This window comes from Arenibacter amylolyticus, from assembly GCF_002150785.1.
Classification (GTDB): domain Bacteria; phylum Bacteroidota; class Bacteroidia; order Flavobacteriales; family Flavobacteriaceae; genus Arenibacter; species Arenibacter amylolyticus.
Map to the genome: position 1 here is coordinate 230,687 of NZ_MTAZ01000004.1, position 57,671 is coordinate 288,357.

45 protein-coding genes (2 of these 45 running past the window's edge) are annotated in these 57,671 nt (G+C 41.9%); 32 read left to right on the plus strand and 13 right to left on the minus strand.

The window, feature by feature from the left end:
• On the minus strand, nucleotides 1-720 hold the 5' portion of the coding sequence (locus BV214_RS01740) for an NAD(P)H-dependent flavin oxidoreductase (RefSeq protein WP_086475742.1). 255 nt of this gene lie to the left of the window's left edge; 720 of the gene's 975 nt are visible here — the first part of the coding sequence; it begins with the start codon at nucleotides 718-720; its stop codon lies off the left edge, out of view.
• 140 nt (nucleotides 721-860) lie between these two features.
• Here BV214_RS01740 and BV214_RS01745 point away from each other — a divergent pair, with 140 nt between their 5' ends.
• Nucleotides 861-1,337, plus strand: coding sequence for an acyl-CoA thioesterase (locus BV214_RS01745; protein ID WP_086475743.1), 477 nt, complete (start codon nucleotides 861-863; stop codon nucleotides 1,335-1,337).
• An 82-nt stretch (nucleotides 1,338-1,419) separates the two neighbouring features.
• On the opposite strand, the gene BV214_RS01750 is transcribed toward BV214_RS01745, so the two are convergent.
• Entirely contained in the window at nucleotides 1,420-1,779 is a 360-nt protein-coding gene (locus tag BV214_RS01750; RefSeq protein WP_086476013.1) for an arsenate reductase family protein, read from the minus strand.
• A 94-nt stretch (nucleotides 1,780-1,873) separates the two neighbouring features.
• Here BV214_RS01750 and BV214_RS01755 point away from each other — a divergent pair, with 94 nt between their 5' ends.
• Nucleotides 1,874-2,350, plus strand: a complete 477-nt coding sequence (locus BV214_RS01755) for a DinB family protein (RefSeq protein ID WP_245806730.1) — start codon at nucleotides 1,874-1,876, stop codon at nucleotides 2,348-2,350.
• On the opposite strand, the gene BV214_RS01760 is transcribed toward BV214_RS01755, so the two are convergent.
• Entirely contained in the window at nucleotides 2,347-3,090 is a 744-nt protein-coding gene (locus BV214_RS01760) for a DUF3298 and DUF4163 domain-containing protein (RefSeq protein ID WP_086475744.1), read from the minus strand. The two genes, BV214_RS01755 and BV214_RS01760, sit on opposite strands and share 4 nt — an antisense overlap.
• Before the next feature lie 89 nt (nucleotides 3,091-3,179).
• Here BV214_RS01760 and BV214_RS01765 point away from each other — a divergent pair, with 89 nt between their 5' ends.
• From BV214_RS01765 to BV214_RS01800, 8 genes are all read left to right on the plus strand, one after another.
• Nucleotides 3,180-4,331, plus strand: coding sequence for a cystathionine gamma-synthase (locus BV214_RS01765; RefSeq protein WP_086475745.1), 1,152 nt, complete (start codon nucleotides 3,180-3,182; stop codon nucleotides 4,329-4,331).
• Nucleotides 4,332-4,441: 110 nt separating this feature from the next.
• Complete coding sequence (gene gdhA, locus BV214_RS01770; protein WP_086475746.1) at nucleotides 4,442-5,791, plus strand: NADP-specific glutamate dehydrogenase; 1,350 nt, start codon at nucleotides 4,442-4,444, stop codon at nucleotides 5,789-5,791.
• Nucleotides 5,792-5,967: 176 nt separating this feature from the next.
• On the plus strand, nucleotides 5,968-6,687 hold the full coding sequence (gene recO, locus BV214_RS01775) for a DNA repair protein RecO (RefSeq protein WP_086475747.1): 720 nt from the start codon (nucleotides 5,968-5,970) through the stop codon (nucleotides 6,685-6,687).
• Nucleotides 6,671-9,100, plus strand: a complete 2,430-nt coding sequence (locus BV214_RS01780; protein ID WP_245806731.1) for a TonB-dependent receptor — start codon at nucleotides 6,671-6,673, stop codon at nucleotides 9,098-9,100. Before recO ends, BV214_RS01780 begins: the two co-directional genes overlap by 17 nt.
• A gap of 396 nt (nucleotides 9,101-9,496) precedes the next feature.
• Nucleotides 9,497-10,447, plus strand: coding sequence for a DUF4382 domain-containing protein (locus BV214_RS01785; protein WP_086475749.1), 951 nt, complete (start codon nucleotides 9,497-9,499; stop codon nucleotides 10,445-10,447).
• 248 nt (nucleotides 10,448-10,695) lie between these two features.
• A complete protein-coding gene (gene ileS, locus BV214_RS01790) occupies nucleotides 10,696-14,097 on the plus strand; it encodes an isoleucine--tRNA ligase (protein WP_086475750.1) in 3,402 nt (1,133 codons plus the stop codon).
• Between the two features lie 4 nt (nucleotides 14,098-14,101).
• Nucleotides 14,102-14,485 (plus strand): TraR/DksA family transcriptional regulator, encoded by a 384-nt coding sequence (locus tag BV214_RS01795; RefSeq protein ID WP_086475751.1) that lies wholly within the window; start codon nucleotides 14,102-14,104, stop codon nucleotides 14,483-14,485.
• A 164-nt stretch (nucleotides 14,486-14,649) separates the two neighbouring features.
• The gene (locus BV214_RS01800; protein ID WP_086475752.1) at nucleotides 14,650-15,300 is read left to right on the plus strand and encodes a lipoprotein signal peptidase; all 651 of its coding nucleotides are present in this window, start codon (nucleotides 14,650-14,652) and stop codon (nucleotides 15,298-15,300) included.
• On the opposite strand, the gene BV214_RS01805 is transcribed toward BV214_RS01800, so the two are convergent.
• Nucleotides 15,272-15,832, minus strand: a complete 561-nt coding sequence (locus BV214_RS01805; protein WP_086475753.1) for a 5-formyltetrahydrofolate cyclo-ligase — start codon at nucleotides 15,830-15,832, stop codon at nucleotides 15,272-15,274. The two genes, BV214_RS01800 and BV214_RS01805, sit on opposite strands and share 29 nt — an antisense overlap.
• Nucleotides 15,833-16,414: 582 nt before the next feature.
• On the opposite strand from BV214_RS01805, the gene uvrC reads away from it, so the two are divergent.
• From uvrC to BV214_RS01855, 10 genes are all read left to right on the plus strand, one after another.
• Nucleotides 16,415-18,202 (plus strand): excinuclease ABC subunit UvrC, encoded by a 1,788-nt coding sequence (gene uvrC, locus BV214_RS01810; protein WP_086475754.1) that lies wholly within the window; start codon nucleotides 16,415-16,417, stop codon nucleotides 18,200-18,202.
• 17 nt (nucleotides 18,203-18,219) lie between these two features.
• Nucleotides 18,220-20,478, plus strand: a complete 2,259-nt coding sequence (locus BV214_RS01815; protein WP_086475755.1) for a patatin-like phospholipase family protein — start codon at nucleotides 18,220-18,222, stop codon at nucleotides 20,476-20,478.
• A gap of 249 nt (nucleotides 20,479-20,727) precedes the next feature.
• Nucleotides 20,728-21,867, plus strand: a complete 1,140-nt coding sequence (hppD, locus tag BV214_RS01820) for a 4-hydroxyphenylpyruvate dioxygenase (RefSeq protein ID WP_086475756.1) — start codon at nucleotides 20,728-20,730, stop codon at nucleotides 21,865-21,867.
• Nucleotides 21,868-22,180: 313 nt separating this feature from the next.
• Nucleotides 22,181-23,011 carry a DUF3108 domain-containing protein gene (locus BV214_RS01825; protein ID WP_086475757.1) on the plus strand — a complete coding sequence of 277 codons (831 nt, stop codon included), beginning with the start codon at nucleotides 22,181-22,183 and terminating at the stop codon, nucleotides 23,009-23,011.
• Between the two features lies 1 nt (nucleotide 23,012).
• Complete coding sequence (locus BV214_RS01830; RefSeq protein WP_086475758.1) at nucleotides 23,013-23,987, plus strand: tryptophan 2,3-dioxygenase family protein; 975 nt, start codon at nucleotides 23,013-23,015, stop codon at nucleotides 23,985-23,987.
• Complete coding sequence (locus tag BV214_RS01835) at nucleotides 23,980-25,269, plus strand: M23 family metallopeptidase (RefSeq protein ID WP_086475759.1); 1,290 nt, start codon at nucleotides 23,980-23,982, stop codon at nucleotides 25,267-25,269. The genes BV214_RS01830 and BV214_RS01835 overlap by 8 nt, the downstream gene beginning before the upstream one ends.
• Nucleotides 25,250-26,887, plus strand: a complete 1,638-nt coding sequence (pgi, locus tag BV214_RS01840) for a glucose-6-phosphate isomerase (RefSeq protein WP_086475760.1) — start codon at nucleotides 25,250-25,252, stop codon at nucleotides 26,885-26,887. Before BV214_RS01835 ends, pgi begins: the two co-directional genes overlap by 20 nt.
• A 171-nt stretch (nucleotides 26,888-27,058) precedes the next feature.
• The gene (locus BV214_RS01845; protein ID WP_086475761.1) at nucleotides 27,059-29,674 is read left to right on the plus strand and encodes a TonB-dependent receptor; all 2,616 of its coding nucleotides are present in this window, start codon (nucleotides 27,059-27,061) and stop codon (nucleotides 29,672-29,674) included.
• Between the two features lie 94 nt (nucleotides 29,675-29,768).
• Nucleotides 29,769-30,209, plus strand: coding sequence for a hypothetical protein (locus tag BV214_RS01850; RefSeq protein ID WP_086475762.1), 441 nt, complete (start codon nucleotides 29,769-29,771; stop codon nucleotides 30,207-30,209).
• 102 nt (nucleotides 30,210-30,311) lie between these two features.
• The gene (locus BV214_RS01855; protein ID WP_086475763.1) at nucleotides 30,312-30,905 is read left to right on the plus strand and encodes a 3-keto-disaccharide hydrolase; all 594 of its coding nucleotides are present in this window, start codon (nucleotides 30,312-30,314) and stop codon (nucleotides 30,903-30,905) included.
• A 1-nt stretch (nucleotide 30,906) separates the two neighbouring features.
• Here BV214_RS01855 and BV214_RS01860 read toward each other — a convergent pair whose 3' ends face one another.
• Complete coding sequence (locus BV214_RS01860; protein WP_086475764.1) at nucleotides 30,907-31,953, minus strand: endonuclease/exonuclease/phosphatase family protein; 1,047 nt, start codon at nucleotides 31,951-31,953, stop codon at nucleotides 30,907-30,909.
• A gap of 121 nt (nucleotides 31,954-32,074) precedes the next feature.
• Between BV214_RS01860 and BV214_RS01865 the strand changes: the two genes are divergently transcribed.
• From BV214_RS01865 to BV214_RS01885, 5 genes are all read left to right on the plus strand, one after another.
• Complete coding sequence (locus BV214_RS01865; protein WP_086475765.1) at nucleotides 32,075-34,816, plus strand: TonB-dependent receptor; 2,742 nt, start codon at nucleotides 32,075-32,077, stop codon at nucleotides 34,814-34,816.
• Nucleotides 34,817-34,863: 47 nt separating this feature from the next.
• Nucleotides 34,864-36,264, plus strand: a complete 1,401-nt coding sequence (locus BV214_RS01870; protein ID WP_086475766.1) for a DUF5689 domain-containing protein — start codon at nucleotides 34,864-34,866, stop codon at nucleotides 36,262-36,264.
• Nucleotides 36,265-36,400: 136 nt separating this feature from the next.
• Nucleotides 36,401-37,855: a catalase gene (locus BV214_RS01875; RefSeq protein ID WP_086475767.1), complete on the plus strand. Its 1,455-nt coding sequence runs from the start codon at nucleotides 36,401-36,403 to the stop codon at nucleotides 37,853-37,855.
• Between the two features lie 84 nt (nucleotides 37,856-37,939).
• A complete protein-coding gene (locus BV214_RS01880) occupies nucleotides 37,940-38,410 on the plus strand; it encodes an ankyrin repeat domain-containing protein (RefSeq protein ID WP_086476015.1) in 471 nt (156 codons plus the stop codon).
• Between the two features lie 60 nt (nucleotides 38,411-38,470).
• Complete coding sequence (locus tag BV214_RS01885) at nucleotides 38,471-39,247, plus strand: amidohydrolase (protein ID WP_086475768.1); 777 nt, start codon at nucleotides 38,471-38,473, stop codon at nucleotides 39,245-39,247.
• On the opposite strand, the gene BV214_RS01890 is transcribed toward BV214_RS01885, so the two are convergent.
• Together BV214_RS01890 and BV214_RS01895 are read right to left on the minus strand one after the other, a co-directional pair.
• On the minus strand, nucleotides 39,231-40,844 hold the full coding sequence (locus BV214_RS01890; RefSeq protein WP_086475769.1) for an Ig-like domain-containing protein: 1,614 nt from the start codon (nucleotides 40,842-40,844) through the stop codon (nucleotides 39,231-39,233). The genes BV214_RS01885 and BV214_RS01890 overlap by 17 nt on opposite strands.
• A 51-nt stretch (nucleotides 40,845-40,895) precedes the next feature.
• Nucleotides 40,896-41,597 carry a ComF family protein gene (locus BV214_RS01895; protein ID WP_140157701.1) on the minus strand — a complete coding sequence of 234 codons (702 nt, stop codon included), beginning with the start codon at nucleotides 41,595-41,597 and terminating at the stop codon, nucleotides 40,896-40,898.
• Nucleotides 41,598-41,640: 43 nt separating this feature from the next.
• On the opposite strand from BV214_RS01895, the gene BV214_RS01900 reads away from it, so the two are divergent.
• Complete coding sequence (locus BV214_RS01900; protein WP_086475770.1) at nucleotides 41,641-42,537, plus strand: hypothetical protein; 897 nt, start codon at nucleotides 41,641-41,643, stop codon at nucleotides 42,535-42,537.
• A gap of 37 nt (nucleotides 42,538-42,574) precedes the next feature.
• On the plus strand, nucleotides 42,575-44,119 hold the full coding sequence (locus BV214_RS01905; protein WP_086475771.1) for a glycine--tRNA ligase: 1,545 nt from the start codon (nucleotides 42,575-42,577) through the stop codon (nucleotides 44,117-44,119).
• 157 nt (nucleotides 44,120-44,276) lie between these two features.
• Here BV214_RS01905 and BV214_RS01910 read toward each other — a convergent pair whose 3' ends face one another.
• Nucleotides 44,277-46,358, minus strand: coding sequence for a TonB-dependent receptor family protein (locus BV214_RS01910; RefSeq protein ID WP_086475772.1), 2,082 nt, complete (start codon nucleotides 46,356-46,358; stop codon nucleotides 44,277-44,279).
• Nucleotides 46,359-46,603: 245 nt separating this feature from the next.
• On the opposite strand from BV214_RS01910, the gene BV214_RS01915 reads away from it, so the two are divergent.
• Both BV214_RS01915 and BV214_RS01920 read left to right on the plus strand, forming a co-directional pair.
• Nucleotides 46,604-47,368 carry an exodeoxyribonuclease III gene (locus tag BV214_RS01915; protein WP_086475773.1) on the plus strand — a complete coding sequence of 255 codons (765 nt, stop codon included), beginning with the start codon at nucleotides 46,604-46,606 and terminating at the stop codon, nucleotides 47,366-47,368.
• Between the two features lie 55 nt (nucleotides 47,369-47,423).
• A complete protein-coding gene (locus BV214_RS01920; RefSeq protein WP_086475774.1) occupies nucleotides 47,424-48,464 on the plus strand; it encodes an NADP(H)-dependent aldo-keto reductase in 1,041 nt (346 codons plus the stop codon).
• Nucleotides 48,465-48,569: 105 nt separating this feature from the next.
• Here the strand turns inward: BV214_RS01920 and radA are convergent, their stop codons facing one another.
• From radA to panC, 5 genes are all read right to left on the minus strand, one after another.
• Nucleotides 48,570-49,931: a DNA repair protein RadA gene (gene radA / locus BV214_RS01925; RefSeq protein ID WP_086475775.1), complete on the minus strand. Its 1,362-nt coding sequence runs from the start codon at nucleotides 49,929-49,931 to the stop codon at nucleotides 48,570-48,572.
• A gap of 243 nt (nucleotides 49,932-50,174) precedes the next feature.
• The gene (locus BV214_RS01930) at nucleotides 50,175-51,317 is read right to left on the minus strand and encodes an alpha/beta hydrolase (protein WP_086475776.1); all 1,143 of its coding nucleotides are present in this window, start codon (nucleotides 51,315-51,317) and stop codon (nucleotides 50,175-50,177) included.
• 21 nt (nucleotides 51,318-51,338) lie between these two features.
• On the minus strand, nucleotides 51,339-52,304 hold the full coding sequence (locus BV214_RS01935) for a lysylphosphatidylglycerol synthase transmembrane domain-containing protein (RefSeq protein WP_086475777.1): 966 nt from the start codon (nucleotides 52,302-52,304) through the stop codon (nucleotides 51,339-51,341).
• A 2-nt stretch (nucleotides 52,305-52,306) separates the two neighbouring features.
• On the minus strand, nucleotides 52,307-52,657 hold the full coding sequence (gene panD, locus BV214_RS01940; RefSeq protein WP_086475778.1) for an aspartate 1-decarboxylase: 351 nt from the start codon (nucleotides 52,655-52,657) through the stop codon (nucleotides 52,307-52,309).
• 78 nt (nucleotides 52,658-52,735) lie between these two features.
• Entirely contained in the window at nucleotides 52,736-53,578 is an 843-nt protein-coding gene (panC, locus tag BV214_RS01945; RefSeq protein WP_086475779.1) for a pantoate--beta-alanine ligase, read from the minus strand.
• A gap of 103 nt (nucleotides 53,579-53,681) precedes the next feature.
• Between panC and BV214_RS01950 the strand changes: the two genes are divergently transcribed.
• The 3 genes from BV214_RS01950 to glmS form a co-directional block, all read left to right on the plus strand.
• Complete coding sequence (locus tag BV214_RS01950; protein ID WP_086475780.1) at nucleotides 53,682-54,491, plus strand: glycogen/starch synthase; 810 nt, start codon at nucleotides 53,682-53,684, stop codon at nucleotides 54,489-54,491.
• A 5-nt stretch (nucleotides 54,492-54,496) separates the two neighbouring features.
• The gene (locus BV214_RS01955) at nucleotides 54,497-56,197 is read left to right on the plus strand and encodes a DUF4270 domain-containing protein (RefSeq protein ID WP_086475781.1); all 1,701 of its coding nucleotides are present in this window, start codon (nucleotides 54,497-54,499) and stop codon (nucleotides 56,195-56,197) included.
• Between the two features lie 127 nt (nucleotides 56,198-56,324).
• Nucleotides 56,325-57,671 carry the 5' portion of a glutamine--fructose-6-phosphate transaminase (isomerizing) gene (gene glmS / locus BV214_RS01960; RefSeq protein ID WP_086475782.1) on the plus strand. Its footprint extends 501 nt past the window's final position, so only the first 1,347 of its 1,848 coding nucleotides appear in the window; its start codon is at nucleotides 56,325-56,327; its stop codon lies beyond the right edge, outside the window.

Genomic DNA, 57,671 nt, shown 5'->3' on the forward strand with positions numbered 1-57,671 from the left:
TACCCCGGAAACGGCTGCGGTATATACTACGTCGTCCGCGTCCGAATCGATGATCATTTTTTGGTATTCTTCAGGGGCCTTGCTCTCCTTGGTGTTTATAAAGCGGGTGCCCATATAGGCCAAATCGGCCCCCATTTGAAGGGCGGTGGCAATATCCCTACCGGTACTGAGGCAGCCAGAGAGGATGATAGTCTTATGAAAGAATTTCTTTATCTCTGCCACTAGGGAAATGGGGTTAATGGTTCCTGCGTGGCCTCCGGCCCCAGCAGATACTAGAATCAATCCGTCTACGCCTGCCTCTGCCGCTTTTTCGGCATGGCGCTTCTTTATGATATCGTGAAATACGAGTCCGCCATAACTATGAACGGCATTCACCAGTTGAGAGACGGCACCCAAAGAGGTGATAATTAGAGGTACTTGATGTTTAATGCAAACTTGTAAATCGGCCTCCAACCTTGGGTTGGTAGGGTGTACAATCAAGTTTACTCCAAAAGGGGCCGCTTTCTTGCCGGTTTCCGCCTCAAATGCTTTTAATTGAGATTTAATCTCTACCACCCATTCCTCAAAACCTTCAGTGGTACGTTGGTTAAGAGCCGGAAAGGTCCCTACAATCCCATTTTTACAACATTCTATGACCAATTGAGGCCCGGATATCAAAAACATAGGGGCTGCTATGGCAGGGAGGGAGAGGTCTTTTATAAAAGCTGCTTTTTCATTCATTTGGATGGGTGTTTTAATTAGTTAAACCTTGTGGGTAACACAAGAATTGTAAGGTATAAATTTATTCTCTCACAAAACTGTGCTACATTTGAAAAATGTTATGCATGCATAACATTTTCAAAAATACTAAATAAATAAGGATGTATATAAAAGAATTTGAAATTCGCTGGAGTGATGTGGATGCCAATGGGCATATGGCCAATGCTGCCTATCTCAATTTTATGAGCCACACACGAATGGCTTTTTTAATGGAGTTGGGATTTAATCAACAATCAATGGTTACCCATAATATTGGGCCGGTGGTTTTTCATGAACACGTCTACTATTTTAAGGAGGCTTTTATAGGCACCCCGGTTAGGGTGAGCTTGGAATTGAACGGACTTAGTGAAGACGGAATGTTTTTTGAATTTCACCACAACTTTTACGACGAAAAGGGGAGAAACTTTGCTCATTGTGAGGTGATGGGTGCCTGGATAGATTTAACTACTAGAAGTCTTACCGGATTGGCCCGGCCTTTATTGAACTCGTTTAACAAGGTACCCAAATCAGGGACCTTTAAGGTGCTTACCAGGGAGGATACCCGTAAGTTTTCCGTGCGTCCCAAGGACTTGGTATAAGTTTATTTCAGGAAAAATTATTTACAAAATACCCTGGAGCAACGCAATAGCAGTTACCTTGGTCCAGGGTTGCTTTTATGTGTTATGCTGTGGGCTTTATGAGCGTTTTAGCAGCGGCAACCGCTGCTTTGCTATTGCCTACAAAAATTTGATTGTCAACAATAATTACGGGGCGTTTTAAAAAGGTGTAATGCTCTAGGATTAACTCCTTGTAATCGGATTCGGAAAGGTTTTGTTCCTTTAAATTCCGCTCCTTGTAAAGACGGGCCCGCCTACTGAACAGTTTCTCATAGCTTCCTGCCATTTCGGCCATTTGTGAGAGTTGCTCCGGGCTAATACTAGTTGTTTTTATATCCTGAAGTTCAAATTCCGCTCCAGGATTTAATTCTTTTAAAATGCGCTTACAGGTATCACAGCTGCTTAGGTGATATATCTTCTTCATTATTTTCATTTTACGGTTGTTGATAAGACATGCAAAGAAACCCAATTTCCTTGAAAAACACTACATTTATAGCTAATTGGTAATACGTGTACATATGGAAGTTTTGGAACATGCATTTGTTATTAGCCTTCAAAATAGGAAAATACTAAACAAGTTTTTGGAGGAGACCCCAAGGGATCAGTTGTTGCAGATTCCGGAGGGATTTAGGAACAATATTTGGTGGAATATTGCCCATGTGGTGGTAACCCAGCAATTATTGATCTATAAACTTAGTGGCCAGCCCATGCGGGTAGATACCGCATTGGTAGAAAAATTTCAAAAGGGCACGGTTCCCGATGGTACGGCTACGGAAGAGGAGATCAATAAAATAAAAGAGCTCTTATTCGCAACGGTAGAATGGGCACAACAAGATTATGCTAGCGGGCTATTCTCAGATTTTCAGGAGTATACCGCAAGTGTAAACGTGACGCTTTCATCTGTGGAAGATGCCATTGTGTTCAACGTGTTTCACGAAGGGCTGCATACGGGGGCTGTTCTATCCTTGTTAAAAGCGCTAAAGAGAAATGGTTAAGAGCCCAGCTCATAATTTAAATAGGGTTGCACTTCCTTAAAAGGTAAGATCAGCCTAATGGGACCATCTGCATAGGAGGCTATTTCATAGGGGGCGTAGATCATCTCCAGACCTTCGGTAGTTAATCCTATGGTATCGGGCAGGTAAAAAGAATCTCCATAAAACATAAATCCAGTAGCGTTAATACTGTCGGTTTCTGGAATCTGCTCTTGCTTTCTAAACTGCCTTTCCGCATAGAGGGCTAAGGCTTCTTGATTGGAAAACAGTTGGGTATTGTCTAGTTCTACCGCCTTCTTTTTATCAAAGTTTAAAAATCGGATGGACGAAAATCCATGGGCACCCCCCGTAAAGGTATAGGTGTTAATTTGAAGCGTAATTAAGTGGGGGTCTTCGTAGGTGACCTTACCTTCTATAATGGCTTCCCATCCTATTGCCTCATCCTGGAAATGTTGTTTAATATCTAAGTATCCGTTTTTAAAGGATTGCATGGCTTCCGTTATGGTGCTGGCCTCTAAGGTGTCGTCATAATCTAGCATGGAAATTACCTCTTCCCTTACCGCGGTATTAATTGCTTCGCTTAAGGCATCCTTGGGAAGCGCCTTGGGAATGGAAATGGTAATCTCAGGGCAGTCCGCACATTTTTCCGAGGTGAATTCTAGGGGTTCAAACGCAAGTTGCCCGTCGTCCTTGCAACCCAAGATCAAAATTAAAACCAAGAAACACAAGACACTATTTTTCATCGTAGATAGCAATTTTAGAGTATTGCAAAGCTACAATTTCATTGGTTTCCCGGAAAGATAAAGGTACATTTGTGATATAACTTATTATTATGGGCAAGAAAACCTTGAGATTCAATAGTAAAACCATTCACGGAGGGCAGTTTCCAGATAAGGCTTATGGAGCGGTAATGCCTCCTATTTACCAGACTTCCACCTATGCACAGACCACCCCGGGCGGCCATAAGGGGTACGAGTACTCTAGAAGTGCCAACCCAACCAGAACCGCCCTGGAGAATGCGCTGGCAAGTATAGAAAACGGAAATTACGGACTTGCTTTTGGGAGTGGACTGGCCGCTATGGATGCGGTGATGAAACTCTTGAAACCTGGGGATGAGGTAATTTCTACTAATGATCTGTACGGAGGTAGTTATCGAATCTTTAAAAAGATATTTGAGCAGTATGGTATTGTGTTTCACTTCGTAGGAATGCAAGATGCTAGTGCTATTGAAGCGCATATCAACAAGAAGACCAAATTAATTTGGGTAGAGACACCTACCAATCCCATGATGAACATTATAGACATTAAAGCGGTGGCGCAATTGGCAAAACAGCATAATGTTCTCTTGGCGGTAGACAATACTTTTGCTACTCCCTATCTGCAGTTACCCCTAGATCTGGGGGCCGATATTGTAATGCATTCTGCTACCAAGTACTTGGGCGGTCACAGTGATGTTGTGCTGGGAGGTTTGGTAGTGAAGGACAAGGAATTAGCAGATAGACTTTATTTTATTCAAAATGCCAGTGGGGCAGTTTGCGGACCCATGGATAGCTTTTTGGTGCTGAGAGGTATAAAGACCCTGCATGTGCGAATGCAGAGACACTGTGAGAACGGGAGGGCTGTGGCCCAATACCTCGCCAACCACCCAGGCGTAGAAAAAGTGTATTGGCCCGGATTTGCCAGTCATCCCAATCATCAGGTGGCAAAAGATCAGATGAAAGATTTTGGCGGTATGATTTCTTTTGTTCCCAAGGGGGCAGATTATGCCACGGCGATAAAAATTGTGGAAAGGCTAAAGGTGTTTACCCTGGCAGAATCGCTAGGGGGCGTAGAGAGTTTGGCCGGACACCCTGCAAGTATGACGCATGCTAGTATTCCCAAGGAAGAACGGGAGAAAAGCGGCGTGGTAGATTCATTAATAAGGCTGAGTGTGGGAATAGAGGATGTGGACGATTTAATTGAGGACTTGGAACAGGCTTTTTAGCAGTGAAAACAACAAAATTCAATAAAATTGATTGAGAAACACCATAAAAGCCATATTTTTGTCATCAAAATCAATATTAACTTAAGAATAGTAAACTGACAATATTTTTTATGGAAGAAAGGATTAAAGCATTCATGGACGAGGTAAAGGCCCGTAATGGTCACCAACCAGAGTTCATTCAAGCGGTTCAAGAAGTAGCTGAAACCATTATACCCTTTATTTTCCTACCGGGGAATGAAGAGTACAGTGGTAAAAATTTACTTCTAAGAATGGTAGAACCGGAGCGCTTAATCTATTTTAGGGTGCCGTGGGTAGATGACCAAGGAGAGATAAATGTAAACAGGGGGTACCGGGTACAGATGAACTCTGCCTTAGGACCTTATAAAGGCGGCTTAAGATTCCACCCCACTGTAAATGCGAGTGTATTAAAATTCCTTGCCTTTGAACAGGTATTCAAGAATAGCTTAACTACCCTTCCTTTAGGAGGTGGTAAAGGGGGTGCAGATTTCGATCCCAAAGGAAAATCGGACGGGGAGGTCATGCGCTTCTGTCAGTCGTTTATGACGGAGCTTTGCAGACATATAGGTCCAGATACGGATGTGCCTGCCGGAGATATCGGAGTAGGAGCCAGAGAGATAGGGTACCTTTTTGGTATGTACAAGAAAATAAGAAATGAATTCACAGGGGTGTTAACCGGGAAAGGTCTTTCCTATGGTGGTTCCAAAATTCGCCCAGAGTCTACGGGATATGGAACGGTATATTTTGTTCAGAGTATGTTGAACAATATAGACCAAACCATAGAAGGTAAAACGTTTGTTATTTCTGGATCTGGAAACGTGGCCCAGTATGCCGCCGAAAAGGCGATGGAATTGGGTGGGAAGGTGCTTACCCTTTCCGATTCTGGTGGATATATCTATGACAAGGATGGTATTGATGCGGAGAAGTTGGCCTTTGTGATGGATCTAAAAAACAATAGACGAGGAAGAATTTCGGAATACGTGGAGAAATATCCTTCTGCAGTTTATAAGGAAGGGGAAACGCCTTGGGAGGTAGCTTGTGATATTGCCTTGCCATGTGCTACCCAAAATGAATTGAATGGGGAAGATGCGAAGACCTTATTGAAAAATGGATGTATCTGTGTGGCAGAAGGTGCAAATATGCCTTCTACCCCAGAGGCTATAGATAGCTTCTTGGAGGCTAAAATCTTGTTTGGACCAGGAAAAGCGGCCAATGCTGGGGGAGTTTCTACTTCTGGTCTGGAAATGTCACAAAACTCATTGCGACTAAGTTGGACCCGTGAAGAAGTGGATAGCCGACTTCAGAAAATTATGAGCGACATTCATGAGGCTTGTATAGAATATGGCCGTGAAGAGGACGGATTCTGTAACTATGTAAAAGGAGCAAACATTGCCGGCTTTGTAAAAGTGGCCGATGCCATGCTTGCGCAGGGAGTAATATAGTATTTGCAGAAAATACTCAGTAAAAAGTAGGACCGGAATGGCGATTTAAGGCATTTCCGGTCCTTTTTTATGAATGGTACTATGCGTGTAGGGCTAATATCCTGAGCTTTACGGTACCGGGAAGTAAGAGTTCATTTGGTAATAGTGTTCAATTTTTAACCCTAAATACATTCACTATGCAGGTCACTACGAAGGCCATTGTGCTGAAAGCCATAAAATATGGGGAAACCAGCCTGATAGTTACCATGTACACCCTTTCTAGCGGAATACGGACCTATATGTTAAAAGGGGTGCTGGCGGCAAAGAAAGGCAAGCTAAAGGCAGCGTACTTTCAACCCTTGGCGCAGCTAGAAATTGTTGCGGTTCACAAGGATAAAGGCACTTTAGAACATTTAAAAGAAGTGAGGGTGAGCTATCACTTTCAGAGTCTCCATACTCAAATTGCCAAAAATGCCATTACCTTCTTCTTAGCCGAAATGATTGCGAATAGTATTCATGAGGAAGAGCCCAATACAGAGCTTTTTCATTTTATGGAAGCCTCTTTTCAATGGCTAGATACCCATAGCGATTATGCTAATTTTCACCTGCATTTTCTTTTGATGCTTAGTAAGTACCTAGGCTTTTTCCCCGATATGGAAAATAAAGACTACCCCTGTTTCGATCTTTTGGAGGGAGAATTTGTAAAAGAACCTTCCCTAAACCCTATTCTAGAGGGGAGGGAACTATTTTGTTTTAAAAGCATTTTGGGCATAGGTTTTGATGGCATAGAAGGGATTAAGTTGAATAAAAATGACAGGAAGAACCTGTTGAAAAACCTGGTGCTTTTTTATGAGTTGCATCTACAGGGGTTTAGAAAACCGAAAACGTTGGCAGTGTTAAATGAGGTGTTTAGTTAATATGAAAAGGACCGTATTTGTACTTGTCCTTTTGCTTTTTTATGGGGTTAGAGGTCAGGAAATTATTGTGTTGGATGCAGATGATCGGCAGCCGATCTCCAATGTGGTTGTTTATAACGCCGATAAGTCTAAAACAGCGCTATCAGATTTTGATGGGGTGTGCAACCTCTCCCAGTTCCAGGAGGGAGAGCGTATTACCCTGAGACATATCGGGTATCAGATGGTGAAGGCTACCAAAGAAAATCTGTTGAAGAGGGGAAAGGTGTATATGACCTTAGATGCCGAACAATTGGATGAGGTGGTTATGTCCATTTCCAAATGGGAACAACAACGAAAAGATATTCCTCAGAAAATTGAAGTGATCAATGCCCAAAACATCGCGTTTACCGCGCCTCAAACCTCGGCTGATCTCCTTAGTAATAGCGGAAAGGTCTTTGTGCAAAAAAGTCAGTTAGGGGGAGGGAGCCCAATGATACGTGGTTTTGCAACCAATAGATTGTTGATTTCCGTAGATGGGGTACGCATGAACAATGCGATCTTTAGAAGTGGTAATATCCAAAATATCATCTCATTAGATCCCTTTACCGTGAGGAGTACCGAAATTATTTTTGGACCCGGTTCCGTTATCTATGGCTCAGATGCTATTGGAGGGGTAATGAATTTTTACACTAAAAAACCGCAGTTTTCTTCCCAGGATAGCCTTTTGGTTACCGGTACTGGAGGTTACAGGTATGCTACGGCCAATAGTGAAAATAGCTTTCATGTAGATCTTAATTTAGGTAAAAAGGAATGGGCCTTTTTATCCAGTTTTTCATACAATGATTTTGGCGACCTGAGGATGGGGTCGCACGGTCCGCAATCTTACCTGCGTACGCAGTATGTGGTAAATGGTATGGGAGAAGGAGATGTAATTAAGCAAAACAAGAATTCTAAATTGCAGCGCCCAACTGGCTATGATCAGCTAAACCTGATGCAGAAAGTGGCCTATAAACCTAATAATAATTGGAATATAGACCTAGGACTGTTTTATTCGGAAACCTCCGATTTTGATAGGTACGACAGGCTGATTAGGCCTTCCAAGGATGGGGACGGACTCCGATCTGCAGAGTGGTACTACGGTCCGCAAAAGTGGTTTATGGGGAATCTTCAGTTTTATCAAGACGGACTTAGAAAATTCTATGATGGGTTAAAAATAACTGCAGCTTATCAAAACTTTAAGGAGAGTAGAAATGAGCGTGGTTTCCAGGAGGACTACCTATACAGTACCCAAGAAAATGTGGATGCACTTAGCCTAAATGTGGATCTTGAAAATAAGAGAATGGGCAACTTCAGGCTTTATTATGGGAGTGAGTATGTGTACAATAAGATTGGATCCCATGGTCATAGGCTGCACCTAGGGGACAATACCAATCAGCCATCCGCTTCCCGTTATCCCGATGGGTCTAGTTGGCAAACGCTGGCCGCTTATATAAGTGGGGAGCTCAAAGCAAAACCCAATTTCACCCTCTCATCCGGCCTGCGCTATAGCCATGTGTGGATAAATGCAGATTTTGATCATAGCTTTTACCCGTTTCCTTTTAAAAATGCCGATCTAAGTACTGGCGCTTTAACGGGGAGTGTGGGATTTAGTTGGTTCCCTAGAACGGATTTGCAGCTCACGCTAAACGGTTCTACAGGCTTTAGAGCACCTAATATAGATGATATAGGAAAAGTCTTTGATTCCGAGCCAGGGGCTGTAGTAGTCCCCAATGCGGATTTGGAACCAGAATATGCCTATAATATGGAAATAGGGGTTCGGAAGAATTTTAAGGACCGGTCTACCATTAAAGCAGCAGCCTTTTATACGTATTTGGTAGATGCATTGGTACGTCGCGATTATCAATTTAATGGGCAGGGTGAAATTGATTATCATGGAGAAATGAGCAGGGTGCAGGCCGTGCAAAATGCTGCAATGGCCTATGTGCATGGATTTGAGATTGGAGTGGATGTTTATATGACCGAAAACCTATCCTTGGTTTCCAACTTAACCGTAACCAAGGGGGAGGAAGAAGAGGATGATGGGTCGCATTCTCCAGGTAGACACGTGGCGCCGACTTTTGGGGATGTTCACCTTGTTTGGAAGAACCACAGGCTAAAGACCGATCTTTTTGTTAACTATAACGGTGAGATTTCCCATAGCGATATGGCTCTTTCCGAAAGGAAGAAAAGCTATATATATGCGCAAGATGCCAATGGAGACACCTATTCTCCTTCTTGGTATACCCTAAACCTACGTTCCCAATACCAGGTTTCCTCGCCATGGACCCTGCACCTGCACTTAGAAAATATAACGGATCAACGCTACCGTTCCTATTCTTCAGGGATTGTAGCCCCTGGAATTAATTTAATACTCGGTGCGCGCTATTTGTTCTAAATGCTACACTGCAGGGGGAAGAACAACATAGGGGTGGCCTTAACCATGTAAGGTTCAATCCCGCTACAGTAGATTGGTTCCTTTAAGGTTTTTGGTGCTTATTATATCCCTTCACAGGGATGTGGTAGGCCGTATTCATTGGGGGCAATAGAAATTTCTGTCCGCTGAGTTTGGCATGTAGTATTGGCTATTTATATTTTAGCATCGCTCAGTTGGGCCACTAAAATGTGCATCCCTGTCCCAGAGGGCAATGCGCACCTAGTTAATTAGCATTTTAATCCGCTGGGAGTCAAAAGGGTAGTGTTTGCTTGTGTACTTTTAACATTTTTGGGGTAGGGATAAGTTAGATTGAGTTGTTTTATTAGTAACTATTCAAATTAAATTATTATGAAGTCTATGAAAAATTATTTAAAGAATGCAGGATTGATGTTATTTGCTGTAATGGCAATGGTATCATGTGAAAAAAGTGATGATTCTTCCATGGAAGGTGAGTCGTATAATACTAGTTTTGAAATTACTGATGCCCCCGTTGATAATGCCGATGTAAAGGCTGTTTTTGTTACCATAGCCAATGTGTCTGTAGACGGAAAAGCACTGGAAGGCTTTAGCGCTACTACGGTAAACCTAGCCGCTTTAGTAAATGGTAAAACCAAGGCTTTGGGTAATTTGGATCTGCAGGCAAAATCGTATTCAAACATTGTTTTTGAATTGGATTTTGATAAGGATGTCCAAGGTAACTCCCCTGGTTGCTACGTAGAAAGAGCAGACGGAACAAAAGACGCCATAGCAGCCTCTTCCAACAAGATTAAAGTGACCGATACTTTTGAGATCCTTGCACAGGCTAACAATAAAATTGTGGTGGATTTTGATCTTAGGAAAATTATCAAGGAAGAGAAAAGCACCTTGTCTAGCGACTACGATTTTGTAACGATGGCCGAGCTTTCTGCTGGTATTAGAACGGTAAACGCCGCGGTGACCGGAAAAATTTCCGGAATGGTAAACGATTCTAAAAACACTTCGGATAAGATTATTGTGTATGCTTATGAGAAAGGTAAATTCAATGCCGATGTGGAGACTAAAGGGAAAGGTGAGAGTAATGTAACCTTTGCCAACGCAGTAACCAGTTCTGAGGCCAAAGGCCTAAATGGATCCTATAGCTTGGAATTTTTGAAAGAAGGAGAGTACGAGCTTGTTTTTGCCTCTTATAAGGAGGATGCACAAGGTGAATTGTCTTTTAATTCCATGTTGGAAGTAGAGTCTACCACCGGACTTAACCTAGGTGCAATCAATATAACCTCTGCTTTAAATATTACTGCTTCCGTTAGCGTTACGGGGACTGTACAGTAAGAAATCACAAAGGTTTAATAATTTTAAAAGGGGCTGTCCGTTTGGACGGTCCCTTTTTTTTATTCGCATCAGATTGAAGGCGATAAGAATTGGATTTTTAATAAAACGACCAGAAAGGAGGTTCATTTAGTTTGATGAAAAACCAAGTGGAATGATAAAAGATTTTTTTACCGGGGCTAAGATGGGTAAAAATTTGTATAGATTTAGTAGTTTTGCAAACTTAAAATGAAGCATTAGAAGCTGTTATTATGAAGTTTGCAGAATATAAGGGATTGGATTTGCCCAAAGTGGCAGAAGAGATATTGAACTACTGGAAAGAGAACGCCATTTTTGAAAAAAGTGTTTCCTCTCGGGAAGGTAAAGAGAGCTTTGTCTTTTACGAAGGTCCCCCGTCTGCCAACGGTTTGCCAGGGATACACCATGTAATGGCCCGTACCATAAAAGATATCTTCCCAAGATATAAGACCATGAAAGGCTTCCAGGTAAAGCGAAAAGCTGGTTGGGATACCCACGGTTTGCCTATAGAATTGGGTGTTGAAAAGGAATTAGGGATTACCAAGGAGGATATTGGGACCAAGATTTCGGTGGCAGAATATAACGCAGCTTGTAAGAAGGCCGTAATGCGCTATACGGATGTATGGAATTCCATGACCGAAAAAGTAGGGTATTGGGTAGATATGGAGGATCCTTATGTTACCTATAAATCCAAATACATGGAGTCTGTTTGGTGGTTGCTTAAGCAGATTTACGATAAAGGGCTTATTTACAAAGGATATACCATTCAGCCCTATTCCCCCAAAGCAGGGACCGGCTTAAGTTCGCACGAGCTCAATCAGCCTGGAACCTACCAAGATGTTACTGATACTACAGTAGTGGCCCAGTTTAAGGTGAAAAAAGACTCCTTGAACGGTGTTTTTAAAGGTTTGGAGAACGAGATATTTTTTTTGGCGTGGACTACCACTCCATGGACCTTACCTTCTAATACGGCGCTTACCGTAGGTCCCAAGATAGATTATGTGGCGGTTAAAACTTTTAACCAATACACTTTTGAGCCTATGACGGTGGTTTTGGCCAAATCCTTGATAGGAAAACAGTTTACCGGTAAGTACTACCTTGCGGAAAGTGAGGCAGACCTGGCCAACTATACTTCCAAGGACAAGAAAATTCCGTATCAGATCGTTGATGAGGTGAAAGGAGCCGATTTAGTAGGGATTCGATATGAGCAGCTATTAGACTACGCGCAGCCCTATCAGCATCCGGAAAATGCCTTTAGGGTAATTTCGGGCGATTTTGTTACTACGGAAGACGGTACCGGAATTGTGCATACCGCACCTACCTTTGGTGCAGATGATGCCCTTGTAGCCAAGCAGGCAGAACCAGAGGTGCCACCTATGTTGGTGTTAGATGAGAATAACAATCCTGTGCCCCTGGTAGATCTACAAGGAAAATTCCGCCCAGAACTTCAAGAGCTGGCCGGAAAATATGTGAAGAACGAATATTATGAGGATGGTGAGGCGCCCGAAAGGTCTGTAGACGTGGAGATCGCCATCAAACTAAAAGAAGATAACAGGGCATTTAAGGTAGAGAAATATGTGCATAGCTACCCCAACTGCTGGCGTACCGATAAGCCTATTCTGTATTACCCATTAGATTCTTGGTTCATAAAAATTACCGAGGTAAAAGATAAAATGTTCAGCCTTAACCAGACTATTAATTGGAAGCCTAAGGCTACCGGAGAAGGCAGGTTTGGAAATTGGTTGGCAAATGCAAATGATTGGAACCTTTCTCGTTCGAGGTATTGGGGGATTCCCCTGCCTATTTGGCGTACCGAGGATGGCTCGGAGCAACGCATCGTTGGTTCTGTGGCAGAGCTTAAGGAAGAAATGCAGAAAGCGGTGAAAGCCGGATTCCTAGAGGAAGATATCTTTAAGGACTTTGTAGTTGGGGATATGTCCGAGGAGAACTACGAAAAAATAGATCTACATAAAAACATTGTGGATGGGATTACCCTAGTTTCCGATTCTGGAAAACCTATGAAACGCGAAAGTGACCTTATAGATGTGTGGTTCGATAGTGGATCCATGCCCTATGCACAATGGCATTACCCCTTCGAAAATAAGGAATTGATAGATCAAGGGACTACATTTCCTGCCGATTTTATTGCTGAGGGAGTAGACCAGACCAGAGGGTGGTTCTATACCCTGCACGCCATTGCTGCAATGGTGTTCGACTCCGTGGCCTACAAAAACGTGGTTTCTAACGGGCTGGTGCTAGATAAAGAGGGAAAGAAAATGTCTAAGCGTCTTGGGAATGCAGTAGACCCATTTGAGACGATGGACGAGTTTGGACCCGATGCCACTCGTTGGTATATGATCTCCAATGCCAATCCGTGGGATAACTTAAAATTTGATGTGGAAGGGATTGCGGAAGTGAAAAGAAAGTTCTTTGGAACACTCTACAATACCTACTCCTTCTTTGCTTTATACACCAATATTGACCAATTTGATTATTCGGAAGACGATGTGCCGTTGGAAGAGCGACCAGAGATAGATCAGTGGATTTTGTCCGAATTGCATTCGCTGATCAAGACCGTAGACGAGGCGTATGGCGATTATGAGCCTACAAGGGCAACAAGGGCCATTTCCAATTATGTGCAGGAACACCTCAGTAACTGGTATGTTCGCCTAAGTAGAAGACGTTTCTGGAAAGGGGATTATCAGCGCGATAAAATATCCGCTTATCAAACCCTGTATACCTGTTTGGAAACAGTGGCAAAATTGTCTGCACCTGTAGCGCCATTTTATATGGACCGACTCTATAAGGATTTGACCAATACCACCAAAAAGGAACCTTTTGAAAGCGTTCATTTGGCCGATTTTCCAAAGTACGATCCAGCAATGGTGAATAAAGAGTTGGAGAGCAAGATGGATAAAGCCCAAGTAATCTCCTCTTTGGTATTGTCTATTAGGCAAAGAGAGAAAATTAAGGTGCGTCAACCCCTGCAAAAAATTATGATTCCTGTGCTGGACGAAAACCAGAGAAGGGAAGTGGAAGCAGTGGCAGAGTTGATTAAATCTGAGGTTAATGTTAAGGAAATAGAGCTGTTGGACGATGCTTCCGGAATTTTGGTGAAGCAAATAAAACCCAATTTTAAAACTTTGGGGCCAAGGTATGGCAAGGATATGAAGCAAATAGCTGCGGAGGTTGCCAAGCTAGATCAAGAAGATATCTTGAAAATTGAACAAGAAGGCGAAATTAATCTGCAGATTAATAATAAAAGTGTTACTTTACAGCTTGAGGATGTAGAAATATCCTCTCAAGATATTGAAGGTTGGTTAGTGGCAAGTTCAGGCTCCATCACAGTAGCTTTGGACGTATCCATTAATGAGAACCTTAAAAAGGAAGGTATCGCTAGAGAACTGGTGAATAGGATTCAGAACCTTAGAAAGGATTCTGGATTTGAGGTAACGGATAAAATAAATGTTACCCTGTTAAAAAATGGTTTTGTTGAGGAGGCTGTGGATAGTAATATGGCCTATATTAAGTCCGAGACCTTAACAGCAGAGCTAAATTTTGTAGAAAGCTTGGAGAACGGTGTAGAGATAGCTTTCGATGAAATAAATACGAGATTATTCATTGTAAAACATTAGTATTATGGCCGAAGATTTAAAAGTAAGATACTCAGATAAGGATTTAAGCGAATTTAAAGCCTTGATAGAGGAGAAGATCGAAAAAGCAAAAAGTCACCTAGAGCTTCTTAAAAGTTCATATATGAATGATGGGAATAATGGTACGGATGATACCTCGCCCACCTTCAAAGCTTTTGAGGAAGGTTCGGAGACCATGAGTAAAGAAGCAAATACCCAATTGGCAATCCGTCAGGAGAAGTTTATTAGGGATTTGAAGAACGCCTTACTGCGTATAGAAAACAAAACCTATGGCGTATGTCGTGTTACAGGGAAATTAATTAATAAGGAGCGACTAAAGCTTGTGCCGCATGCCACCCTGAGCATCGAGGCAAAAAACATGCAAACCTAACAAATGAAAAAAACGCCTGAAAAGGCGTTTTTTTTTAATGCGATTTTTTTGTGTCCATGTTTTTTGTTAGCACAAACAATTGCTTTCTAATTCCATAACCGGTAAGTACCTCCAGGGGAAAATCGAAAAATATGTCTATTTTTGCCGCATCTATTTTTTAAGTAATGAATTTAAAAAAATCGCTTATCATTATTCTCCTGATCCTCTTGGTAGACCAGGTGAGTAAATTCTATATTAAAACCAGCTTTATGTTGGGAGAATCGGTAGAAGTTTTTAGCTGGTTCAAAATTTTGTTCATAGAGAATGAAGGGGCCGCTTGGGGCACCAAGCTAAGCGATATCCTGCCTATTTCCGATAGGGCAGGGAAACTAGTACTCACAATTTTCAGGCTTTTTGCAATTGTAGGGATTGGCTATTGGTTGTTAGATACCATTAAGAAACACGCCTCCAAAACCCTAATCATAGCAGTATCCTTAATATTTGCCGGAGCGTTGGGGAATATCATAGATTCCGTATTTTACGGAGTAATCTTTGATCATAGTTATTCTCAGGTGGCTACTGCCTTTGCAGCAGAGCCCTATGGGAGTATTTTTCACGGGAAGGTGGTAGATATGCTATACTTTCCAATGATAGACACGGTGTGGCCATCCTGGGTCCCTGTAATTGGAGGGAATACCTTCCGCTTCTTTGAGCCGGTGTTTAACATTGCGGATATGGCTATTAGTACTGGAGTCGGAATTCTGATCGTCTTCAATAAAAAAGCCTTCGGACCCTCTCCGGAAGAGGCTAAAACGAATAAATCCGCTCAGGAGTAACGCAATAGTCCATAGGGACATCGTGGGGTTCGCTGTCAGATATCTCATCCTCAGCCGGGAAAAATGAAAGGCCTACCTTTATAAGGTCTGGCCTGCAGTCTTTAAGCAAGCTGTCATAAAATCCCTTGCCATATCCTACCCTATTGCCTTTAAGGTCAAATGCCAGTAAGGGCATAAATACCACATCTAGCTTATTAGGGGGAATCTCTATTCCATCTACGGGTTCTGGAATGTTCCAATGATTTTTCTTGATAATACTGCTGTCGGTAAGTAGGTAGTTAACCAATTGTTGATTGTCGGCCATTTTTGGAAGCACCACATTTTTATCCTTGCCTTGCAAAATGGATAAGAGCATGCTGGTGTCTACCTCTTTTTGTTCGGTAATGCTTAAAAATAAGTGGTAAAAGGAATAATCCCAGATAGGGACTTTTAAAAGTTGATTGGCAATAGCTAAACTGAAATCATCAACTTGCTGATTGCTAAGATCTTTTCGGCGATTTTTGTAGCGCAACCGCAAATCCTTCTTCAGCATACGTAAAAGTTATGAGTAGGGGGCGTGATTCCTTTTTGGGGAATAGTGGATTAAATTTATTGGGAAAGCTATTCTTTGGTGGATACCTTTAATTTGTAATAGACCTTAAAAATGCCCATTATAATTAAGTATGTTCCGAGCGTAATGATGTAATTGTCCATTGTTTTGTCGCCTTATTTTTTTTAAATATAGCAAAAAAAGAGGTAGATTATCCGTAAAAAGCACTATTTAATCGATGAAATGCACTGTTTTTAACGTTTCATTATGGTTTGGAGGGGTTTTTCAGGCCAAAAACCTTGTTTTCTGGTCCGAGTAGCCAAAAGCTATACCCCTAAAACTGGAGGCTATTTATTGTATTAGTAGCTGGTTTCTAGAGTGCTATGTCTAAGTGGTTAGCTATAGGAAAATGACCTTCCCGTGGTGGGAGGGAAAAAATAAAAGCCTTTTGGGATGGTCTAAGGATTAAGCTTTCTAGCTCAGGGTATTTTGTAGTGTCCATTAAAAACTGGGATTTCCTATGAGCTCTAATAAAATCGCAGTAATTTTCGTTACTAATTAATAAAGGAGAAACCTTAAATAATAATGCCTTATATACCTCTTGAAGTTCAATTGAGATCGCTGCCCGAAAATCCGGGAGTTTATCAATTTTATGATGCCGAAGAAAAGATACTCTATGTGGGGAAAGCCAAAAACCTTAAAAAAAGGGTGGGTTCCTATTTTAATAAAAAGCACGAGTACGGAAAGACTCGGGTCCTTGTAAAAAAAATTAAACAGATAAGGCATATTGTGGTTCCAACAGAATCGGACGCGCTGCTGTTAGAGAACAACCTAATAAAAAAATATAGGCCTCGGTACAACGTGCTGTTGAAAGACGATAAGACCTATCCGTGGATCTGTATAAAAAACGAACGGTTTCCCAGAATTTTTCCCACCAGAAGATTTATCAAAGATGGGTCTGAGTATTATGGGCCCTATACCAGTATGAAGACCGTACACACCTTGTTAGATCTTATAAAAAGTGTGTATCCGTTGCGTACCTGCAATTATGACCTTTCCCCAGATAAAATTGCGGGAGATAGGTATAAGGTCTGTCTAGAATATCATTTGGGAAATTGTAAGGGGCCTTGTGAGGGATTGCAATCCGAAGAAAACTACAACCGTCAAATAGCGGATATCCGAGAGATTATAAAAGGCAACTTTAAATCGTCCTTACACTACTTTAGAAACCAGATGAAAACCTTGGCCGAGGAAATGAAATTTGAGGAGGCCCAGAAGATCAAGGAAAAGATAGAAGTGCTAGAAAACTACCAGGTGAAATCAACCATCGTAAACCCCAACATCAATAATGTGGATGTGTTTACCATTGTCTCGGATGATGCCTATGCCTATATTAACTTTCTTCAACTTTCGCATGGATCCATTATCCGGTCTCATACCATGGAAATAAAGAAAAAGTTGGATGAAACGGATGAGGAGTTACTGCAATTGGCGGTGGTAGAGATTAGGCAGCGATTTAACTCCCAGTCTAAGGAAATTTACCTACCATACCGCATAGAGCTAGAAAAGCATCTGAAAATTGTGGTACCCAAATTGGGGGATAAAAAGAAGATTATGGAACTCTCGGAGCGGAATGCCAAATTTTTCCGTCAGGAGCGATTTAAACAGATAAAAATAATTGACCCAGATAGGCATACCAATCGCCTAATGGCGCAGATGAAGACCGATCTCCGATTGTCTAAAGAACCCCGGCATATAGAGTGTTTTGATAACTCCAATATTCAGGGGACCCACCCGGTTGCGGCCTGTGTAGTGTTCAGGGATGGTAAGCCCTCCAAAAAAGAATACAGGCACTACAATATTAAAACCGTGACGGGGCCAGATGATTTTGCCTCCATGGAAGAGGTGGTCTTTAGGCGATATAAGCGGTTAATGGAAGAGGAAGAGTCCCTACCAGAGCTTATCATTATAGACGGGGGAAAGGGGCAGTTGTCCGCAGCACTTAAAAGCTTGGATGCCTTGGGACTTAGGGGTAAGATAGCTATTGTGGGCATCGCCAAAAGATTGGAGGAAATATTTTTCCCGGAAGATCCCATCCCGCTGTATTTGGATAAAAAATCTGAATCCCTTAAAACAATACAGCAACTACGGAATGAAGCACACCGGTTTGGGATTACCTTCCATAGAAACAAAAGAAGCAAGGCGGCTATTAATTCGGAGCTAGAGTCTATAAAGGGGATTGGGGGTAAGACCGTGGAAACCTTGCTTAAAAAATTTAAATCGGTAAAAAGGGTCAAGGAAGCCAGCTTAGAGCAGCTGGCAGAAACCGTGGGAAGCGCCAAAGCAAAAATAATTTATGAAACCTTTCATTAATCCCCTATTTTAGTACTATGCCTAAATTTTTATTCCCCTTGCTGTTTCTTGGTTTTTCCGCGCTGCTGTGCGGGCAGGACACTACTGGGAATAAAGATTTAAAAGTAGGGCTGGTGCTTAGTGGCGGCGGAGCCAAAGGCCTTGCCCATATTGGGGCGTTAAAAGTAATTGAGGAGGCCGGGGTCACTATAGATTATATCGGTGGTACCAGTATGGGGGCTATTGTAGGGGCCCTCTATGCATCGGGATATACCGCTTCCCAGCTAGATTCTATCTTTAAAAGCACTGATTTCACCGCACTTATACAGGATAATGTACCAAGAGGGGCCAAGACCTTCTATGAAAAGGAAGACTCGGAAAGGTATGCCATTACCCTTCCCTTCAATAAATTTAAAATAACCATTCCACAAGGTATCTCTGGGGGGCAGAGTATTTACAATGAATTTGTGAGGCTGCTCTACCATGTAAAAGATGTGAGTAACTTTAATAAGCTTCAAATTCCATTTGTCTGCATCGCAACCGATGTGGAAACGGGGGATGAGGTGCGTTTAGAGGGGGGGTATTTACCTCAGGCTATCTTGGCCAGCGGTACCTTTCCTTCGCTTTTTAGACCGGTAGAAATTGATGACAAAGTGCTGATAGATGGTGGGGTGGTTAATAATTACCCCCTAGAGGAGGTGAAAAAAATGGGTGCCGATGTGATCATTGGTGTAGATGTGCAGCACGGACTTTCCGATAGGGAGTCCTTGAAATCTGCAACAGGTATCCTTTTGCAGATCAATAATTATAGAACGGTGAAGGCTATGGAACGCAAAGCAGAACAGACCGATATCTATATTACACCCAATATTAAGGGGTACTCGGTCATCGATTTTGGTTTTGGTGGTGCTATAATAGATGAAGGGGAAAGGGCAGCCCGACTTAAAATTAAGGAGTTGGAAGGGTTGGCCAAGAAGCCTATAACTAAAAAGAAGGGGGTAGTGCCAGCGAAACTTAAGGATACCATTCATGTGAATGAATTAATGATACAGGGGAACCATAATTATTCCAGGGCCTATATTATGGGGAAGTTGCGATTTAATGAGGATGATGAGATCACCTTTGCAAAGCTACAGCGCGGTATTAATAACCTATCTGCAACAGGGAATTTTAAGTCCATAAAGTATGAGCTGCTTAGCAATGGACCGGGAGTTGGATTGCTGCTAAATGTGAAGGAGAATCCGGATAAAATGTTTATTAGAGGCGGACTCCACTATAACGGTCTCTACAAAAGTGCCGGAATTGTAAATTTGACTAGGAAGAATTTTTTGATGGATGATGATGTGGCCTCCCTAGATCTTATAGTAGGGGATAATCTAAGGTATCGGCTAGAGTATTATGTAGATAAGGGATTTTACTGGAGTTTCGGAATCAATTCCGAGTTCGATCATTTTAATAAGGAAGTAGATTTTGCCTTGATAAAATCTAACTTCGAGGTAGATGCCAGTTCCAATATCCAAAAGATTAATCTAAGTGCCACCGATCTCACCAATCAGATATATCTACAAACAGTATTAAAGGAAGAGTTCTCCTTTATTTTAGGGATGGAGCACAAGCTGTTGAAATACAGTACAAAAACGCTTAACCTTGCAGAGCCTTCCGAGGCACCCAGCCTCCCCTCTAATGGAAGGACCTATTTTGAGAAAAGCGATTTTTACAGCGCGTACGGGAAGCTGACGTTTGACACCTACGACGATATTTTCTTTCCTACCAAAGGTCTTTTCTTTGACGGGGATTTTCATTTTTATGTGCTTTCGTCCGACTTCAATAACAATTTTAAAGAATTTTCTGTGGGCAGGGCTAGGATGGGAGGTGCCTTTAAATTATTGAATAAGGTGTATTTTCAAATGGAACACGAAGGAGGTTTTAAATGGGGGAAGTCGCCCGTAGCCTCTATGGACTTCGTGCTGGGTGGGTATGGCACCCAATTAACCAATAATGCCATACCTTTTATGGGGTACGACTTCTTAAGTCTTGTGGGGAATAGCTATGTAAAGGCAACCGTGAAGTTAGACTATGAGTTTTGGCCTAAAAACCATCTGCTCTTGAAAGCTAATTATGCCAATGTGGGGGACGACCTATTTAGGACCGCAGATTGGTTTGATATTCCGGAATATTCCGGTTACGGAATTGGATATGGCCTAGAGTCTATTCTTGGTCCCGTCCAAGTTTATTTTACATTCTCCCCCGAGAAGAAGGAGAATCATCTTTTTTTTAGTCTCGGGTATTGGTTTTAAGGCCTCTAAAAGGTTAAAATTATCAATTAGTCAGTTAAGACAGTTTTTATTGCGATATTTGCTAGGAACAGTATTAGTAAATAAGCATGCTGCAATTTAGGGTTGATATTAGTGCCCACCTCAGGGCAATGTGGTAAGTGGTTCCAGGATTTTCTATCTTTTAAGGAATCTATGGAGAGGGGATGTTCTCCCTTATTCCGAAGTACGTTTTTCAAAACATTTCAATCAACTTAAAAAAACAATATCATCATGGCTACAGACAATACCTCATTAAAACTGCCCAAGGAGAATCCGGAGGCAGAAGATTTTTTACCTATTCTAGGAACAGATCATATAGAATTATATGTGGGGAATGCTAAACAGGCCGCCTACTATTATATGGCTGCCTGGGGGTTTCAGCCTCTTGCTTATGCCGGTCTAGAAACGGGGGTTTCGGACAGGGTGTCCTATGTGCTGCAACAAGACAAAATAAGATTGGTACTTACTTCTCCCCTAGTATCCGGTGGGGATATCAATAGGCATTTAGATGCTCATGGAGATGGGGTAAAAGTAATTGCCCTATGGGTAGATGATGCTAGGAAAAGCCATATGGAAACGGTAAGTCGTGGAGCGGAGAGCTATATGGAGCCTAAAGTGAAAAAAGATGACAAAGGGGAAGTGGTGCTGTCCGGGATCCATACCTATGGGGAGACCGTGCATATCTTTGTAGAGCGTAAGAATTACAAGGGGGTTTTTATGCCGGGTTATAGGGCGTGGGACCCATATTATAAGGCGCCGGATGTGGGGCTAAAATATATAGATCACATTGTGGGTAATGTGGGGTGGAACGAAATGAACAAATGGTGTGAGTTTTATGCCAAGGTCATGGGATTTGCACAATTGGTGTCTTTCGATGACAAGGATATATCTACAGAGTACACAGCGCTGATGAGCAAGGTGATGAGTAATGGGAACGGGCGTATCAAATTCCCGATCAACGAACCTGCATCGGGGAGGAAAAAATCTCAAATAGAAGAATTTATACAGTTTTATAATGGTTCTGGGGTGCAGCATATGGCACTCGCTACGGATAATATTATAGAGACCGTGGGATCCCTTAGGTCTAGGGGCGTAGAGTTCTTGAGTATTCCGCCTAGTTATTATGAGGACGTTTTGGATAGAGTGGGCGAGATTGATGAGGAATTGGCCCCCTTAAAGGAGCTTGGAATTTTGATAGATAGGGATGATGAAGGCTATCTTTTACAAATATTTACAAAGCCAATTTTGGACAGGCCTACCATGTTCATAGAAATCATCCAAAGAAAGGGAGCAAAATCATTTGGAAAGGGAAATTTTAAGGCCCTTTTTGAGGCGATAGAAAGGGAGCAGGAGTCGCGTGGAACCCTCTAAATAGAACGGATGTCTTAACAAAATCTTAATTTTATATTTAGCGGTATTAAATAATGTTAAGGTGAGCGTTAAAGTACGTTAAAACCTATTCCAAAAGGGATGATTGTTTTAAATTTGTACTCGCAAGGGGTGGTTCCCTTGCAACTTTAAGTATTGGTTTTTCATAATTTAAAGTTTGGTTGGTTATTTAGGAAAGCCCGGTCTAACGACTGGGCTTTTTTTTGTTACAATACTTTGGTGTAATTCTTGTTTAGATTAGTAGAAGAACGGTGAAAATCAAAGGTTTTTATTAATTTTACAACATCCAAAGAATATGAAAAAGATAAGCGTTGTCCTGATATTGATTTTAGGACTTTTCTTGAACTCCCAAAACCAACCGGCCCTAGGCGGGACTACTGACCTATACCTAGACTCAGATAAAGAAAGGGAATCTGCCTTTAAACCGGGGGAATGGCTTAAGTTCCGAATTCATTACGGTTTTTTAAATGCCAGCTACGCCACCTTACATGTAAGTTCTAAAGAATTTAATGGGGTTCCCGTGTACCACGTGGTCGGGAATGGAAAAACTACTGGATTTGCCAGTTTGTTTTTTAAGGTAGACGATACCTATGAAAGTTATTTTGATCAGGAAACCGGTAGGCCCTATAAATTTATCCGAAATATCAATGAAGGTGGATATACCAAGGATATTGAGGTGAATTTTGATTATGATTCGGAGACTGCGGTATTAAAAGATAAAAAGAACGATAAAAAGTTTAAATTTACTATTCAGGATGATATCCAGGATTTGGTTTCAGCCTTTTATTATCTTCGCAACAATTATAATTTTGAGGACTTGAAACTGAATGAAAGCATTAAACTTAATATGCTTTATGATGATGACGGAGTATTTAATTTTAAACTTAAATACTTGGGCAAAGAGGTCCTAAAAACTAAATACGGCAAAGTAGAGAGCTTAAAGTTTAGGCCGTACGTTCAATCCGGTAGGGTATTTAAGGAGCAGGAAAGCTTAACCCTATGGGTCTCCAACGATAAGAATAAGATTCCTGTACTTATCCAGGCAGATTTAAAAGTTGGGTCTATAAAGGCTAGTTTGGATGGGTATAATGGACTTAAGCATCAGTTTAAAATAATAATGGACTAAAATGAACAAAGAGCATATAGATTCCCAGATCTCCAAATTAGAAGAAAAATACAAGGATTCTGGGCAAGATCTTAGTTCTTATTTAGATGGGCTGCTCTATCAGCGGTACCTCACCTATTGGGATTATATTAATTTGGATACCTTGCTCAGTATACAAGTGCCAAGGACCCACTTCCCCGATGAGGAAATCTTCATCATGTACCACCAGATTACCGAGCTTTATTTTAAGCTTATCCTACACGAACAAAAACAACTGGTGGATGATAAATCTCAAAATGTAGACTTCTTTATAGAGAAGGCAAATCGGATTAATAGCTACTACCAAGTCTTAATATCGTCCTTTAGTGTGATGATAAAAGGGATGCAGCGGGAACAATTTATGCAATATAGAATGGCCTTGTTGCCGGCCAGTGGTTTCCAATCTGCGCAATATAGGATGATTGAGCTTTATGCCACCCCCATGGAGAATTTGGTAGATTACAAGGAAAGGGCAAATTACTCTTCCAGGAATTCCATAGAGGAGCTCTATGAGCATATCTATTGGAAAAAAGGGGCAACCGATAAAGCAACAGGGGAAAAGACGCTCACCCTTAAGCAGTTCGAATACCGATACACGCCTAGATTGATTAGAATAGCAAAGGGGTTGAAGGATAATACCATCTACGAAAAATACCAACAGCTTCCCAAAGCTGCCAAGGAGAATAAAACCTTGATTGATGCGTTAAAGGCTATGGATATGAATGCCAACGTAAACTGGCCGCTGATGCACATGGGGTCGGCCTATCGCTACCTAACCAAGGATGATGCCCAGATTGAAGCTACCGGGGGCACCAATTGGAAGCAATATTTGCCGCCTAGTTTTCAGAAAGTGGTCTTTTTTCCGGAGCTGTATACAAAACAAGAGTTAAATGATTGGGGGAAACAATGGGTAGACCATATCTTTAACCCCGAAAAAGTAAAAAGTGACAATGAGTAAGTATTGGGCCCTAGTTTTTAGTTTAGTATTAGTTGTTTCCTGTAAGGAGGATAACACTCAAAAAGATGACTTGGCAGAAGTTGTAACCATTCAGAAGCCTGTGGAGGTGGAAGAGTTTGGATTCAATCTGTCCGACTTTGAGGTGTTGAGGGATACCGTAAGGAAAGGGGATATCTTTGGGGAAATTATGCTTCGGAATAAGGTAGGCTATCCTAAAATAGCTGCTATTACCCAACAGTATAAAGATACCTTTGATGTCCGAAAATTTAATGTAGGGAAACCCTATGTAATTCTAAAATCCAAGGATACGGTGAACGCTGCCCAGGTATTTATTTACCAAAACGATCCTATTAACTATACCGTGGTGGATTTACGAGATACCGTAGTAGCCTATAGGAAAAAGCAAAAGGTGAAATATGTAGAAAGGGAAGCGTCTGGGGTAATAGAAACCTCCTTGTCCGAAGCTATTTTGGATCAAGGAATAGATTATAATATTACCAACAGACTTTCTGAAATATACGCTTGGAATATTGACTTTTTTAGGTTGCAAAAGGGCGATAAGTTTAAGGTTATCTACAAGGAGAAATATATTAACGATACCATATATGCTGGTGCAGGAAATATAGAGGCTGCTTATTTTGAGCATAATGGAGAGCCGTTTTACGCCTTTAATTTTGTGGCCGATTCCGTGAGGAATATCAGTGAGTATTTTGATCAGGATGCTAAGAATCTTAGGCGTGCATTTTTGCGCTCCCCTGTACAGTTTAGTAGGATATCCTCCAGGTATAACCTCAATAGAAGAATTGCCTATTACGGTAACCGGGTGCGGCCGCACAAGGGGACAGACTATGCCGCTCCCCTAGGAACTCCCATTATGGCGACGGCAAGTGGTACGGTGACAGAATCTACCCAAAGAGGCGGAAACGGGAAATATGTAAAAATAAAGCATAACAGTACCTATAGTACCCAATACCTGCACATGAAGGCGCAAAATGTGAAAAGAGGGCAATTTGTAAAACAAGGAGATATCATTGGGTGGATTGGGATGACCGGAAATACCAGCGGACCCCATGTGTGTTACCGCTTCTGGAAAAATGGACGGCAGGTAGATCCCCTACGTGAAAAGTTGCCAGATGCAGACCCCATTGCCGATAGCATAAAAGTACAATACCTAGAACATATCGCTCCAATTAAAGAACGGTTGGACTGTATAGAATATATAGCGCTTCCGGAGGAAGACCTTTTAACACTAAACAATAAAGATGGCTCAACAGCACAGTAACCCTACCAAGACAGAAGCTTGGAAAAAATTATCTTCACATTTTAAGGAGAATGCAGCTAAAACCATAAACGAATACTTCGCTTCACATCCAGATCGTGCAGAAGATTTTTCTATTTCTTGGAACAATTTTACAGTAGACTATTCCAAAAATAGAATCTCTGCGGAAACCATGGAGTTGCTTTTGCAACTTGCTAAGGAAGTGGGATTGTCTGCTGCTATTGCCGATCAGTTTAACGGCAAGGAAATTAATGAAACCGAAGGTAGGGCCGTATTGCACACCGCATTAAGGGCTAAGGAAACCGATGTAATAAAAGTAGCTGGTGAAAATATTGTTCCTGAAGTTTTTGCGGTGAGGAATAAGATGCAGCAGTTTAGCGAGTCCATTATTTCCGGAGCCGCGAAAGGATACACGGGAAAAGCCTTTACAGATGTGGTGAATATAGGTATTGGAGGATCGGACCTTGGTCCGGAAATGGTTGTAAAAGCCCTAAAATATTATGGCAACCATCTTAAGACGCACTTTGTAAGTAATGTAGATGGGGATCACGTACACGAGATTCTAAGAGATTTGGATCCAGAAACAACCTTGTTCGTGGTAGTATCAAAGACTTTTACCACTCAAGAGACCTTAACCAATGCTACTACCATAAAAAAATGGTTTTTAAAACACGCCTCTCAAGCGGATGTGGCCAAACACTTTGCTGCAGTTTCTACCAACACGGAAAAAATTTCGGAGTTTGGGATAGCAGCAGAAAATGTATTCCCTATGTGGGATTGGGTAGGAGGCCGTTTCTCCCTGTGGAGCGCAGTAGGTCTTTCTATTTGCTTAGCAGTAGGCTATAAGAATTTTAGTGAATTGTTAGACGGTGCCCATGAGATGGATACCCATTTTAAAAATACCGAGCTGGAGAATAATATTCCAGTGGTATTGGCACTGATCAGTATATGGTACAATAATTTCTATGGCGCCGAAACAGAGGCTGTAATCCCTTATTCCCAATACCTCTCTCGTTTTTCTGCCTACCTCCAACAGGGGGTGATGGAAAGTAACGGGAAAAGCGTGGATAGAAATGGAAATCGAGTAGATTATCAAACAGGGACTATTATCTGGGGAGAACCTGGTACTAATTCCCAACATGCCTTTTTTCAGTTAATCCATCAAGGAACCAAAGTGATTCCTACCGACTTTATAGGGTTTAAGGAATCCTTATATGGAGATACCGATCACCACAATAAATTAATGGCCAACTTTTTCGCGCAGACCGAGGCGCTTATGAACGGTAAATCGGCCGAAGTGGTGCAGCAAGAGCTTCAGAATAATAATACCCCAGAAGATGCGATTGGCCGGATCTTGCCATTTAAGGTGTTTGAGGGTAACAAGCCTACCAATACCCTTCTTATAGATAAATTGACTCCAAAATCCTTGGGCTCCCTTATTGCCCTCTATGAGCATAAGATCTATGTGCAAGGCGTAATTTGGAACATCTATAGTTATGATCAATGGGGCGTAGAGTTAGGGAAGCAATTGGCCACGGCTGTCTTAAATGATATTGAAGGTGAAAATATTGCCGATCATGATGCCTCTACGTTAAATCTTTTGCACTTATTTAAGAAATAGTGCGAAAGCTTGGCATTTCGTCGAATCGTCCATAACTTCTTGAAAGCTATATATCCTTCCTGAGTTTTTTTGTTAAATTTGCGCCAACTAATTTAACATTGAATTAATATACGGATGCAAAAAAATGAACATGTTTGCAGCGTTAATTAAAAACTCTTTAACTCTAGAAGGATGAGAAAAATTTACTTGGTTTTTGCCTTGCTTTTAAGCACGGCGATCGGATTTTCACAGGGAATCATTACCGGTTCTGTGATAGACGGTGATTTAGGTGGACCCTTACCGGGTGCAAATGTTATGGTACAAGGTACCTCTACGGGTGTTGCTGCGGATTTTGACGGAAACTTTAGTATTCAAGTTCCGAAAAATTCTGGTACTCTGATAATTTCGTACATCGGTTTTATCAATAAGAGAGTCAATTTTACCAAAACAGGTAATATTGGTGCTATAACTTTAATGCCCGATGCAGAGGAGTTAGAAGGCGTTGTTGTTGTAGGATCCGGTATTATCGATTTGGCTAGGGACAGACAAACCCCTATCGCTGTATCTACTATTAAGGCCGCAGATATTGCACTTAAAGGTGGGAATTTGGAATTTCCGGAATTGTTAAAATCTACACCTTCTGTGTATACCTCTAGGAGTGGTGGTGGATTTGGGGATTCAAGAATCCAAGTGCGCGGTTTTGACCAATCTAATACAGCTTTCTTATTAAACGGACAGCCTATCAACGGAATGGAAGACGGTAAGATGTACTGGTCTAACTGGCAAGGGGTAACAGATGTTGCTAATGCCGTACAAGTACAAAGAGGATTGGGTTCTTCTAAGTTGGCAATTTCTTCAGTTGGTGGTACTGTAAACATTGTTACCAAAACGGTAGATACCAAAGAAGGTGGATTTGCGCAGACCATGATCGGTAACGATAACTACCTAAAAACTTCTGCCTATTACTCTACTGGGTTGAGCGAAAAAGGCTGGGCTTTTTCTACCCTTTTAGGTCATTGGCAAGGAGATGGTTATAACGATTTTATGGGAGGAAACGGTCAAACCTACTTCTTCTCTGTAGGATATGTACCTAATGAGAATCACACCTTTAACTTTTTAATTACCGGTGCCCCTCAAATTCACTACCAGAGAAACAGATATACCATCGCTACCCTTCTAGAAAAAGGAAAAAGGTATAATGATCAGTGGGGATATTTAAATGGTGAGTTTAGAAATACTTCTGGAAATTATTACCACAAGCCAATAGCTAACCTTAGCTGGGACTGGAAAATGAGTGATAACTCCGAGTTGTCTACGGTGCTTTATGCATCCTACGGTAGAGGTGGATCTATTGGACTTAGAAACTACTCTTCCCAAGGTGAGGATAATTTCGATTTAACTGGTCAGTACAGATACAACCGCTCTCTTCCAAGAAACTCCAGTGGTTTAATTGTTGGGGAAAGAAGAGCTAATGGTCGTGAGGCAGATATTCTACGTTCTAGTGTTAACGAGCATAGATGGTTTGGAGTGGTAAGTAACTTTAACCATAAGATCAATGATCAGTTGAGTTTTAACGTTGGTTTTGACGGAAGGTCTTACCACGGTGAGCACTTTAGAAGAGTGGTAGACTTTTTTGGTCTAGATGGTTGGGATGATGATACCAACAATCAGCAATTGGGGTCAGACTATGTAGTTACAGAAGCTTATAGTCCAAATCCTTGGAAAGCTACTTTCCACAGTACGCCAAGGGATCAAAGAATTGCTTATGACAACCCGGAAGACATTCGTTACTTGGGTGGTTTTACCCAGTTAGAGTACGCTGGTGAAAAGCTATCGGCTTTTGTTCAAGGTGCGGTATCTACTCAGTCTAACCAAAGGTTCGACTATTTTAACTACGCCAAAGGGAACGAAGCTTCCGAAAAGGTTACCAATTCTGGTTATAACGTAAAAACTGGGGCCAACTATAACTTTAATGCGCAGCACAACCTATTTGTTAATGCCGGTCATTATTCACGTCAGCCTTACCAGGACAATATGTTCCTAAACTTTAGGAACGAGATCAATCCATTGTTGACTAATGAAAAGATTACTGGTTTTGAAGCTGGATACGGCTTTAGAAGTAGTGTTTTTGCAGCTAACGTAAACGCGTATCACACTACTTGGGATGATAGAGTAGTAAGTGGTAGCTTAAGCTCTGGAGACGGATTTTATCAGTACCAAGGGGTAAAGCAGGTGCATACTGGAGTGGAGGTAGATTTCACTTTAAGACCTACAGACAATCTTCAGTTTAGAGGGTATACCTCCATTGGAAACTGGGAGTATGATGGAAATGCTAGACAGACGGTATATGACGATAACCAAAATGTAGTAGCCGAAGGAGATCCATTATACCTTGAGGGAGTTAAAGTGGGCGATGCTGCACAGTTTACCTACGGTTTTGGAGGAAGGTACGAGTTTGTTAGAGGACTTAGTGTAGATGCGGATTATAATAAATTCGATAATCTTTATGCTGGATTCTTGCCAACAGATGATGAGTTTGCCACCCCTAACAACCGAGGATCAGTAAAACTTCCTTCATTTGGCTTGTTGGATGCTGGCTTAACCTATGATTGGCAGGTGAGTTCTGCTTACAACTTGGTGTTTAGAGTGAACGTAAACAACGTTACAGACGAGGAGTATATTTCTGAATCCCTGACCAACATTCACGTGGAGCCGGGAGACGATACGTATAAGGGAGTAAGTGTTAATAACAGAGCTTATTTTGGTTTTGGAAGAACATGGAACGCAAGTATTCGTTTGAAGTTCTAAGGAACCTTCTCCATAATAAATTTGAAAACCCTGCCATCGGCAGGGTTTTTTTATACTTAAAAAGTCAGTACATTTATAGCTTAAACTTATAACTATGTACGAAGCATTATTAAACACACATTCTTATTTGGCCTATGTGGCTTTGGCCGTACTCTTTTTGGCGGTCGCCAATGCAATTTTGGGATGGACGGGTAACAAAGACTTTACCCTGACCAAAGATTTTAGGATAAGCCTTTTTGCCATGATCTTGGCTCACTTACAACTCTTGGTAGGACTGATACTATTCTTTGTGTCCCCCAAGGGATTGAATGCCATTCAAACATTGGGAATGGGAGGAATGAATTCCGCTGCCCGTTTAGTGGCGGTAGAGCATCCTTTTATTAATATTATTGCGCTCGTACTAATTACCATTGGTTGGTCTAGGCATAAGAAAATATTGGAAGCCAAACGAAAGTTTAAGACCATCACCATTTTCTACGGCTTGGGTCTGCTACTTATATTAAGTAGAATTCCATGGGCACAATGGCTTAATTAGTCGCATATAAATTTAAGGAGCCTACCTACACCAGTAGTTAAGCGGGCAGGCTCCTTTTTTTAGATAAATAAATCACCATTATCCAACCCTAACCTTTATACTATGAAAAAACTACTATCCCTACTATTTTCTTTGTTGGCGATCCCCATGATGGCCCAGGAAATCTCCCTTTTTAACGGAAAAGACCTTAGCGGGTGGACAGTCTACGGTACCGAGAAATGGTATGTGGAAGACGGCTTGTTGGTCTGTGAAAGTGGGCCCGATAAAGCCTATGGGTACTTGGCTACCAATGAACATTATAAAGATTTTGAGCTTAGCCTAGAGTTTAAGCAGGAGGCAGATGGTAATAGTGGCGTGTTTATACGCTCTACCATAGAGGGTACCAAGGTAAGTGGCTGGCAAGTAGAGGTAGCTCCTTCCGGACACCATACAGGAGGTGTGTACGAGTCTTATGGAAGAGGATGGTTGGTTAAGCCAGATCCAGAAAAAGAAGAAGTACTGAAGGAGGGGGAATGGAATACCATGAAGATCCGTCTTTCTGGTGGCACCCTAACCTCTTGGTTAAACGGTACCGAAATGGTACGGATTAACGATGAGAAGATAGCCCAGGGAGAAGGTTCCATTGCCCTACAGATACACGATGGTGGCGGTATAAAGGTTAAGTGGAGAAACATTAAGCTTTCCCTGCCTCAGTAACCTATTTGGGAATCGGTCGTATTAGAAAGAGGTATACCGGAAAATGATCGCTGTAGCCGCCTACGTAATTGCCATTGGCGTACGTTCGTAATGGGTACCCCTTGTATTGGCCTTTAGGATCAATTAGGTAGGGCGGATTAAAGATGCCTGCCTTCCAAAACCGGTATCCTGACTTAGGTTCCATATACAGGTTGGCAGTGAAATACAGTTGGTCAAATAAATTCCATCGATCTCTATAAGCCAAGGTGCCTAAACCCTTTTTATAGAGATTTTCCATGGGATTGTAGAGCTCGGAAGGTTCCAAGATTTCCTCCTTTGTCTTAATTTTCAATATTTTTTTAAAGCTGTAGTCCGTAGGGTCGTCATTAAAATCGCCCATACTGATTATTTTTGCATCGGGTGATTGGCGGATTATGGAATCTATGATCCGTTTATTCAACCGGGCAGCGGCAATACGGTTGGGCCTGCTCCTAGCCTCCCCACCGCTTCTAGAGGGCCAATGGTTTACAATGAAATGCAGGGGCTCCCCGTCTAATAGTCCGCCTACCACCAACTGGTCCCTAGTGTAGTCCAGGAATATTTCCTCTTTGGTAAGTAATAATCGATGGCTGCGAAACGAGGTGGGCAAGAATGCCGATTGCCTGTATAAAAGTGCTACGTCTATGCCTCGCTCGTCTGGGGAATCAAAATGGATAATATCATAATCTAAGTCCCTTAGGGTGGGATGTTGTATTAAATCTTCCAGAACCCCCCTGTTTTCAATTTCACATAGCCCAATAATATCGGGTGCGTTGTGGGTAACCGCTCTCCCAATCTGGTATAATACCTGAGTAATGTTATCAAGTTTTTTCCGATACCGTTCCTGGGTCCATTGATTTTTTCCTGTGGGGGTAAAATCCCCGTCAAAGGTGAGGGAGTCCCTATGCGTATCAAAGAGATTCTCTACGTTATAAAAAGCCACGGTCCGGATCTGATAGCTTCTCGGCGCCTGGGAATACATCCCAATCACTAAAGAGAAGAAAACAAGTATAAAGGTGGTGTATTTCATTTTATGGTGGGTATTCTCTGTAATTTAACTAAAAAATCATGCAATTCGTATTTTATTTAGCGATTTATCTGTCAAGTTGTAATATATTATATCACAATTTAACAAAGTCTAAGACTACTGCATGGTTAGGCCCCTCGTTTTATCGCTTTTTTTACTTACTGGACTTCAGGCTTGGACTCAAGGTAGATTGGAGGTGGGTGGGACAGTATTAGATCATTATAACCAAAGCATGGTGCCAGGGGTGCAGTTAGAGCTTTCGGGAGTATTGTTGGAAGGGCCAGATGAAACAAGCGGTGATTTTTCCTTTAAAGTAGATGCTGGGGTTTCTTATATCTTAACCATCCATGCCCAAGACTATATCTCCAAGCGAATTCCTTTTCAGGCAACAGACCATGCCATAGATTTGGGAATCATTTATTTGGAAAGGGATATCACTTTTGAAAAGTCAGACAACCTAATTACCCTTACGGATTCCGATCTTTTGGAAGATGAAATGAGTGCCCTGACGTCTGGGATGTTACAAGCCAGTAGGGATGTTTTTCTCAATCGTGCTGCTTTCGATTTTGGTCAGGCATTTTTTAGGGTCCGAGGATACGGGTCCGAAAATGGTCAGGTGCTATTAAATGGAATTCCAATGAACAAAATGTTGAATGGTAGGCCACAATGGAATAATTGGGGTGGATTAAATGACGTAACCCGCAATCAGGAATATAGCCATGGCCTTCAGATTTCCGACCATTCCTTTGGAGGTATCCTTGGCACCACCTATATAAATACCAGGCCATCTGGATTTAGGAAGGGGGTAAGAATATCCAGTTCGGCCTCCAATCGCAGTTATGCAGGTAGGTTAATGGCAACCTATTCTTCGGGGAGGGGGGCCAAAGGGCTTAGTTATAGCGTGTCTGCTTCCAGACGGTGGGCAGAGGAGGGCTTTATTGAAGGGACCCTCTACGATGCGTATTCCTTGTTTGGGGCTGTGGAGGTTGCCATCGACCCAAAAAACAGCTTTTTGTTAACGGGCATCCTAACGCCCAACAGAAGGGGGAGGTCCTCTGCCATTACGGAAGAGGTATTTAATTTGCAAGGAGCAAGATATAATCCGTACTGGGGTAAACAAGACGGTGAGATTCGCAATGCTAGAGAACGCAAGTTGGTAGCGCCTATACTAATGTTCAATCATTTTTTTAGTTCCCCGTCCTTGGAGGTAAATACCGGGATTTCCTATCAATTTGGAACCGATGCCAGAAGTAGGTTAGGGTATTACAATGCCCCCAATCCAGATCCCACCTACTATCGGTATTTACCTAGTTTTTATATCAACAGCCCCATTGGGGCCAATTTTGTAAGTGCTCGGATGGCAAAGGAAGGGTTTAAGGAAAATCCGCAGTTAAACTGGAGTAGACTTTATCAGGCGAATTCCACTGCTGCTATGGATGGGAAATCTTCTTATTTGCTCTATGATGATACCCTAGAAGAAAGCCAGTTAAGTGCTAGCACGGTATTTAATTATCGAATAAGTCCCTGGGTAAAATTAGATTTTGGTGGTACCTATAGAAGTTCGGAGTCGGATAATTACGCCCAAATTAAAGATTTGTTGGGAGGCGATTTCCATGAGGATCGGGATCGTTTTTCCAATACATTAAATGACGTAGAGGGGAATCCCCATAAAATAACAGGCGATAAGTTTAACTATTCGTATAAAATTAGATCGGAGGCGCTAGATCTATTCTCGCAATTCAGTATTACCAGAAATAAATGGGAAGGATTTTTGGCGGCCAAATATTCTAATATCGCCTACCAAAGGGAGGGATTGTTTAGGAATGAGCGATTTTATGAAAACTCCTTGGGAAAGGGGGTGAGGGAGGAATTTTCCAATTTTGGCGGCAAGGGAGGGGTTACCTATAAGTTTAACGGTAGGCATTGGATCTCCTTGGCAGGGGCTTATATCATGAAAGCACCGGTTTATCAGAATGTATTTATTAATCCTAGGGAAAACAATGAGACCGTTCCCCAACAACAGCCAGAAAAGATAAATACGGTAGATATTAACTATTACCTGCGGTTGCCCAAGCTTACGGGCAGGCTAAGCGGATATTATACGCGGTTACAAAACACCACCGATATAAATTTTTTCTTTGTGGATGCTGGGGTGGGGAGCGATTTTGTTCAGGAAGTAGTCAGCGATTTGGATAAATTGCATATGGGGACGGAATTGGGTTTGGAATATCAAATTTCATCCTCCGTAAAACTGTCGGCCGTTGCCGCCGTAGGGAAGCACCTCTATGCAAGCGACCCCAGGGTCACCATTAATTTTGATACCTCAGGGGCGGAGGAAGAACTTATAAACACGCTTGGGAAAAGCTCCTTGGGCATTTCTAAAATAAAGGGGCATAAACTTTCTCAGGGACCCCAAGTAGCCTATGCGCTGGGCGTAGAATATAGAGATCCAAAATATTGGTGGATTGGTACTACAGCTAATTATTTGGGTAATAACTATGCAGGACTCTCCACAATAGCCAGAACAGCTAGCTTTTATATAAATCCACAGACGGGAAGTCCGTTTCCCAATGCAACCGAAGAAAATGTAAAACAGTTGCTGCGGCAAGACAAACTGGACGATAGCTATTTATTAAATATGGTAGGGGGAAAATCTTGGTTGAAGGCTGGCAAGTATATCAGCGTATTTGTAAGTATCAATAATATTTTTGATGTAAGCTACCGTAGCGGGGGGTATGAACAAAGTAGAAATGCCAATTTTGGTCAATACCAACAAGATACCCTAAGTGGGAGTCCTTCGTTTGCACCAAAGTACTGGTATGGGTATGGGCGAACCTACTTTATTAACCTAGCCCTTAGTTTCTAAGGGGGGGGCTTTAAATAAGTGATGGGGATGTATTAAACCAAATTACAATGACCAAAATAATGTGCATAACGACTTCTCTTAAATGTAAGCTGCTCTCTAGGGCATGGGGAGTTCTGGTGTTTGGACTATGGGCGTTTTTTGGATGTGTAAAGGATCCCGATTATAAGATGCCAGAAACCAATTGTACCAATAACTTAACCGCCAACGCCAGCTACGCAGAAGTAAAAGGGCTTTATGTGGATAAGACCCTACAGATACAAGAAGAGTTGATTATTGAGGGCTATGTAAACTCATCGGACCAAAGTGGAAATTTTTTCGGGGTCCTCTACTTTCAGGATAGGCCAGCGAATGCCACAGAGGGATTTCAGATAGAGTTGGACGTGCGCGATACGCATTTGTTCTTTCCAGTTGGAAGTAAAATCCTGATTGCCTTAAAAGGACTCTATCTTGGGAAAAGCAAAGGGGTGTATAAACTGGGAGGACAATTTACTTCCTTTGGTAATATTTCGGTGGGAAGGTTGCCCGCTGCTGTCATGGACCGTCATCTCTATAGAGATTGTGCCGATGTAGTAACAATAGAACCTAAAACCTTGGAGATAGGGGAGGTAGATGAACGTTTTGCCCATACCCTAGTACGCTTTAAGGACCTAGAAGTACGAGAGGACCAATTGGGGCTGCCTTTTGCCAATCCCAAGGAGGCTACCAGTAGAACCCTGGTTAATTGCCTGGATGAGGAGCTAATTATGTTAAATAGTGGTTATGCCGACTTCCAAGCGGAACAACTTCCCGCTTTAAATGGGGAGATTACGGGGGTGTTGTTACGGGAGCGGAACACCTATCAATTGGCCATACGGGATTTGGGGGATGTGGATTTCACAGAGGAGCGCTGTGCTGAGTTTGTGGACGAATTTACGTCTAACAAGGTGTTTATATCAGAACTGGCCGATCCCAATAACAATGCCGAGGCTAGGTTTGTAGAGTTGTATAATGCAGATAGCATGCCCTTAAGTTTAAAGGGGTGGCGTTTGCTCCGCTATACCAATGCCAATGTAGAAGTGAGCTCTGCCATTGATCTCTCTGAATTTACTATTGGGGCAGAAAGTACTTTTGTGATATCGCCCAATGCCAATTCTTTTACGAGCGTGTACGGGTTTCCCCCAGACTTAGGCGTGGGGAAAAACAGTCCGGCCGACTCCAATGGGGATGATAATTTTCAATTGGTAGACCCCTTTGGGACAGTCATTGATAGTTTTGGAGTGGTGGGGGTAGATGGTACCGGTACCAATCATGAGTTTGAGGATGGTAGAGCAGTACGGAACCCAAATGTAGAAGAAGCAAATCCCGTTTATACTTTTAGTGAATGGACCATTTATAATGACACTGGGGGTAGTGACACTATCAATCAGCCCCAGAATGCCCCGGAAGATTTTAGCCCTGGGGTGCGATAATAAATAAGGGGTAATTAATGGGCCTCTTAGGGATTATGGGAGTTAGACTGGGTAAAAGCCATTTTATTTTGTAAATTTAGGAGTGTTAGCAACTAATTAATTGCATGGTATGCGTGCAAACTAAAATAAGATTAAAATGAAAAAAAGATTAACAACTTCGGCGGGCGCACCCGTTTCCAATAACCAGCGGTCGCAAACGGCCGGTGAACGGGGCCCTGTATTAATGCAGGACTATAAGTTACTGGAGAAATTAGCACACCAAAATAGGGAGCGTATTCCTGAGAGGGTGGTACATGCAAAAGGATGGGGAGCCATGGGAACTTTTACGGTAACCAATGATATTACTAAATATACAAGGGCAAAAATATTTTCTGAAGTAGGAAAGAAAACAGAAATGTTAGCTAGGTTTTCTACGGTTGCCGGGGAACTGGGAGCTGCGGATACGGAGCGCGATGTAAGGGGGTTCTCCTTAAAATTCTATACCGAGGAAGGAAATTGGGATCTTGTTGGAAACAATACTCCGGTATTCTTTTTACGCGATGGCTACAAATTTCCTGATTTTATACGAACTCAAAAAAGGCATCCCAAGACCAATTTAAGATCTAACGAAGCTATGTGGGACTATTGGTCCCTGTCCCCAGAAAGTCTTCATCAGGTAACCATATTGATGTCGGACCGGGGGATACCCACCGCACCTATGTTCATGAACGGCTATGGGTCCCATACCTTTTCTTTTTGGAATAATGAGGGAGAGCGCTATTGGGTAAAATTCCACTTTAAGACACAACAAGGACATCGGCACTATACCAATGAGGAAGCTGCGGAGGTAATTGGGCAAACTAGGGAGAAATACCAAGAAGAGCTTTACGGGGCTATTGAGCGAGGGGAGTATCCTAAGTGGAAACTTATGGTGCAAATAATGCCTGAGGCCGAAGCCGAAAAAACACCCTATAATCCCTTTGACCTCACCAAGGTATGGCCGCATGCAGACTACCCCTTAATAGAGGTGGGTATCATGGAATTGAATAAAAACCCTGATAATTATTTTCAATATGTAGAAAATGCTGCCTATTCTCCATCCAATATAGTCCCAGGGATTGGTTTTTCACCGGATAAAGTACTGCAAGCGCGTATATTCTCTTATGCCGATGCCCATAGATATCGCTTGGGCACCCATTACGAGGCCTTACCAGCTAATGAGGCCAAGTCCGAGGTGAACCATTATCACAAAGATGGGGCTATGCGTTTTTTCACCAATGACTTTGGGAATCCCGATGCCTATTACGAGCCAAATAGCAAGGGAGGGGCCGTAGAGGATCCAACGGTAGAAGAGCCGCCAATGACCATCAATGGGGATATTAGGCGTTACGAAGAAAACGATACCTATGGGGAGTATAAACAACCTGGGGACTTGTTTAGACTGTTCAATGAGGAGCAACAACAACGTTTATTCAATAATATTGCAGCAGCTATGCAAGGCGTATCCATGGAGATAGTGGAAAGGCAGTTGGCGCATTTCGATAAGGCCGATCCCAATTACGGGAAGGGTGTAAGAAAAGCACTGGGCATTAGTGAGCTTGCCAATTATTAATAAATGAATTAATTAAAACGGAACCGTCACGGCAATTTTTGATGTGACGGTTTTTGTTATACTATTCGTCAACGTGATATGCCCATGAACGAAGTTTTTTTTAACGAAATTAGAAATGGCAATTTAGAAGCAGTAGGCAAAATGCTAAACGTGCATCCTCAATTGGTAGACAGTGTAGACCAACGGGGGGCTACCCCTCTAATCTTAGCCGCTTATTATGAGGAAGCCGAAATCGTGAATTTACTGTTGGATAAGGGTGCTCAAGTAGACGCCAAGGATGCCTCGGGGAATACCGCCCTAATGGGAGCTTGTTTCAAAGGATTTTCAGAGGTTGCACAGACCCTAATAAATAATGGGGCCAATATTAATGAGCGGAATGCTATGGGAGCTACTTGCTTAATTTATGCCGCTACCTTTAATAGGGAGGCAATTGCCAAAATGTTGTTGCAGGCTGGTGCCGATGCCTCTATAGCCGATGTTAGGGGTAAAACCGCCTTGGACCATGCTGCCATGCAAGGCCTCTCCAATCTAGTTGCCCTATTGGAAAATGTTTAGAGGCCTAGGCCCACTTTCTTCCCAATAGTACAAAGTTTCTTGGATTAGAAAATGATAGCAATGTCGAAAGAATTACATATCGCCCTGGTACAATGCCCGCTGGTGTGGGAAAATCCTCAGGCCAATAGGGATAGCTTAGAGAAGACAATCCAAACCCTTTCCAAAGAAGTAGATCTGATTGTACTCCCAGAGATGTTTACTACTGGTTTTACGATGTCTCCTGCCAATATCCCCTTGGAGGAAGGGCAGCGTACGCTGGCATGGATGAAGGCTATGGCTTCCCAAAATAATGCTGCCTTGGTAGGGAGTATTGTCTTTGGTGATACAGGGAATTATTACAACCGACTCTGGTTTGTGGAGTCAGATGGCACAACGGCTAGTTACGACAAGCGTCATACATTTACCCTAGCGGGAGAAGATAAGGTGTATGCCTCTGGCCGCAGAAAGTTGTTAATAAACTATAGGGGATTTAGAATTTGCCCCCTCATTTGCTATGATCTTCGGTTTCCGGTTTGGGCAAGGAATACGGAGGCCTATGATGTGCTTATCTATGTGGCCAATTGGCCAGAAAAAAGAATAGCTGCCTGGGATACCCTCCTAAAGGCAAGGGCCATAGAAAACATGGCTTATGTGATTGGGGTTAATAGGGTGGGAGCCGATCCCTCCGGGATCCAATACGTGGGCCATTCCGCTGTGTATGATGTTTTGGGTAATTCCCTGGCGTATTCGGAAGTAGAGACGGTCCTATATGCTACTTTAAGTAAAAAACATATAGAAGAACACAGACAGCGGTTCCTTTTTTTGGAAGATCGCGATCAGTTTACTCTAGAAGAGTAAAGGTTTGCTCCAGTTCCCAATTGGCACGCACCTCCAAGACCGAAGGGTAATAACTGACTTTTTCTGGTTGAATGCCCTTAAGGTAGTTTCCAGTATCCCATTTTTGATTGCCATTGCTATCGTGAATTACCCGAATAAGGTATTTTGCGGGCGCAATATGATTAAAGTGGAATATTCTGGCTTCATCCGCAAATTGCTCCTTTTTTACCACTCCCTTCTCATCGGTCAATTGCACAATTAAAGGATAGGTAACAGCACCCTCCAGGCTTAACCTTAGATTGCCAAAATCGGCATAACTTTTAGTGGTTAATTTATAGGATAAGGTGTCGTTCTCTTTTCCAAAGAAGTCGGTTGTCATGCCTGGGAGGAGGTCTAAGGTATAGCTTTCATTGGGCTCCACTTCAAAATTAAAATCAATTTTATTGCCAAGGGTATCCAAGGTAACCGTATGCTTCACGGCGGTAGAATCTTTTCGCCACAAAGAAGTTTTGGTAGTGTCTAAGTTAACGAGTGGGGTATTGGCACCTATAAAAAATGGTTTTCCAAACTCTAAAGAGCCCCGTTGGTTGGGTTGTAATACCAAAGTGTCTGCTGCAAGCTTCCTTGTTTTTACCGTAAAGGTATCCCTAAATTTCTCTAGGGAGTTGCTTACGGAAAATACTAGGGAATCTGCCGTAAAGGGGGTGATCCAAAAATTAAGGGTATCCTTATTGCGCTCTTTAAGGACCTTGGTCTTTATGCTGTCCGGTAGTTTGGAAAGGGTCTCTATTTCAATGTGTTCGCCCTTTCCTTGATATCCGAAAATAATTTTATTGCTTGCAGCAAAATTCGGTACCGATAGGGTGTAATCTGGAATCTCCTTAAATAGGGTTAGTACATAAATTGAGTCCGTAGGTAGAGAAATAGTATCCTTTATAAAAGCAATTTTATCGGTTTTTTGATCAAAAACATTGTTTTTGGCTTCGTCCTTTAGGCCAAACAGCGCATACTTTCCTTCTTTTAAATTTTTCAAATGAAAGATGGTGGTACTATCCAATGTATTGGTGATGTAATTTGGCGGCCGTTTATAGATGGTAGAGTCCGTATAAGTGCTGTCCAATTCGTACAGCATAACACTTATAAAATTGTCTGCTTTTTTATTGAAACCATCCAATACCACTCCAGATACGGTTAAAGAATCTATATAGTCTCCAGTAGAGAACACATAGGTTAAATAGCTGCTGGGGTTTCCTTCGTTATTATCAACAATACTCTGACCAAAATTAAAGGTATAGGTGGTGTTTTCCTTTAAGGTATCCTTGAGGATGATTTCCACATATTTTCTGGGGGAACCCTGTGGGGTTATCAACGGAGTATATTTTAGGGGAGGGGAGATAATCAATTGTTTCTCCAACTCGTTTAGCTTGATGTATTCGTCAAAATAGAGCCGAATTTTATCCCCTTTAAAATTGGTGGTCATATTTGATGGCTCTGCCTTAATTAATTTTGGAGGGGTAACATCCTTTGGGCCCCCACTTGGTGCGCCCCGTCTAGCACATTGTAGAAAAGCAGAAACCGCTAAAACCAAAAATATATACCCTAAAACGCGTTGAACCATACGATAAATAAAAGTGCCACAAAGAAACAACTAATTTGGAGAAATGTAAAATTAAGGCACAATGGCCATGGATGCAAGATATATTTCAATGCCTGGTGCTTCAGATAGGGCAATGGCACAGGCCTCCATAGTAGCTCCAGTGGTTATTACATCATCTAGTAGCAAAACTTTTTTGTTCCGCAACAGTTTGTGATCGGTCAATAGATACAATGCCTGCTTGTTATGCCACCGTAAAAGCCTCGTTTTGTTGGTTTGTGTTCTGGTATTGGCAGTTTTTATCAAAACGTTTTCCAAATATTGTGCGTTTAGATGAATAGCCACCGTTTTGGCAAATAAACTTACTTGGTTATATCCCCGTTTTCTGCGTTTTTTGGGATGTAGGGGAACCGGGATAACATAATCTATATCTCTGAGGTAATTGTTGTTTTTAAGGGTGAGGCCATACCATTCACCTAAAAAATAGCCAATTTGCTCTTGGTTCTTATATTTTAGATAGTGAATCAAGTTTTTTACGATGCCTTGGTCCGTGAAAAAAAGAAATGCACTAGCCTTGGAAATGTTAATTCTGCCATAAAATATACGGTCAACAGGGTTTTCTGCGTTAAAGGTATATTCGGTAAGTGGCAATTGGTTCCTGCAAACGGTACAAATGTGTTCTTCTCCTCTGATTAATAGGGTGTTACATCCAAAACATAGCTTGGGTAGTAAGACGGAGTTGATATCATTTAATATATTTGAAAGCTTGTGGAACATGAGCCCTTATTATCTTTAAACTACAAAATACGCATAGCTATAGATGGATTTTCAAGATAATAAATTAAACTATAAGATAATGGTAGCTGTTTTAGTGGCTGTTATTATAGGGGTGCTCATTGCTTTTTATTTTAATTATGCCCAGTCTAAAAGGGACCTCAGTTTTCTACAACAGGAACGGGAGTTATTGGTGCGGGATATTGCTTTGGTTAAAACGGACGTAGATCGCTTAGCTGCCCTTAACGAGGTGAATGAGATAGAATTGCAAGACTCCAAGTACAGGGTACAGCAATTGATGGACTCCGTAGGGAAATTAAATTTTTCCTTGGAAAAGCTGAAAGGATACAGAACGGAGCTCGTGGCCCTACAGTCTAGGTATGATAGTCTTAAGCTTAAGAATAGTTTTCTTAGGTACAACAATATGTTGATGGACAACAAGTATGAACAGACCAAGGAATTGGTAGAAAATTTACGGGGGGAGAGTAGCTCCCTGGCAGAAAAGGAGGCACTATTAATACAAAGGAATAGAGAGCTTAGTCAGGAATTAAAGAAGAAGAACCACCTTAAAATAATTAACTCCGAAGGTAGCGGATTCCGTTTCCGCAGCGGAAAACCAATAAGGACCAACAAGGCCAATACCATCTCTAGACTTAGGGGGTGTGTTACTATTATTGGAAACCCAAACACCAAAGATGAGGACCGGGTAATCTACTACCAGTTTTTAGGGCCTAATATGTCTGTTATAGAAGACAATGCTAATACAATTTCAGTGAACGGAAATGTTTACAGTAAACGGGTTCAGCTAGTCTTTATGGGGGAGCAATTTAATGTTTGCGATGCCATATCTATGCCAGAAGGATCGTTGGAAGAAGGAACTTACACCTTAAATGTCTTTGAAGACGAGAAATTGTTGGCTTCCACGGAATTTCAGTTGAAATAAATTACCCAATTATGGGGGATTGTCCTATTTTTGTCGCATGGCAAAAAAAGAAGACGATTTTAGAAAAGTTATTTCACATGCTAAGGAATACGGATATGTATTTCAGTCGAGTGAAATCTATGATGGGCTTAGTGCGGTTTATGACTATGCCCAGAATGGAGCAGAGTTAAAAAAGAATATTAAGGAGTATTGGTGGAAAGCCATGGTCCAGATGAACGATAATATTGTGGGCCTTGATTCTGCCATTTTTATGCACCCAACGATTTGGAAAGCTTCCGGACACGTAGATGCCTTTAATGACCCCTTAATAGATAATAAAGATTCCAAAAAGAGATACCGAGCCGATGTTCTTGTAGAAGAACATGCAGCTAAAATTGAGGCTAAGATCGAAAAAGAAGTTGCCAAGGCGAAGAAGCGTTTTGGGGACGATTTTGACGAGGCTCAGTTTATGGAGACCAACCCTAGGGTAGTGAAATATCAAGAGCAGATTGCTACTATCTTAAAGAGGCTTGGAACTTCCTTGGAGAAAGAAGATTTGGCAGATGTAAAGCAGCTCATTGAAGAGTTGGAAATTGCGTGTCCATTAACCGGTTCTAAAAACTGGACAGATGTAAAGCAATTTAACCTAATGTTCGCGACCAAATTGGGTGCCTCCGCAGAAAACGCCACGGATCTTTACCTTAGGCCCGAAACTGCGCAGGGGATCTTTGTCAACTTTTTAAATGTACAGAAAACCGCGCGCATGAAAATTCCTTTTGGGATCGCCCAAATAGGGAAGGCGTTTAGAAATGAAATTGTAGCGAGACAGTTTATTTTCCGTCAGCGCGAATTTGAACAGATGGAATTGCAGTTCTTTATCAAACCAGGTACACAGTTGGATTGGTATGAGACTTGGAAAGAGAAAAGAATGAAATGGCATTTGTCTCTAGGGATGGGCCAGGACAATTATAGATTCCATGACCATGAGCAATTGTCGCATTATGCAGACGCCGCTACCGATATACAATTTAAGTTTCCGTTTGGATTTAAAGAATTGGAGGGGATTCACTCCCGTACCGATTTTGACTTGGCCAACCACGAGAAATTCTCAGGGAAAAAATTACAGTACTTTGATCCAGAGCTCAATGAGAGTTATGTACCCTATGTATTGGAAACTTCCATTGGTGTAGACAGGATGTTTTTAGCTGTCTTTGCCAACTCCCTACAAGAGGAAGAATTGGAAAACGGTACTACTAGGACAGTCCTTAGGTTACCAGCGGTATTGGCTCCTAACAAGGCGGCAGTATTCCCATTGGTGAGAAAAGACGGCCTTCCAGAGTTGGCTATGGAGATTGTAGAGGATCTTAAATGGGACTTTAATGTAGTTTATGATGATAAGGATGCAGTGGGCCGTCGCTATAGAAGGCAAGACGCCAATGGTACTCCTTTCTGTATAACCGTAGATCATCAGTCCTTGGAAGACCAAACAGTCACTATCCGTCATAGGGATACCATGGAGCAACAACGAGTAGCTATTGCCGATGTTAAAAAGATTATCCATGATGAGGTGGATATGAAAACTTGGCTTAAAAGAATAGAGTAGCATGTAGGTTGCATTCTCTATCATAAGTACCATAAACCCCCATTGGAAAATAAATTCTAATGGGGGTTGTTTTTTTCCTTGCGCGGCTAGGTGAGACTTGTACCGCTATATAAGGGTATTCGTAGTTTCGCCTAAAAGCACCGGGGGATTAAATAGCCTAAAGGGAATATCTCAACTGCAGACTCCCATAGAAATTTCTGCCATCCCCAGGGTAATAGTAGCGCGGCTCGGAGCCACCAAAACCTTGGGTGTTAATAAGTACGGACCTAGCGTAGTGGGTGTTCAGAATATTGTTTAAGCCAAGGGATACATCCATATAAAGCTTCTTGGATAAATGTTTTCCAAGCCCTAGCTTACTGTTAATTATTTGGAAGGAATCACTATAAAGGGTGTTCGCGTCCGTGAGGGGAATTTCCCCTACGTATTGGTGGGTAGTATTCCAATAAAACTGCTGCCATACCCTAGCCTGTAGACCAGAATTTAAACGGTGTGCCGGCACTCCGGTCAGGGGGTTCCCAGAATAATCATTCCCTTCATCTATAAAGGATACAAATTGGTGTTTGCTGTAAGTGTAACTGATAAAGGGGGATAGTTCTAAATTGGTGCCAAGATTCCAGCGGTATTCCATTTCCAGCTCCAATCCCTGGTGTTTTGTTTTCCCTGCATTTTTACCAATATACTGATCTTCCCCAACGCGCTGCGCAACCAATAGATTATTAACATCCATTCTGTAGAGCGCCAACTGAATTCCCAGTTTTTGGTCTAGGAGATTCCATTTGGAGCCAATCTCATAATTGATTCCTGTTTCCTGTGCGATGTCCGGATTAATTACTCCCTCTGGGGTTAAGGTCTCTTCTAGGCTAGGGTTGGAAAATCCCCTGCTTATATTGGCATAAATGGTATTTTGGTCTAGAACGGTGTACGCTAAATTAAGGCTGGGCAAGAAGATGGGTTTAAAATCCCTTTTAGCACTCAAATTGGCGTCGCCCTCGTTAAACAAATCCCTAAAATCATAATGGGTCTTGTTAAGGCCGATGCCCAATTGTGCTGTAAATACATCGGTAATGGGAAATAAAAGGCTTCCAAAGGCATTGAACTGTCGTCTAAACTCCTTGTTGTTGGCAAAAGAATGCCCCTTTTTGCTTCCTTGTCCCTGGTTTTCCTTGTATAAATTTTCAAATTCCCTCCAGTTGTATTCATCCTTGTATAATTCCGCACCAAAACTGTAGGCTATTCCTTCTGTATTTTGCCCAAAGTGTCCGGTAAACTTGGTTCTAAATCCATATCCATGGGTGTATTCGTCCAATATGCCAAACGGCCGGGGTTCGTAGTGATCCAAGTAGCTGTAAAATATGCTGCTGGAGTTTTTTAATTTATCCGAAAAGGAATGGTTAAGGGTGAGTCCTATCAGGCTATACTTATTGGCCTCGTAGCCCTGGGCCGCTTTCCATGTAAATGCTGCCTTTCTAGGGTTTTCCGTAAAATCTGTTAGTCCTAGGGAGCTGGGTATTTGTGCCGTATAGTCTACATGGTTTACCAGAAGCCCGATGTTTGTTTTAGGATTTAATCGATAATTTAAATCCAAGAGGACTCCGTCTTGTTCAAACCGATTGTTTTCCCGGTACCCGTCTCTTTCCATATGTCCGTAATGTAGGCTAAGGGAAACCTTGTCTTCTTGCAGCGTAAACAAAAAATTATTCTTTAATAGTCCATAGGAGCCTGCGGTTACGTTGTTCCTAAAATAGGAGGATCCCACGGCAGGCTGTTTGGAGTTAAGGAGGATAGCCCCTCCCAAATTAGCTCCAAAATTGGTCCCTTTTGGTCCTTTAATCACATCTATATGACTTAGGTTTTCTAAATCGAAGGATTCTATAGTAGAAAAGCCAGATCCATTGGTAATAGGGATGTTGTTGTAGTAGAGGCGTAACTTGTCCGTTCCGTACAGGGTTCTGGCCCCTATTCCCCTTATGGTAATCCTATTGGTGTTTAGTGCGCCAGACAATATGTAAACCCCGGAAACCTGATTGATAGCCGACACCATTTCTATAGGGCTGTAATTTTTAAATACCTTGCCGCCAATTATTTGGGTGGGCACAATTCCATTGTCTGCAGCAGATGCACGAGCCTCCAGGAGGATCACTTCATCCAATACCGTTATGCTGTCTTTTTGAACAGGGTCTTGGGCCACGGTAAAGTTGATGAGTAATAACGTAAGAAGATAAACGTAAGGGGTTTTCATAAAATGGTATTTTGATTGGCAAACCTAAGGATTATTCTAGGATTTTTATGGAATTGCTTTACTAGGTATCTTGTTTGGGGATAATCATAACCCATGTCTTAATCTATGCCAGTTGTCTTTTTCAGTTAGGGAAACATTGTCTATTTTTAGCCCAATTTTTCAGGGATTTCCCCTGAAAAGAACGAAAAAACTACCGCCTTTCGGCTGGGAGGACCAGTAGCCAGGGTGGAGAAATATAGAAGTGGATGAAAATTGTTTCTTATAATGTAAATGGAATTCGAGCAGCCCTGAGAAAGGGTTTTTTGCAGTGGGTGCAAACGGTAAATCCAGATGTTATCTGTCTGCAGGAGATAAAAGCCAATGAAGAACAATTGGATCTTGAGGTATTTGAAGCCGCCGGATACCCCTACCACTATTGGTACAGTGCCAATAAAAAGGGCTATAGTGGGGTGGCAATCCTTTCTAAAAGGAAACCAGATCACATCGAATTTGGTACTGGGATAGACTATATGGATTTTGAGGGTAGGAATATTAGGGCCGATTTTCAGGATGTTTCCGTAATGAGTCTATATCTGCCATCTGGGACCAATATTGCTAGATTGGATCATAAGTTGCAATATATGGCCGACTTCCAGGCTTACGTGGACCACTTAAAACAATCCAGACCCAATTTGGTGATCTGTGGCGATTATAACATTTGTCATCAGGCTATTGATATCCATGACCCCGTAAGAAATAAAAATGTTTCGGGCTTTCTGCCAGTGGAAAGGGAATGGTTAGATAAATTTATGAAAAGCGGTTTTATAGATAGTTTCAGGCATTTTAATAAAGAACCGGATAATTATACCTGGTGGAGCTATAGGGCAAATTCTAGGGCTAATAATAAGGGCTGGAGATTAGATTACGGCCTGGTAAGTAATCCCTTGGAAGAACGTCTAAAGAGATCGGTGATTTTATCCCAAGCGGTGCATAGTGATCACTGTCCCATTTTGGTGGAATTGGAGGAGTAAATCCATCGACCTTAATTCTAAAAAATAATAAAACTAAACGATTTAAAGCAGCAAAATGAACTATACGAATCTTCCGCATACCGATATAGAAGTCAGTAAAATATGTCTAGGAACCATGACCTGGGGGAATCAGAATACCGAGGCGGAGGGCCATGAGCAAATGGATTATGCCTTGGAACAGGGTGTCAATTTCTTTGATACGGCAGAGTTGTACCCTATTCCTGCGGCCGCGGAACGCTATGCCCATACCGAGAAAATTATTGGTACCTGGTTTAAGAAGAATCGCAATAGGGAAAAGATGGTACTTGCCTCCAAGATTGTGGGTAGGTCCCCGGCCACCAGTTTTATTAGGACTACCGGGTTTAATAGGGAATCTATTACCGCGGCCGTAGAAGGAAGCTTAAAACGCCTTCAGACCGATTATTTGGATCTGTACCAATTGCACTGGCCAGATAGGGTTACCAATTATTTTGGGAAGCGAGGTTACCAATACGACGGAACAGATCTTTGGGAGGATAATTTTCATCAGATTTTGGAAACCTTGCGCGACCTGATCAGGGAGGGTAAAATTAGGCAGGTGGGGATTTCCAATGAAACGCCTTGGGGAACCATGCGATACTTGGAAGAAAGTAAGGTGCATCACGACTTGCCAAGGATGATTACGATTCAGAACCCCTATAGTTTATTAAATAGACTGTATGAAGTAGGATTGGCAGAAATCTCCCATCGGGAAGATTTGGGGCTGTTGGCCTATTCACCGCTGGGCTTTGGCGTGTTAAGCGGAAAGTACCTGGGAGGGAGGCAGCCAAAAGACGGTAGGATCACTTTGTTCCCCAATTACAATAGGTATAGTGGGGAAACTGCGGTTAAAGCCACAGAGATGTACCATAAATTGGCGATGGAAAATGGCCTGTCCCTTGCGCAGATGTCCTTAGCATATGTAAATAGCAGGCCCTTTGTAACCAGTAATATCATTGGTGCTACCAATTTGGAGCAATTGAAAGAAAATATAGAAAGTATACATATTGATTTAAGTGATGAGGTGCTTCAAGGGATTGAAGCGATTCACAATCAAATTCCTAACCCTGCCCCTTAAACCTAAAGCTATGTATTTTTTAAAAATCGGATTTTGGCAATTGGCATTGATCTTATTGGTTGTCCTAATACTACTGGTGCTAACGAGAATGTTCAATTCAAGGGATTAGGAGAATACTTGCTGGGCAACATCCTCGATCTTTCCAATTAATGCAACCCGTATTTTGGGCTGTTTAAGTGTTATCTTGTTGTTTTTGGACACGTAAATGGTGGTAAAGCCCAATTTCTCGGCTTCCATAATTCGCTGGTCTATACGCTGTACAGGTCGTATTTCTCCTGCTAAGCCTACCTCTGCCGCAAAACAAACTCCCTTTTCTATGGGGATGTCCTCATTGCTGGAAAGGATGGCTGCAATTACGGCTAAATCTATTGCTGGGTCGTCTACAGAGATGCCTCCGGTAATATTAAGGAACACGTCTTTTGCGCCCAATTTAAAGCCGGCTCGTTTTTCCAATACCGCCAATAACATGTTTAGGCGTTTGGCATTATAGCCTGTGGTAGAGCGTTGTGGGGTTCCATAAACCGCCGTGCTTACCAGGGCTTGTATTTCTATCATTAGGGGGCGCATGCCTTCTACCGTAGAGGCAATGGCAGTACCACTTAAACCCTCCTCATTCTTAGAAATTAGGATCTCGGACGGATTGTTTACTTCGCGCAGTCCGCTGCCCTGCATTTCATAAATGCCTAATTCTGCTGTAGAGCCAAACCTGTTTTTAAGGGAGCGTAATATCCGGTAAACGTAATTTCTGTCTCCTTCAAATTGTAGTACGGTGTCTACCATATGCTCCAAAATCTTTGGTCCGGCAATGGCGCCGTCCTTGGTAATATGGCCAATTAATAGTACTGGGGTGTTGGTCTCTTTGGCAAATTTTATGAGCTCTGCAGTGCACTCCCTAATTTGTGAGATGCTGCCCGCGGCCGATTCAATATAGTCTGTATGTAGGGTTTGTATGGAGTCTATGACCACAATATCTGGATCGGTCGCCTGGATTTGTTTAAAGATGTTTTGCGTTTTGGTCTCGGTCAGTATAAAACAGGTTTCATTATTAGCATTGATCCTATCTGCACGCATTTTAATCTGTTTCTGACTTTCTTCACCAGAAACATAGAGTGTTTTATAGGGTAGTTTAAGGGCAATCTGTAGTATTAAGGTGCTTTTTCCAATTCCGGGTTCACCTCCCAAAAGAATGAGGGAGCCAGGGACAATACCTCCACCTAGCACCCGATTAAATTCTTTATCGTGCGCATCCAGTCGAAGTTCTTTATCAGTGCTTATTTCATTGATCTTTAATGGCTTTGCGATTGTCTTGGAGCTAGGGGAGCTACTTTTCCAGGCTACCTTTTCCTCTTTCTGTACTATTTCCTCTACAAGGGTGTTCCACTCCTTACAGGCACTACATTGTCCAGCCCATTTGGCGTACTGGGTGCCGCAATTTTGACAAAAAAATGTTGTTTTGGTTTTGGCCATTTTCCTATTTTCTACTTTGCGCTAAGGTAGTAAAAGGATTCAAAAAAAGCGTGTGGGCAATCGTAAAGAGAGTTGACTCAATGTTGGAAGGTAGAAACCTATAGAAAGTAGCATATGGCCCCGTAGCCTTAAAGGCTTGCCCTTTGTGATCTATGAATGAAGTTCATCCTTATGCCAAAGCATGGAAGAGCCGTAATCTTTAATAGCCTTTCTTTTTTGTTTTTGGCTATCAATGTACTAGGATCAATAGCCGAAATCTGCCTTTAAGGCCTGTATTTTTTCCAAGGCCATATCCTTGGTAAGAAAGTCTATTTCTGCCATGGAGAAGGCTTTCTCGAAGGTTCTCAGTGCTTTTTTTGGCTTTCCCATTTGCTCTAAATATTCCCCTTCAAAATAAAACCCTAGCATGGTGTTGGGGTATTCTCTTTTGCAAAGATCAGACAAGGGTTTTAGCGATTCAAAATCCTCCTTTTTTCTGGTGGCGGCATAAATAGCCATTATGTCGTTAAGGCTGGTGGGTTTTTTAAATCCGAATAAATTTGAAATAGATTGTTGTTTGTCTGCCAAATACTGAAAGACCGGCTCATTGGAAGTGAGTATGTTCTCACGGTATTCTTTGGGGCTGATGGGTTTAAACATTCCAAAAATATTGTCGAACGCTTTCCCAATGCCATAGGTTACTACCGATACAGGGTCTGCGTTGGGGTATTGGTCAAAGAAATAGTGTAGGTTATCTGCATCCAGTGTTTTTAGGGCCTGGTCTAGGGCAAGCACCTCCTGTGTTTTTTCGTTTTTCTCGCCTTCTAAAATCAACTGATAGAAAATCTTTTTATTCATAACAGACAACCGCTGTGGAACCCTGGTAATCATTTCGGGGGCTAAAGTAGGTGAGATGGAGACATAGGCATTAAAGAGGGAAACATCCTTAAAGAGATAGAAGTTTCCAAAATTAGCCGTTACATCGTAGCCTACAAACATTTTAAATGGGGCAATACTGTAGTTGTTTTCCAGATAGGGGATGAGTTCCATTCCCAAAAACTCAAAAAATCGTTTGCCATCTTCGGTGGGTAGTCCGTTATGGGGGTCAAAGCTGGAATCTAGGTCCCGAGTGTAGGGCATGGATTGGTGTACTCCAACCACAATAGCTTCTGGCATACCGTGGAATCTACTATAAAACTTGGCATTGGCTACCACCTGATCAAAGAGGTATTCTGCGTCCAATGTTAAGATGACAGGATGTTTTTGCTGCTTGTCGTAGGATTCGGGTATGTAATAAGATACGGTCCGTTTATCCTGTAACTTATAGGATTCAAAAACTTCTTGGGTAATTTGAGCGTTAGATCCTAAGCATAGGAAGAGCGCCATTAAGGTGTAAAAGCGTAGCATAGGTTAAGTTGGATTTGGAAACTATTTATTTCTGTTCCATAACGGCAATAATAGAAAAGATATTGCCCCAAACACTACGATCATTAAAGTTTGCGAGATCCACATGATCCATCCAAAGGCATCTCCGGAAGCAGAGCTCACTCCAAAAATAGCTAGGGCGCTACTTACGGCTATGGGGTATATGCCAATGCCGCCATTGGTGGCAGACATAGCAAAGGCCCCTGCGACAAAGGCTACCAAAAGCTGACCTATGGTTAGGTCTACGGTTTCCAAAACAGTGTATTTTATAACCCAAAACATGGCAATATAGGCAGTCCAGATGAAGATGGTATGCGCTACAAACGCCCATTTTTGTTTCATCTTAAAAATGCTGAGAATGCCCCCTATTAGGCCTCTTAGGAGTCTTTTAATTTTTTCTGCCCAGGGGTGTTTAGATTTCTTAACAAAAAGGAAAAGAAGGGTGAAGCCTAGGATTCCTGAAAGTAGGAGGGTAGTTAAAAAAGCAACATTTAAGCCCCGGTCCTTAAGAAACGCCCAAATAATATCCGTTTGTAAAAAAAACGCGAGTCCAATTACCAGTAGTAACATTATCAGGTCTATGATCCGTTCTGTAACAATGGTTCCAAACCCTTTTTCAAATGGGACATTTTCGTAGGTGGTTAAGGCGGTGGCCCTAAGCACTTCTCCGGACCTGGGAATACCTAAATTGGTGAAATAGGCAGTGAGAATAATTAAAATATTGTTTACCACGCTGGGGCGGTATCCGAGGGGCTGTAAAAGGTAGTTCCACCTTATGGCTCTAGAGATATGGGTCATAATCCCCAATAAGATAGAAACGCCCACCCAAAAAAGGTCGGCGTTTTTTATATAATAGAGTATCTGTTTCCGCTCCTCTTCCGTGGTAGAAAAATAGGAATACCAGATTAAGAAAACCCCCAGTGCTATAGGGAGTATGGTTTTTAAGGTTTTCTTAGTCGATGGTTTCAAGGCTAGGTCAAAAGATTGGTTTCCTCGTTGGGGAATACCAGGGAAGGATTAAAGTTTTTAGCTAGCTCAAATTCCATTTGGGCGTAGGTGATCAGTATTAATACATCCCCTACAGCTACTTTTCTTGCAGCTGCCCCATTTAGGGTAACCTCTCCACTTCCTCTAGTGCCTGGAATGGCATAGGTCTCCAGTCGCTCACCATTGTTGTTGTTTACAATCTGTACCTTTTCTCCCCTAATTATATTGGCGGCGTCCATTAAGTCTTCGTCAATGGTAATACTGCCTATGTAATTTAGGTCGGCACCGGTAACTTTTACCCGGTGTATTTTAGATTTTACTACTTCTATTAGCATGGTGCAAAGTTAATCAATTTAGTTTTTAGTTATAGCTGTTTTGGAATACCACCTTATTGCGGCTGCTAACCTGCCAATTTAAAGGGCAATATTGTCTATAAGTCGTACCCCATCTACATAAACGGCAATAAAAGCCCGGTATGGGGTGTCCTTTTTTGGTTCTTTAATGGGCTGTAAATGCGCTTCATCAACAATGGTTATGTATTCTAGATCCAAATTGGGTTGGGTGCTAAATTCATTTTTCACCCAATCCATAATAAAGTCTGCACTTTTTGTGCCAAAATTTTCTTTGGCGGATAGGAGGGTTTTATAGATAAAGGCCGCCTCTTCCCTTAATTCTTCGGAAAGCCTTGCATTTCTAGAGCTCATGGCGAGTCCGTTAGCTTCCCTGACAATTGGGCAGCCCACTATGGTTACTGGAAGATTTTTAAGTTGAACGAGCTTTCTGATGATTTGAAGCTGTTGAAAATCTTTTTCGCCAAAATAAGCCCTTGTCGGATTAATAAGTGTGAAAAGTTTTTCCACAATGGTGCCCACACCATCAAAATGCCCTTGCCTAAACGCCCCTTCCATAACCTTATCCAAGCCGTTAAAATCATATGTTTGGGAGCTAATATTCCCCGAATAGATTTCCTCTGCATTGGGGGAAAAGACAATTAGGGTGTCCGATACTGATTTTAATAGGGAAAGGTCGGCTTCCAAGGTATTGGGGTATTTTGCCAGATCTTCCTGATTGTTAAATTGGGTGGGGTTTACAAAAATGCTTACTACGGTATGATCATTCTCTCTGTTCGCTTGCTCAATTAGGGAGAGATGCCCTAAATGCAGGGCGCCCATGGTAGGAACAAGGCCAATAGATTTGGTGTCATCCAAAGAATTTAAAAGTGATTTAAGTTCCTTTTTGGTGTTAATTAACTGCATGCGATTTACTTAAAAGTCAGCAAACTTACTATAAATACTGCTAATCTGCATAATTTTTGTAATTTTGCAGCTGCGTTTGCACTAGAAATAAAATATTGATTGTATGAATGGTAAAAAGATATTGTTTGTATCTTCTGAATTAGCCCCCTATCTACCAGAGAACGAAGTTTCCCAAATGTCCTATGAAACACCTAGGATGGTCAACAGTAATGGTGGCCAGATAAGGATATTTATGCCCAGGTTCGGAAACATTAATGAGCGAAGACATCAACTACATGAGGTAATTAGATTGTCGGGGATGAACTTGGTGATCAATGACATGGATATGCCACTGATCATAAAAGTTGCTTCTATACCAAGAGAAAGGATTCAGGTCTATTTCATAGATAATGATGAGTACTTTAAAAGAAAAGCCACCTTTACGGATGAGGATGGAAATGCCTTCCCGGATAATGACGAAAGGGCTATTTTCTTTGCGAAAGGAGTGGTGGAAACGGTTAAGAAGTTAAACTGGTCCCCAGATATTATTCACGTGCACGGATGGATGGCTTCTTTGTTGCCTTTATATCTAAAGAAGTTTTATGCCGATGAGCCTTTGTTTGGTGAAAGTAAGATAGTTATGTCCGTTTACGGCGAAGGATTTGAGGGCGCATTGGATGCTGATTTGGTGAAGAAGATTGCCTTTGATGGTGTTGATGAAGAGAGTATAAAAGACCTTAAAGATCCCACATATAATAATTTGTTAAAAGTTGCGGTGAATAATTCCGATGCCGTTATATTAGCGGCCAATGAGCTTCCAAAAGAGCTGGAAGATCACATATCCGGCCTTGATAAACCTGTTTTGCCCTATGTTGCATTGCATGAGTTTGAGGAAGCTTACATGAACTTTTATAACACCGAAGTATTAAAATAATCTGCATGAACTTAAGGAAAGGATTAACCTTGTCAGCGGTAGTGGGTATGCTGCTCGCAGCTACATTTATATCGTGTGAAGAGGATATAACCACCCTTGGTAGTGGGGTTGTGGGTAACGAACCGTTTACTGCGAATAAAGCAGTTTACGACGTTTTTGCCTATAACAAAAAAGTAAAGGCCGTTAGATCTAATAGAATTCCAGTTTATCAGATTGGAAATTTTAACGACCCCATTTACGGAGCAACGGAGGCGAGAATTACTACTCAAGTACAACTTTCCTCCGTTAATCCAGTTTTTGGGAAATACGCTGCCAGCGTTGAAGCCAATGCTGATTCCGATGGTAGTAGTCTTACCATCAATGAGAATGAAACGGTAAAAGAGGTGTATTTATATATTCCTTACCTAGTTAATCCTCGTGCAGATCAGAAAGGGGAAGAAGCCAAGGATAGTCTTACCGATGGGACTCCCCCCAATAGGCAGCCTAGGGTTTTTGATTTAGATAGTATTTTTGGAAATAGGGAGGTACCCTTTAATTTAAAAGTGGAGCGGTCTACCTATTTCTTAAGGGATTTGGATCCTAATAGTAATTTTCAGGAAGCCCAACCTTATTATTCTACTCAGCAATTTTCGCCTAATTTTGTTTCCGATGTATTGTTTGATGGGGAGGTAGCAATATCTGATGAGGATTCCTTGGTTTTTAAGGAGGACGACCCAGCTACGGAAGGGGTAGACGAATCTGAAGAGGAGCCTGTAAGAACCCCTCCTGGGATAAAGGTGCCATTAGACAAGGCATTTTTCCAGGCTAATATCCTAGATAAGGAAGGTAGTCCAGAATTATTTAGTCAGGCTAACTTTGTAGAGTTCTTCAGAGGGATCCATATGTCTATACCCGATGATATATTATTGTTGTTAGATCTTACTAAAGGTAATATCACTATTACTTATGAGTACGATAGCGTTACCAGTGCCTCTGACGACACCGTGAAAAAGGTGGAGAAAGACTATGTGCTTTCGCTGATAAGAAGGGATGTTGAAACCGGGAGTATTGTTGGGAATGCTGTAAATACTTTTAACAACGCTGCCTATCCAGATCACATTGCCAATGCGATGGATACTGGCGAAAACGCCTCTAAATTATACATTAAAGGAGGGGCTGGAAGTTATGCTCAGATTAAACTTTTTGGTGAAGACGATGGCGCAGAGATTATTAACCAGATAAAGAATGAAAACTGGATAATTAACGAGGCAAACCTGGTGTTTTATGTGGATAGGACCACCCTAGATGCTGCTCCAGAAGCTATAGAGCCTTCCATTCTATATCTCTATAAGGAAAATGGTAGCTCTGTATACAATCCATTCTTGGAGACCCAGGAAGATTTATCACTTGGGAATATTACCAACTTTGACGGTAAGCTCTACAAGGAAAATGGTAAGGGAGATCGTTATAAGATTAGGATTACCAACTTAATAAATGACATTATTGTTAGGGATTCTGCCAACGCCACCCTTAACTTGTCGGTTACCTCCGATATTAGGTTAACCACTACCAGAAAGGCTTTGTTAGCCGATGATTCTGAGGTGAAAATGCCTTTAATGTCCATCGTAAATCCGTTTGGAACGGTATTGATGGGAAGTGGAAATGTACCTAGTGGCCAGGAGAACAGGAAACTACAACTCGAAATCTTTTATACCAAGGCCAACTAGGGCAAAAAAAGTACCACTCACAGTATTTTTTTAGTTAATTATCTAAAAATCCAAAGGTTTATTGTAACAAGCAACTACATTTGTTACAGTAAACCTTTTTTTGTTTAACTAACTAAACCGAGAACATATGTGTGGAATTGTGGGATATATAGGGTATAGGGATGCCTATCCAATTATAATAAAAGGACTTCAACGATTAGAATATAGGGGTTATGACAGTGCGGGCATTGCCCTTTTTGATGGAGAAAACATCAATCTTTCTAAAACCAAAGGAAAGGTAGATGATCTTAAGAAAAAAGCCCAGGCATCCATGTCCTTAAAGGGGAGCTTGGGAATTGGGCATACCAGATGGGCTACCCATGGTGCTCCCAACGATAAGAATTCTCACCCCCATTATTCCAACTCAGGGGACTTGGTTATTATCCACAATGGAATCATAGAGAATTACGATGCTATTAAAAAGGAGCTAGTCAATAGGGGGTATACTTTTTCCTCGGAAACAGATACCGAGGTGTTGGTAAATCTTATTGAAGAAGTAAAATTAAAAGAAAACGTAAAGCTGGGTAAAGCGGTCCAAATAGCGTTGAACCAGGTGGTAGGCGCCTATGCCATTGCGGTAATTGACAGGCAGAAGCCAGATGAGATTGTAGTGGCTAAATTGGGAAGTCCGTTGGCCATTGGGGTAGGGGAAAACGAATTTTTTGTGGCTTCGGATGCATCTCCTTTTATAGAGTTTACCAATAATGCCATTTATTTGGAAGACGAGGAAATGGCTATTATCCGCTTGGGTAAGGAAATAAAACTGCGAAAGATTAAGGACGATTCCATTGCTTACCCTTCTATCCAAGAATTACAATTAAACCTAGAGGAGATAGAAAAAGGAGGTTTTGATCATTTTATGCTGAAGGAAATCTATGAGCAGCCCAGAGCTATATTGGATACTTATAGGGGGAGACTGCTAGCCAAGGAGGGAATAATAAGAATGGCGGGAATAGATCAAAACCTTGAGAAATTCTTAAATGCCAATAGAATTATTATTGTAGCCTGTGGAACCTCGTGGCATGCTGGTTTGGTTGCCGAATATATTTTTGAAGATTTAGCAAGAATACCGGTGGAGGTGGAGTACGCCTCTGAATTTAGGTACCGAAATCCAGTAGTAACAGATAAGGATGTACTAATCGCTATTTCCCAATCTGGGGAAACTGCAGATACCTTGGCGGCTATAAAATTAGCTAAGGAAAAAGGTGCATTTGTATTTGGGGTTTGTAATGTGGTAGGTTCTTCCATTGCTAGGGAAACCGATGCCGGTGCCTACACCCATGCCGGACCGGAAATTGGTGTGGCTTCTACTAAAGCCTTTACTACCCAAATAACCGTTTTAACCTTAATGGCCTTAAAATTGGCCCAGGCAAAGGGAGTTTTTGATCGAAGCCGTTTTCACGAGTATTTAACGGAATTGGAGCAGATACCCGCC

What these genes read in the sequence shown, in the direction of transcription:
- BV214_RS01745 (WP_086475743.1), top strand. Translation starts at nt 861, where the DNA reads ATGTATATAAAAGAATTTGAAATTCGCTGGAGTGATGTGGATGCCAAT.
- BV214_RS01750 (WP_086476013.1), bottom strand. Translation starts at nt 1,779, where the DNA reads ATGAAGAAGATATATCACCTAAGCAGCTGTGATACCTGTAAGCGCATT.
- BV214_RS01755 (WP_245806730.1), top strand. Translation starts at nt 1,874, where the DNA reads ATGGAAGTTTTGGAACATGCATTTGTTATTAGCCTTCAAAATAGGAAA.
- BV214_RS01760 (WP_086475744.1), bottom strand. Translation starts at nt 3,090, where the DNA reads ATGAAAAATAGTGTCTTGTGTTTCTTGGTTTTAATTTTGATCTTGGGT.
- BV214_RS01765 (WP_086475745.1), top strand. Translation starts at nt 3,180, where the DNA reads ATGGGCAAGAAAACCTTGAGATTCAATAGTAAAACCATTCACGGAGGG.
- gdhA (WP_086475746.1), top strand. Translation starts at nt 4,442, where the DNA reads ATGGAAGAAAGGATTAAAGCATTCATGGACGAGGTAAAGGCCCGTAAT.
- recO (WP_086475747.1), top strand. Translation starts at nt 5,968, where the DNA reads ATGCAGGTCACTACGAAGGCCATTGTGCTGAAAGCCATAAAATATGGG.
- BV214_RS01780 (WP_245806731.1), top strand. Translation starts at nt 6,671, where the DNA reads ATGAGGTGTTTAGTTAATATGAAAAGGACCGTATTTGTACTTGTCCTT.
- BV214_RS01785 (WP_086475749.1), top strand. Translation starts at nt 9,497, where the DNA reads ATGAAAAATTATTTAAAGAATGCAGGATTGATGTTATTTGCTGTAATG.
- ileS (WP_086475750.1), top strand. Translation starts at nt 10,696, where the DNA reads ATGAAGTTTGCAGAATATAAGGGATTGGATTTGCCCAAAGTGGCAGAA.
- BV214_RS01795 (WP_086475751.1), top strand. Translation starts at nt 14,102, where the DNA reads ATGGCCGAAGATTTAAAAGTAAGATACTCAGATAAGGATTTAAGCGAA.
- BV214_RS01800 (WP_086475752.1), top strand. Translation starts at nt 14,650, where the DNA reads ATGAATTTAAAAAAATCGCTTATCATTATTCTCCTGATCCTCTTGGTA.
- BV214_RS01805 (WP_086475753.1), bottom strand. Translation starts at nt 15,832, where the DNA reads ATGCTGAAGAAGGATTTGCGGTTGCGCTACAAAAATCGCCGAAAAGAT.
- uvrC (WP_086475754.1), top strand. Translation starts at nt 16,415, where the DNA reads ATGCCTTATATACCTCTTGAAGTTCAATTGAGATCGCTGCCCGAAAAT.
- BV214_RS01815 (WP_086475755.1), top strand. Translation starts at nt 18,220, where the DNA reads ATGCCTAAATTTTTATTCCCCTTGCTGTTTCTTGGTTTTTCCGCGCTG.
- hppD (WP_086475756.1), top strand. Translation starts at nt 20,728, where the DNA reads ATGGCTACAGACAATACCTCATTAAAACTGCCCAAGGAGAATCCGGAG.
- BV214_RS01825 (WP_086475757.1), top strand. Translation starts at nt 22,181, where the DNA reads ATGAAAAAGATAAGCGTTGTCCTGATATTGATTTTAGGACTTTTCTTG.
- BV214_RS01830 (WP_086475758.1), top strand. Translation starts at nt 23,013, where the DNA reads ATGAACAAAGAGCATATAGATTCCCAGATCTCCAAATTAGAAGAAAAA.
- BV214_RS01835 (WP_086475759.1), top strand. Translation starts at nt 23,980, where the DNA reads ATGAGTAAGTATTGGGCCCTAGTTTTTAGTTTAGTATTAGTTGTTTCC.
- pgi (WP_086475760.1), top strand. Translation starts at nt 25,250, where the DNA reads ATGGCTCAACAGCACAGTAACCCTACCAAGACAGAAGCTTGGAAAAAA.
- BV214_RS01845 (WP_086475761.1), top strand. Translation starts at nt 27,059, where the DNA reads ATGAGAAAAATTTACTTGGTTTTTGCCTTGCTTTTAAGCACGGCGATC.
- BV214_RS01850 (WP_086475762.1), top strand. Translation starts at nt 29,769, where the DNA reads ATGTACGAAGCATTATTAAACACACATTCTTATTTGGCCTATGTGGCT.
- BV214_RS01855 (WP_086475763.1), top strand. Translation starts at nt 30,312, where the DNA reads ATGAAAAAACTACTATCCCTACTATTTTCTTTGTTGGCGATCCCCATG.
- BV214_RS01860 (WP_086475764.1), bottom strand. Translation starts at nt 31,953, where the DNA reads ATGAAATACACCACCTTTATACTTGTTTTCTTCTCTTTAGTGATTGGG.
- BV214_RS01865 (WP_086475765.1), top strand. Translation starts at nt 32,075, where the DNA reads ATGGTTAGGCCCCTCGTTTTATCGCTTTTTTTACTTACTGGACTTCAG.
- BV214_RS01870 (WP_086475766.1), top strand. Translation starts at nt 34,864, where the DNA reads ATGACCAAAATAATGTGCATAACGACTTCTCTTAAATGTAAGCTGCTC.
- BV214_RS01875 (WP_086475767.1), top strand. Translation starts at nt 36,401, where the DNA reads ATGAAAAAAAGATTAACAACTTCGGCGGGCGCACCCGTTTCCAATAAC.
- BV214_RS01880 (WP_086476015.1), top strand. Translation starts at nt 37,940, where the DNA reads ATGAACGAAGTTTTTTTTAACGAAATTAGAAATGGCAATTTAGAAGCA.
- BV214_RS01885 (WP_086475768.1), top strand. Translation starts at nt 38,471, where the DNA reads ATGTCGAAAGAATTACATATCGCCCTGGTACAATGCCCGCTGGTGTGG.
- BV214_RS01890 (WP_086475769.1), bottom strand. Translation starts at nt 40,844, where the DNA reads ATGGTTCAACGCGTTTTAGGGTATATATTTTTGGTTTTAGCGGTTTCT.
- BV214_RS01895 (WP_140157701.1), bottom strand. Translation starts at nt 41,597, where the DNA reads ATGTTCCACAAGCTTTCAAATATATTAAATGATATCAACTCCGTCTTA.
- BV214_RS01900 (WP_086475770.1), top strand. Translation starts at nt 41,641, where the DNA reads ATGGATTTTCAAGATAATAAATTAAACTATAAGATAATGGTAGCTGTT.
- BV214_RS01905 (WP_086475771.1), top strand. Translation starts at nt 42,575, where the DNA reads ATGGCAAAAAAAGAAGACGATTTTAGAAAAGTTATTTCACATGCTAAG.
- BV214_RS01910 (WP_086475772.1), bottom strand. Translation starts at nt 46,358, where the DNA reads ATGAAAACCCCTTACGTTTATCTTCTTACGTTATTACTCATCAACTTT.
- BV214_RS01915 (WP_086475773.1), top strand. Translation starts at nt 46,604, where the DNA reads ATGAAAATTGTTTCTTATAATGTAAATGGAATTCGAGCAGCCCTGAGA.
- BV214_RS01920 (WP_086475774.1), top strand. Translation starts at nt 47,424, where the DNA reads ATGAACTATACGAATCTTCCGCATACCGATATAGAAGTCAGTAAAATA.
- radA (WP_086475775.1), bottom strand. Translation starts at nt 49,931, where the DNA reads ATGGCCAAAACCAAAACAACATTTTTTTGTCAAAATTGCGGCACCCAG.
- BV214_RS01930 (WP_086475776.1), bottom strand. Translation starts at nt 51,317, where the DNA reads ATGCTACGCTTTTACACCTTAATGGCGCTCTTCCTATGCTTAGGATCT.
- panD (WP_086475778.1), bottom strand. Translation starts at nt 52,657, where the DNA reads ATGCTAATAGAAGTAGTAAAATCTAAAATACACCGGGTAAAAGTTACC.
- panC (WP_086475779.1), bottom strand. Translation starts at nt 53,578, where the DNA reads ATGCAGTTAATTAACACCAAAAAGGAACTTAAATCACTTTTAAATTCT.
- BV214_RS01950 (WP_086475780.1), top strand. Translation starts at nt 53,682, where the DNA reads ATGAATGGTAAAAAGATATTGTTTGTATCTTCTGAATTAGCCCCCTAT.
- BV214_RS01955 (WP_086475781.1), top strand. Translation starts at nt 54,497, where the DNA reads ATGAACTTAAGGAAAGGATTAACCTTGTCAGCGGTAGTGGGTATGCTG.